At 34.4% G+C, this 57671-nt stretch carries 54 protein-coding genes (2 of these 54 cut by a window edge); 12 read left to right on the forward strand and 42 right to left on the reverse strand.

Going from position 1 to position 57671, the window contains the following annotated elements; all coding sequences use genetic code 11:
* From K6T82_RS13775 to flxA, 31 genes are all read right to left on the reverse strand, one after another.
* Positions 1-2234, reverse strand: the 5' portion of a protein-coding gene (locus K6T82_RS13775; protein ID WP_223706641.1) for a 1-acyl-sn-glycerol-3-phosphate acyltransferase. It extends 1432 nt beyond the left edge of the window; 2234 of the gene's 3666 nt are visible here — the first part of the coding sequence; it begins with the start codon at positions 2232-2234; its stop codon lies beyond the left edge, outside the window.
* 89 nt (positions 2235-2323) lie between these two features.
* Positions 2324-3499, reverse strand: a complete 1176-nt coding sequence (locus tag K6T82_RS13780; protein WP_223706644.1) for a DUF2062 domain-containing protein — start codon at positions 3497-3499, stop codon at positions 2324-2326.
* An 18-nt stretch (positions 3500-3517) separates the two neighbouring features.
* Positions 3518-4003 (reverse strand): hypothetical protein, encoded by a 486-nt coding sequence (locus K6T82_RS13785; RefSeq protein ID WP_223706646.1) that lies wholly within the window; start codon positions 4001-4003, stop codon positions 3518-3520.
* A gap of 2 nt (positions 4004-4005) precedes the next feature.
* Positions 4006-4377: an ApeI family dehydratase gene (locus tag K6T82_RS13790; protein ID WP_223706648.1), complete on the reverse strand. Its 372-nt coding sequence runs from the start codon at positions 4375-4377 to the stop codon at positions 4006-4008.
* A gap of 3 nt (positions 4378-4380) precedes the next feature.
* A complete protein-coding gene (locus tag K6T82_RS13795; protein ID WP_223706650.1) occupies positions 4381-4986 on the reverse strand; it encodes an outer membrane beta-barrel protein in 606 nt (201 codons plus the stop codon).
* Between the two features lie 3 nt (positions 4987-4989).
* A complete protein-coding gene (locus tag K6T82_RS13800; protein ID WP_223706652.1) occupies positions 4990-5604 on the reverse strand; it encodes an outer membrane beta-barrel protein in 615 nt (204 codons plus the stop codon).
* On the reverse strand, positions 5604-6200 hold the full coding sequence (locus K6T82_RS13805; protein ID WP_223706654.1) for a porin family protein: 597 nt from the start codon (positions 6198-6200) through the stop codon (positions 5604-5606). Before K6T82_RS13805 ends, K6T82_RS13800 begins: the two co-directional genes overlap by 1 nt.
* A 38-nt stretch (positions 6201-6238) precedes the next feature.
* Entirely contained in the window at positions 6239-6874 is a 636-nt protein-coding gene (gene lolB2 / locus K6T82_RS13810) for a flexirubin biosynthesis protein LolB2 (protein WP_223706657.1), read from the reverse strand.
* Entirely contained in the window at positions 6840-7466 is a 627-nt protein-coding gene (lolA2, locus tag K6T82_RS13815) for a flexirubin biosynthesis/transport protein LolA2 (RefSeq protein WP_223706659.1), read from the reverse strand. Before lolA2 ends, lolB2 begins: the two co-directional genes overlap by 35 nt.
* A gap of 108 nt (positions 7467-7574) precedes the next feature.
* Positions 7575-8255, reverse strand: coding sequence for a polysaccharide deacetylase family protein (locus tag K6T82_RS13820; RefSeq protein WP_223706661.1), 681 nt, complete (start codon positions 8253-8255; stop codon positions 7575-7577).
* Positions 8256-8347: 92 nt separating this feature from the next.
* Complete coding sequence (locus K6T82_RS13825; protein WP_223706664.1) at positions 8348-9409, reverse strand: beta-ketoacyl synthase N-terminal-like domain-containing protein; 1062 nt, start codon at positions 9407-9409, stop codon at positions 8348-8350.
* A complete protein-coding gene (locus K6T82_RS13830; RefSeq protein WP_223706666.1) occupies positions 9409-10605 on the reverse strand; it encodes a beta-ketoacyl-[acyl-carrier-protein] synthase family protein in 1197 nt (398 codons plus the stop codon). Before K6T82_RS13830 ends, K6T82_RS13825 begins: the two co-directional genes overlap by 1 nt.
* Before the next feature lie 178 nt (positions 10606-10783).
* Positions 10784-11041, reverse strand: coding sequence for a phosphopantetheine-binding protein (locus K6T82_RS13835; protein ID WP_068841663.1), 258 nt, complete (start codon positions 11039-11041; stop codon positions 10784-10786).
* 2 nt (positions 11042-11043) lie between these two features.
* A complete protein-coding gene (locus K6T82_RS13840) occupies positions 11044-11661 on the reverse strand; it encodes a 3-oxoacyl-ACP synthase (RefSeq protein WP_223706668.1) in 618 nt (205 codons plus the stop codon).
* 35 nt (positions 11662-11696) lie between these two features.
* Positions 11697-12128 carry a hypothetical protein gene (locus K6T82_RS13845; protein WP_223706670.1) on the reverse strand — a complete coding sequence of 144 codons (432 nt, stop codon included), beginning with the start codon at positions 12126-12128 and terminating at the stop codon, positions 11697-11699.
* Between the two features lie 41 nt (positions 12129-12169).
* The gene (locus K6T82_RS13850) at positions 12170-13312 is read right to left on the reverse strand and encodes a beta-ketoacyl synthase N-terminal-like domain-containing protein (RefSeq protein WP_223706672.1); all 1143 of its coding nucleotides are present in this window, start codon (positions 13310-13312) and stop codon (positions 12170-12172) included.
* A gap of 87 nt (positions 13313-13399) precedes the next feature.
* Entirely contained in the window at positions 13400-13849 is a 450-nt protein-coding gene (locus K6T82_RS13855) for an acyl-CoA thioesterase (protein WP_223706674.1), read from the reverse strand.
* Positions 13824-15107: an ABC transporter permease gene (locus K6T82_RS13860; RefSeq protein ID WP_223706678.1), complete on the reverse strand. Its 1284-nt coding sequence runs from the start codon at positions 15105-15107 to the stop codon at positions 13824-13826. Before K6T82_RS13860 ends, K6T82_RS13855 begins: the two co-directional genes overlap by 26 nt.
* A complete protein-coding gene (locus K6T82_RS13865) occupies positions 15097-15795 on the reverse strand; it encodes an ABC transporter ATP-binding protein (protein ID WP_223706680.1) in 699 nt (232 codons plus the stop codon). Before K6T82_RS13865 ends, K6T82_RS13860 begins: the two co-directional genes overlap by 11 nt.
* Before the next feature lie 63 nt (positions 15796-15858).
* The gene (gene darH / locus K6T82_RS13870; protein ID WP_223706682.1) at positions 15859-16857 is read right to left on the reverse strand and encodes a BtrH-related acyltransferase DarH; all 999 of its coding nucleotides are present in this window, start codon (positions 16855-16857) and stop codon (positions 15859-15861) included.
* Positions 16857-17261 (reverse strand): flexirubin biosynthesis protein DarG, encoded by a 405-nt coding sequence (gene DarG / locus K6T82_RS13875; protein WP_223706684.1) that lies wholly within the window; start codon positions 17259-17261, stop codon positions 16857-16859. The genes darH and DarG overlap by 1 nt, the downstream gene beginning before the upstream one ends.
* Before the next feature lie 28 nt (positions 17262-17289).
* Entirely contained in the window at positions 17290-17757 is a 468-nt protein-coding gene (locus tag K6T82_RS13880) for a hotdog family protein (protein ID WP_223706685.1), read from the reverse strand.
* Between the two features lie 7 nt (positions 17758-17764).
* Positions 17765-18196, reverse strand: a complete 432-nt coding sequence (locus K6T82_RS13885; RefSeq protein WP_223706687.1) for a hotdog family protein — start codon at positions 18194-18196, stop codon at positions 17765-17767.
* Positions 18196-19329 carry a dialkylresorcinol biosynthesis protein DarB gene (gene darB / locus K6T82_RS13890; protein WP_223706689.1) on the reverse strand — a complete coding sequence of 378 codons (1134 nt, stop codon included), beginning with the start codon at positions 19327-19329 and terminating at the stop codon, positions 18196-18198. Before darB ends, K6T82_RS13885 begins: the two co-directional genes overlap by 1 nt.
* Positions 19330-19346: 17 nt before the next feature.
* On the reverse strand, positions 19347-20249 hold the full coding sequence (locus K6T82_RS13895) for an NADPH-dependent FMN reductase family protein (protein ID WP_223706693.1): 903 nt from the start codon (positions 20247-20249) through the stop codon (positions 19347-19349).
* A gap of 416 nt (positions 20250-20665) precedes the next feature.
* Entirely contained in the window at positions 20666-21547 is an 882-nt protein-coding gene (locus tag K6T82_RS13900) for an LpxL/LpxP family acyltransferase (RefSeq protein ID WP_223706695.1), read from the reverse strand.
* Complete coding sequence (locus K6T82_RS13905) at positions 21548-21802, reverse strand: acyl carrier protein (RefSeq protein ID WP_095952768.1); 255 nt, start codon at positions 21800-21802, stop codon at positions 21548-21550.
* The gene (locus K6T82_RS13910) at positions 21795-23030 is read right to left on the reverse strand and encodes a beta-ketoacyl-[acyl-carrier-protein] synthase family protein (RefSeq protein WP_223706697.1); all 1236 of its coding nucleotides are present in this window, start codon (positions 23028-23030) and stop codon (positions 21795-21797) included. Before K6T82_RS13910 ends, K6T82_RS13905 begins: the two co-directional genes overlap by 8 nt.
* 209 nt (positions 23031-23239) lie before the next feature.
* Positions 23240-23971: a flexirubin biosynthesis SDR family reductase FlxB gene (gene flxB / locus K6T82_RS13915; RefSeq protein ID WP_223706699.1), complete on the reverse strand. Its 732-nt coding sequence runs from the start codon at positions 23969-23971 to the stop codon at positions 23240-23242.
* 9 nt (positions 23972-23980) lie between these two features.
* The gene (locus K6T82_RS13920) at positions 23981-25210 is read right to left on the reverse strand and encodes a WG repeat-containing protein (protein ID WP_223706701.1); all 1230 of its coding nucleotides are present in this window, start codon (positions 25208-25210) and stop codon (positions 23981-23983) included.
* 40 nt (positions 25211-25250) lie between these two features.
* Complete coding sequence (gene flxA, locus K6T82_RS13925; protein WP_223706703.1) at positions 25251-26771, reverse strand: flexirubin biosynthesis tyrosine ammonia-lyase FlxA; 1521 nt, start codon at positions 26769-26771, stop codon at positions 25251-25253.
* Between the two features lie 101 nt (positions 26772-26872).
* On the opposite strand from flxA, the gene K6T82_RS13930 reads away from it, so the two are divergent.
* On the forward strand, positions 26873-28123 hold the full coding sequence (locus tag K6T82_RS13930) for an NAD(P)/FAD-dependent oxidoreductase (protein ID WP_223706706.1): 1251 nt from the start codon (positions 26873-26875) through the stop codon (positions 28121-28123).
* A 15-nt stretch (positions 28124-28138) separates the two neighbouring features.
* Here K6T82_RS13930 and K6T82_RS13935 read toward each other — a convergent pair whose 3' ends face one another.
* The 5 genes from K6T82_RS13935 to K6T82_RS13955 all read right to left on the reverse strand — a co-directional run bounded on the left by K6T82_RS13935 (position 28139) and on the right by K6T82_RS13955 (position 32934).
* Positions 28139-28741, reverse strand: coding sequence for a hypothetical protein (locus K6T82_RS13935; RefSeq protein ID WP_223706708.1), 603 nt, complete (start codon positions 28739-28741; stop codon positions 28139-28141).
* A gap of 159 nt (positions 28742-28900) precedes the next feature.
* Positions 28901-29236, reverse strand: a complete 336-nt coding sequence (locus K6T82_RS13940; protein WP_223706710.1) for an L-rhamnose mutarotase — start codon at positions 29234-29236, stop codon at positions 28901-28903.
* Between the two features lie 10 nt (positions 29237-29246).
* Positions 29247-30101: a fumarylacetoacetate hydrolase family protein gene (locus K6T82_RS13945; RefSeq protein WP_144216233.1), complete on the reverse strand. Its 855-nt coding sequence runs from the start codon at positions 30099-30101 to the stop codon at positions 29247-29249.
* Between the two features lie 373 nt (positions 30102-30474).
* Positions 30475-31239 carry an SDR family NAD(P)-dependent oxidoreductase gene (locus K6T82_RS13950; protein ID WP_223706712.1) on the reverse strand — a complete coding sequence of 255 codons (765 nt, stop codon included), beginning with the start codon at positions 31237-31239 and terminating at the stop codon, positions 30475-30477.
* Between the two features lie 39 nt (positions 31240-31278).
* Complete coding sequence (locus tag K6T82_RS13955; RefSeq protein ID WP_223707103.1) at positions 31279-32934, reverse strand: UxaA family hydrolase; 1656 nt, start codon at positions 32932-32934, stop codon at positions 31279-31281.
* 149 nt (positions 32935-33083) lie between these two features.
* Between K6T82_RS13955 and K6T82_RS13960 the strand changes: the two genes are divergently transcribed.
* Positions 33084-33947, forward strand: a complete 864-nt coding sequence (locus K6T82_RS13960) for an AraC family transcriptional regulator (RefSeq protein ID WP_223706714.1) — start codon at positions 33084-33086, stop codon at positions 33945-33947.
* A 274-nt stretch (positions 33948-34221) separates the two neighbouring features.
* On the opposite strand, the gene K6T82_RS13965 is transcribed toward K6T82_RS13960, so the two are convergent.
* From K6T82_RS13965 to K6T82_RS13985, 5 genes are all read right to left on the reverse strand, one after another.
* Positions 34222-35001, reverse strand: a complete 780-nt coding sequence (locus K6T82_RS13965) for an SDR family oxidoreductase (RefSeq protein ID WP_223706716.1) — start codon at positions 34999-35001, stop codon at positions 34222-34224.
* Between the two features lie 249 nt (positions 35002-35250).
* Complete coding sequence (locus K6T82_RS13970) at positions 35251-36939, reverse strand: sodium/sugar symporter (protein ID WP_223706719.1); 1689 nt, start codon at positions 36937-36939, stop codon at positions 35251-35253.
* A 255-nt stretch (positions 36940-37194) separates the two neighbouring features.
* Positions 37195-38253: a UDP-glucose--hexose-1-phosphate uridylyltransferase gene (locus tag K6T82_RS13975; RefSeq protein ID WP_223706721.1), complete on the reverse strand. Its 1059-nt coding sequence runs from the start codon at positions 38251-38253 to the stop codon at positions 37195-37197.
* An 18-nt stretch (positions 38254-38271) separates the two neighbouring features.
* The gene (galK, locus tag K6T82_RS13980) at positions 38272-39432 is read right to left on the reverse strand and encodes a galactokinase (RefSeq protein WP_223706723.1); all 1161 of its coding nucleotides are present in this window, start codon (positions 39430-39432) and stop codon (positions 38272-38274) included.
* A gap of 198 nt (positions 39433-39630) precedes the next feature.
* Positions 39631-40683: an aldose epimerase family protein gene (locus K6T82_RS13985; protein WP_223706727.1), complete on the reverse strand. Its 1053-nt coding sequence runs from the start codon at positions 40681-40683 to the stop codon at positions 39631-39633.
* 101 nt (positions 40684-40784) lie between these two features.
* Between K6T82_RS13985 and K6T82_RS13990 the strand changes: the two genes are divergently transcribed.
* A complete protein-coding gene (locus K6T82_RS13990) occupies positions 40785-41783 on the forward strand; it encodes a GntR family transcriptional regulator (RefSeq protein ID WP_223706729.1) in 999 nt (332 codons plus the stop codon).
* A gap of 89 nt (positions 41784-41872) precedes the next feature.
* Here the strand turns inward: K6T82_RS13990 and K6T82_RS13995 are convergent, their stop codons facing one another.
* Entirely contained in the window at positions 41873-42562 is a 690-nt protein-coding gene (locus K6T82_RS13995) for an NUDIX hydrolase (RefSeq protein ID WP_223706731.1), read from the reverse strand.
* 571 nt (positions 42563-43133) lie between these two features.
* Here K6T82_RS13995 and K6T82_RS14000 point away from each other — a divergent pair.
* From K6T82_RS14000 to K6T82_RS14040, 9 genes are all read left to right on the forward strand, one after another.
* A complete protein-coding gene (locus K6T82_RS14000) occupies positions 43134-46190 on the forward strand; it encodes a SusC/RagA family TonB-linked outer membrane protein (protein WP_223706733.1) in 3057 nt (1018 codons plus the stop codon).
* A gap of 29 nt (positions 46191-46219) precedes the next feature.
* On the forward strand, positions 46220-47782 hold the full coding sequence (locus K6T82_RS14005; RefSeq protein ID WP_223706736.1) for a RagB/SusD family nutrient uptake outer membrane protein: 1563 nt from the start codon (positions 46220-46222) through the stop codon (positions 47780-47782).
* Between the two features lie 145 nt (positions 47783-47927).
* The gene (locus tag K6T82_RS14010; protein WP_223706739.1) at positions 47928-49466 is read left to right on the forward strand and encodes an alpha-N-arabinofuranosidase; all 1539 of its coding nucleotides are present in this window, start codon (positions 47928-47930) and stop codon (positions 49464-49466) included.
* An 11-nt stretch (positions 49467-49477) separates the two neighbouring features.
* Complete coding sequence (locus K6T82_RS14015) at positions 49478-51100, forward strand: arabinan endo-1,5-alpha-L-arabinosidase (RefSeq protein WP_223706741.1); 1623 nt, start codon at positions 49478-49480, stop codon at positions 51098-51100.
* Positions 51101-51390: 290 nt separating this feature from the next.
* Positions 51391-52335 carry a glycoside hydrolase family 43 protein gene (locus tag K6T82_RS14020; RefSeq protein ID WP_223706743.1) on the forward strand — a complete coding sequence of 315 codons (945 nt, stop codon included), beginning with the start codon at positions 51391-51393 and terminating at the stop codon, positions 52333-52335.
* A gap of 101 nt (positions 52336-52436) precedes the next feature.
* The gene (locus K6T82_RS14025; RefSeq protein ID WP_223706745.1) at positions 52437-53417 is read left to right on the forward strand and encodes an arabinan endo-1,5-alpha-L-arabinosidase; all 981 of its coding nucleotides are present in this window, start codon (positions 52437-52439) and stop codon (positions 53415-53417) included.
* Positions 53418-53422: 5 nt separating this feature from the next.
* Entirely contained in the window at positions 53423-55402 is a 1980-nt protein-coding gene (locus K6T82_RS14030; protein WP_223706747.1) for a glycoside hydrolase family 127 protein, read from the forward strand.
* A gap of 37 nt (positions 55403-55439) precedes the next feature.
* On the forward strand, positions 55440-56555 hold the full coding sequence (locus K6T82_RS14035; protein WP_223706749.1) for a glycoside hydrolase family 43 protein: 1116 nt from the start codon (positions 55440-55442) through the stop codon (positions 56553-56555).
* A 227-nt stretch (positions 56556-56782) separates the two neighbouring features.
* On the forward strand, positions 56783-57671 hold the 5' portion of the coding sequence (locus tag K6T82_RS14040; protein ID WP_223706750.1) for a ribulokinase. The gene runs 803 nt beyond the window's last position; 889 of the gene's 1692 nt are visible here — the first part of the coding sequence; the start codon lies at positions 56783-56785; its stop codon lies off the right edge, out of view.

Below are 57671 nucleotides of genomic sequence, written 5' to 3' on the forward strand. Positions count from 1 at the left end.
TCGTTTTTTCCGTTGGTATATTCTTTCTGTAAAGCGCTGGTCATGAAAATACTAAAATCGACTCCGTGGCCAAAAATCAAGGTACAGACAATCATACTGAAAATATTCATTTGAATGCCAAAAATGCCCATAATTCCTGCTGTTACAATTCCGGTTAAAGCAATTGGAATACAGCTGATAATAACCAATTCGATTCTTCGGAAAAAGAAAAACAGAATTAAAATAACCGCAACGAATGAATAATTGACAAGGGAATTGAAATCGGTTTTTAAAGTGCTGAAAAACGTTTCGTTCATCTGCTGACGATCAATTGCAATTACATTTTCTTCAGATGAAGTCATTTTTACAAAAGCATCTCGTTGTTCTGGAGCCACTTTTACTAATGTAGAAATGGTGTAAAAACCATTTTTTTCGGTTATAAATTCTTTTAACTGAAGGGCTTGAATTTTTAAATAATCGTCGGCCGAAATCGGTTTGAAATCAAAATTTAAATGATCAAAGAATAAATTATAAGTTGTGGGTTTAAATCCGAGTTTTGAACCTTCGGCAATTAATTCGGATTGAACGAATTGTTTTTTCTGCGAATTCCAAAATGAATTCCATTTTTCAATTTTTTGAAGCTGTTCTTTTTGCGAAAGCACAATTCCGCCAACAGAACTAAAATTCAGAATTTTATGTTTTTGTTTTGCTTCGTTTAAATCCTGGAAAAGGCGACTATTGTGTTGCAAAGCTTCTTCCATTGTTTTTCCATAAGAGGCAACATAAATGGTTTTTGAAGTTAAACTCGTGCTTTCTTCCAATTGCTTTTCGGCAGCTTTTATTTCTTTTGGCACAAAATTCAATTGCGACAAATCGTTGTTAAAACCAACATCATTATACGTAAAACAACAAATAATGGTAATGATTACGCAAAATCCGATTAAGAATTTGTTGTTGTGAAATGAAAAATGAGCCATTTTATCAATGACATTTTTCTTATGTTCTGCCGGATTTTCTTTTGGTTTATATAAATGAGGAACAATCAAAAGCGAGAAAATTGCTGAAGCCATAACGATAACAGCAGCAAAAATTCCTAAGTCATTTAGAGCATCAGATTTTACAAAAAGCAGACATAAAAACGCAACAGCCGTTGTAGAACTGCTCATAATGACTGGCATTGTAATGTCTTTGTACAATGTTTTTACATCGCTATTGTGTTTGTAATGTGTGAGAATATGGATGGAATAATCAATTGTAATTCCCAATAAAATGGAACCAATTCCTAGTGAAATTGCCGAAATCTGTTCTCTGACGATATACAAAAAGGCAACAGCAAATAAACCTCCGAAAACAGTTGGAAGAAAAATAATAAGCGGAATTAAAACTTTGCGGTAAAACAAAATCAGAATCAGCATTAAGGTAAACATCGCGATTGAGGTAGTCAAAATAATGTCGCTTTTAATCTGATTGGCATTGGCAACGGCAATTAAAGCAGAACCAAAGTAACTGATGGAAGTTTTTCCTTTAAACTGCTGATTTAAATTTTCCTGAATCGATTTTAGTTTTCCGGCAAAAATGGTATTCTTTTCTGTTTCGCTTGACGAAATATCAGAAGTGATAAAAAGCAGTAATTTCTTCTTGTCCTTTGTCATTACAAAACCATTGTCGAGCGTAAAATCGTCGCCAAGGTTTAATTGTTGTAATTTTTTTAAAGCAATGAACGAAATCCCAAATGGATCTTGCAGAATAAAATCTTTGGTTACGAATCCAGAAGGAGAAATAATTGATTTGTAATTTCCTTGAACAGTTGCTGCAATACTGTCTTTTTGAATTTTCTGCTGAATGTTTTCGTAATCTTTATCAGTTAGAAAAAGCGGCAGATTATTGTAGACAAAATCAATAGTTTCTTGAATGTTTTCTTCGTCGATTTTTCCTTGAATTCCAGTGATATAAGGTTTGCAAGATTTCGAAACACTGTCTGAAAATGCAGTTGCCATTTCTTTTAAATCTTCGGCAGAACCGTTTTTGTCCAAACTAAAAATAACGGTTGTTTTATCGGCAAAATTTAATTGTTTTAAAACTTTGGCGGTAACATCGGTTTTGTCATTTGTTGGAATAAGTTTGGTAATGTCTTCTTCGAATTTTAATCGAGAAGCTAAAAATCCGAAAAGGAGAAGCATCAAAACTGCCAAAAGAACCGATAAAGATTTTCTTCGGTTTACAAATAAATGAATGGCGTAGAAATAATGATGCATGATTTTCGGTTAAGTTTTTTCAGCCACGAATTTCACGAATTTTCACGAATTAATTTGTGCTAATTTGTGAAATTTGTGGCAACCTTTTTTTAAATTTTCGTTTTGTCTTTAGAACTAAAAGCGGTCAAAAGCAAATAACTTATTGAGCCAACAATTATCGCTGAAGCGGATGCTAAAATAAGACTTCCGACGATATATTGCATCGCATTTTTTTGAATATCATCAAAAGTCATGGAACTGTCCAGCATTAATGGCGCGTCTGAAGAAACAAAATAGCTTCCTATTTTTAAAGAACCATATATTATCAACGGAATAAACGGTGGAAAACTTACATTGGAAGTTAAAAAAGCAATGACTTTATTCAACCTGAATAACGCTGCCAAAGTAAACAGAAGAATAGTTTGAAATCCCCAGAAAGGAGAAAGACCAATAAAAATTCCTAAAGCAATGGCAGCCGATTTTTTGAAATTAGAATCGTTGCTTTCTAAAATATCTTCTAAAAAGAATTTCTTAAAGCCTTTTTTTTTTGCTTTCCTAAAGAAATCTCTAGGTTTGATATATAGCAAAGTATTGGTTACCAAAACAGTATTCAAAATACTAATTCGGGTAAAATCTTGAAAAGGACGGAAATGCGAAACTCTTTCAGCTGGATCATACAAAACCTGAATCGGAATATTTTTTACCACAATTCCTTTCCAAGCGGCACGCACAATTACTTCGATTTCAAACTCAAATTTATTGGTATAAAATCGTTTTGGAAGTAATCGTAAAGGATATAATCTAAATCCAGATTGTGTGTCGTCGAGTTTAATACCAGTTTCAAATTTGAACCAAAAATTAGAAAATTTGTTTCCAAAACTGCTCTTTTTTGGAACATTTTCCTGCGTCATGTTTCGACTTCCAATTAAAAGGGAATTCGGTTCGTTTTCAATGGCTTCTAAGAAAACAGGAATATCAGAAGCAAAATGCTGTCCATCAGAATCTATTGTAATGGCGTATTCAAAATTCAGTTCCAGAGCTTTTCTAAAACCATTTCTCAAGGCACGACCTTTTCCCAAATTCTTAGGATGATGAATTTGGGTAAGGGATGTATATTGTTTTAAAATTTCTGCAGTCGAATCGGTAGAACCGTCATTGACAATGATAATATTGGTGGTGAAATCTAAAATAGAATCCAGTACTTTTTTCAGTGTTTTCGGGTTATTGTAAGTGGGTACAATAACGCAAAAGTTAATCGAATTAAGTAATTCCTGATGTGATTTCATGAGGTTTTTTTATTGAGCCTACTTCACGAATTGCCTCTCTTTTTCAGAGAAACTTTTCGATTGTAAAACGAAGTCTTTTAGATATTCTTTCAAAGCCGCACCTTGCGCTGAATAATAAGTCGCTATGAATTTTTTATCTTCTTTAATATTTTTTTTGTAACCCGTAATACCAGGAACATCTTCCTGAACGCTTAAACGAATCATTCGCATTTCGATATTACTTGGATCACTTTTAATGGTAGCTTCAAGAAGTTTTGCTCCTTCTTTAAAACGCTCAATTTTTTCACCTATTTTTTTCTCAAATTTAGAATCTACTAAAATGGATGCCGCTTTGTAAGCCACTATAATTTTATCATCATTGTGAGAAACACCAGCAAGTTTTGCTACAAACTCTTTAGCATTTGCTTCTGATTTTGCAACATCAGGATAAATTTTACGAATAGAAGCCAAGTCTGGAGTGCTGGCAAAATTGATAAACAGTAAAAGTGATATTAGTAATTTCATAATTATAATTTTTTATACACATTGCTTAATTTCAAAGCTGTGGTTTCGTTAAAATATGTGGTGTTTTTCACCTTTACCAAATCATCTTCTGTGGTTGTAATGTCCAGTTCTAAAACAAGCTCCGGGTTGATTTCCGGATTAATAAGTGCCATGAATTTTACATTAGACAAAGTCTGTATCATTAAGGAACTCTGAGTAATAGACTCCGTCAATTCTTTAATAATCTGAATCATGCAAACGCCTGGCATAATTGGATTTCCTGGAAAATGTCCATTAAAAACCTCATGATTGGCATTAACTAATATACGAATTTTATATTTAGAATCGTCCGTTTTTTCTTGTGAAATAACTTTGTAAAAGTCTTTTAATATCATAATTTATTTTTTTCCAAATGTATAAGCTGCTCCAAACTGAAACACCAAGTTATTGCCATCGCCACTTTCGTCAGAGTAATTTATGTAAGCATTCGTAAATCCTTTTTTAATTCTTGCTTCGAATGCGATACCATTTTTTAGGCTATATCCTAGTCCGGCAACAACTCCAAAATCAACATCTTCGCCTTTACTAAAATTGCGTACTGTATTGTTAGAATTTACTTTTATATCATCGGCGATTAAAATATCTGCAAAAGGTCCTGCTAAAGCATAAATATTTGGAGTAAAATTAAATTTATTTATAGTAAGAGCCGAAATGTATTGTAAAGAAACATCTATATTTTGATTACTTTGAGTTGCTAACATATAGGCAGGGCCTTTTCCTCCTTGTCTTGAGTAGGTTAATTCAGGTTGAAGCGTATAAACTTTCCCTAATTTTAAAGCCCCAAAACCTCCTAAATAAAAATCTGTTTTGCTACCCAGATCGGTATTTGTTATTTTAGAAACGTTAACTCCGGCATGAATTCCCGGTTTAAAAGTTACTTGTGCCTGTGTTTTGGCAAATGAAAAAAAAGTTAGTGCGATTGTCGCTAAAGTAAATTTGTTCATGTTTTATTTTACGTTAAAAGAATATGAAATACCGATTTGAAAATTAATATTCGTGTTGTAATCGCCAAAAAGATAATCATTATTAGAATCGTTAGTGTAGTAATCACTATCCAGTATATCTAGGAAACCTTTCTTAAATCTAGCCTCAAAAGCAAGTCCGCTCGGCATTCGATATCCAAGACCTATATTAAAAGCCAGATCATTGTAGTTTTTTCTTCGAACCAAATTATCATTTAAGCGAACATCCAAAGAAGGGCCGAATAAAACCTGAAAACCTTCAAAAGTAAATTTATTGATCATGGAAAAAGTCAGGTAATCCAATTTCAAATCTAAATATTCTACTTTTTGTGTATTAGTTTCAGGATCTGTAAAGTTTCTCGCAACATTGTTTGATCCTTGTTTCACATAATTAATTTCAGGTTGTAAGGCATATTTTTTGGTTATGTTTATTTCACCAAAACCACCAAAATAAAAATCAGGCCTGTAATCTGCATGCATTTCAGAAATGGTAGACAAAGATAAACCACCTCTCAAACCAGGTTTAAAGTTTACTTGTGCCTGAAGATTTGTGATGGCAAAACAAGTAAATAAAATAAGAGCTATTTTTCTACTGTACATTATTTTACTTTAAAAGTATAACTGATACCAATTTGGAAAACCTGATTTAAGATGGCATCATCAGCATAGTATCCGTCGTTATCATAATAATCATAACCATATATATCTACCAATCCTTGTTTGATTCTTGCTTCAAAAGTTAATCCATTTGGCAAGGTATAACCAATACCACCAACTATTGCCAAATCAAAATCTTCCGGATCTGAATTGATATAATTATCGCCAACTTTTAAATCTAAAGAAGGTCCTGCCAATAGATGAAAACCTCCGCCTCCAAAATTAAATTTAGCGACTGCGCCAAGCGTTAAATAATTTAACTCGTAATTGATACTGCGAGAACTACCGTCATTAAAATATTCTCTTCCTTCATCACCTTGTCTTGAATAAGTTAATTCAGGTTGCAGTGAAAAAAATTTGTTGAATTTAATGTTGACTAATCCACCAACATAGAAATCTGTTTTACTGCTATTATCATCAATATTAGTTAAAGTTGATACATTTAAACCACCACGAAGTCCAGGATTAACCTTTACTTGTGCCTGCGATGATGCAATTCCGATACAAAGAACAAACGCAATTACTACAAATTTTCTCATTTCTAATGGTTTTAAAGTTTATGATTCGTTTAAATTTTCTATTCTGATTTAAAATAATTTAACTCAATTTTCAATTTAATATTCTGATGAATTATCTGAATCTTCTCAGCAAAAATATTGTTTTCTGAATTGAAAAGTAGTGTAAATTTTTCTTTTGTTTTGGATGAATGAACGATCTTTTCTAATTTTTGATCTTTTTTGGAAATAAAAACATAATTGTCTCTTTTTCCATCTGCCGATTTATAAATGTTGGCTGATTCATTTTCAAACTGTTCCTGAATTTGATATTCCTTCTTTAAAAGCAGTCGAAAATCTTCTTTCAAAGTATTGATTAATATTTTTCTATCTAATTCTGATACAATCGAGTTGACTTTAAAATCGTTTTCAGAAATTTCAAAATCCATTAATTTATTGCCGAATTCAGTTGTAAAAACAATTCGATGCGTCGTGTCGTTTATTTTCTTGGCAATAAAAATTCCGGAGATTTCATTTCCGTAAACACTGATGTTAGTTTTGTAAACATAATCGGTTTTGGAATCTGCGAAATACGGAACCGTATAAGACGTTTTATCTAATTTTTTAGGCGTATAATTTTTGGTGACCGAGCCACAAGAAATTAAAAAAACTGCCAGAAAGCAATTAATTAGTAAAAACTGAATCGTCGATTTTTGCATTGATCACTTTATTTTTAAGTACAATTCGAGTGTAATCTTCAGATGATTCCAACAATTTTACCTGAACAACTGTTGCTTCCTCTTTGTCAAAAGTCAGTTCGATTTGTTTAATGTATTTTTTCAGCGTAGCATCTTTCGGAAGAAACTTCGCCAGATTCTGACCTTTTACTTTAAAGTATGAAATCGTAAATTCTTTATCATCAAACATGTTTCCGCTTACGCTTCCAACGATTAATTTATTGATGCGGGCAAAGATTTTACTGTTTCCAATATCAACAGCACTTTTCTTTCCTTCATCATTAATCAGGATTTTTCCATTTTTAAAAGTAATGCTGTAATTGTATGGTTTTTTATATTGCCATTGAAGTAAAGCAGGTTCCTTAAAAACCATTTTTCCTGAAGTTTCAATGTCTTTCGACAAAAAATCCAAATGTTTATACTGAACAAAATCGGTACTTAAAGTCTTGATTTTTTTTGCCACCACATTTACATCTTCCTTAAATTGAGTGATTTCTGCAGCAGTCATTTTTTGTTCCTGAGCAAACAAACTGCCTGAAATAAATAAAATTAGGAATGCTATTTTAGTTTTCATGTTTTAAAATTTTTTTGCCACAGATTAAAGGATTCACACTGATTATTATTTATTAATAAATCCGTTTTTATCAGCGTTTTCGCGTAAGCGAATCCGTTAAATCCGCGTTCAATTGTCATAAGCTTTAAGATTCAAAAGTTCTTCAATCGAAACGACTTGATAATTATTTTGTTGTAAAAATTGCAAAAACTGTTCCAAGACATAAACCGAATGCGGAGCAGTATCATGCAAAAGTACAATTCCGCCGGGAGAAACTCGCTTTTTAATTCGATTCAAAATTAATTCAACATCTGTAGTTCCTCCGTCAAGCGAACGAATATTCCAACCAATTGTTTTATGTCCGGTAATTTTTAAAGCTCTACGAATCGATGGCGTCGTAACTCCATAAGGCGGACGAAAGAAGTTGATTTTTTTGGAAGTAAATTTTTCCAGAAGTTCATCTGTTTTACGAAGTTCTTCGGTTATTTTTTTTGCATTATAAAAATCAAAAAACTTAGAATGTGAGTAGGAATGATTTCCAACCAAATGACCTTCAGAAATTACTTTTTGAAGAATTTCAGGATGCATTTCTATATTTTTTCCAATGCAGAAAAAAGTCGCTTTGGCATTGTATTCTTTCAGAAGATCTAAAACTTTTAAAGTATAAATACTTGGGCCGTCATCAAAAGTAATTGCGATTTTTTTATCTGTTTCTAACGGATTATTGCAAAATGCCTTTACATGATAATTAGATGAAATTCTGGCCGAACCAAAAGCATTTATTCCAATCCAAATAAAAATTACAGCCAAAAAACACCATATATTTATTGCGATATAAAGATTCAGAAGAAACAATAAAAGCAATAAAAAGATAAAAAATATCGAGATGTTTTTATGCGTTATCATTTTGAAAGTAACGTAAAACTATGATTTTTTCCGCTTAATTGATTGTACAATAAAATCGTTTTGTAAGCTGATTTTGTAACCGAATTTACTTTTATAATTTCAGGAATTTCCTGTGTTTTTAAAATTTTTGAAGCCATCCAAAAAGCAAATGCCGAAGCCGTATCGTATTCTCCACTCAAATGTTTGTAATATAAAACAGGAGTTTGAGCAAAAGATTTTTCAGCTAGATTTCTGTAATAATTTTCGAAATCTGCATTTCCGTCAAAACCTAAAACCAAGGCATCGATATCTGAAATCTCTAAATTATTTGTTTTTAGAAAAGATACAATTGCCTCTTCGACTTCGTTTTCTTCTAGAATGTTTACAAGAGAAACATCTAAAAGTTCAGCGTAAGTATTGTCTTTTTTTTCATTTTCTAAAACAAAAAAACTAGCGCCTTCTCCATAAACGGCACCACTTGTTTTAGAGGTTAAAACATCATACGGTGCGGTATTATCTGCTTTAATACGTCCGTTTAGTTTAAAAAGAGCAGTTGTATAATCTCCATTTTCGTCGACACCACCAACCAAAATTGAATTCGCTTCGTCTTCTTCAATCTGCATTTTCGCATCCAAAAGTGCCGATTCAAAAGAAACGGCTCCATTTACGTAAGTGAAATTATACCCTTTACATTGCCGTAAAAGTGCAATTTGCGCACCAACCGTATTATGAGTTGACTGAATAAAAGAAGTCGGAGTCAAAAACTCTTCTTTATTATCTAAAATACTTTTTAGGAATTTTTCAGAATCTTCGATACAACCTAAACCGGTTCCAGTTATAATTGCATCTACGTTTTCAATATGGGCATCTTTCATAGCCAAAGCCGAAGCCACGATTCCGTTTTTTACACCTTTTGCCATACGTCGGCTGGCAGCTGGCGAAATATATTCTTTGTATGCAGGCGGAACAATTGCCAACACATTTTCGTCATGGTTTACGACAGCTTCTTCCAAAAAAACAGTATCAAATGTTTTTTGAGTCGAAATACAGCCTACTCCATTTATATATGTTTTTTTCATTAGCTTTTTGAAAATATAAGGGTAGAACAATTTCCTCCAAAACCAAAAGAATTGGATAAAACGTGTTCGATAGTTTTATTTTTTGCAACAGTTTGTGGCGTCAAATCAAATTCTTCCATTTGAGTTTCAAAATTCAAATTCGGATAAACCACATTGTTTTGAATGGCCAAAACACTGTAAACGGCTTCAATAGCAGCAGCGGCCGCTAAAGTATGTCCGGTAAAAGGTTTTGTAGAACTGAAATCTGGAACTTTTTCGTCTTCGTAAATACGTTTTAGAGCTCTTCCTTCAGATAAATCGTTGTTTGGCGTTGCCGTTCCGTGTACGTTGATGTAATCAATTTCAGAAGGTTTTAATCCTGAAATTTCAAATGCTTTTTTCATTGCCAAGTAAGCTCCATCACCATTTTCTGAAGAAGCGGTTTGGTGAAAAGCATCATTTGCATTTCCGTAACCAGAAACTCTTGCGAGTACTTTTTTGTTTTGTTTGGCTACAACTTCATCCGATTCTAAAACCAAAAAAGCGGCAGCTTCTCCAAGATTTAATCCTTTTCGGGTATTGTCAAAAGGTTTGTTATAATCGTCTGATAAAATCATCAAAGTCTTAAATCCGTTGATGGTGAATTTTGCCAAAGCATCTGCACCGCCTACAATTACACGATCTAATTTTCCCGTTTTGATTAATCTTGCGCCCAACATAATTGAGTTTGCCGCAGACGAACAAGCCGTACTAATCGTTGTAACCATTCCTTTTAAACCTAATTCTTCGGCAATTTTTTCAGCAACATCGCCACCGTCATGACAAGTGATGTATTTTACCAATTCTGGTTTTTCGAAATAATCGTAATAATGTCTTTCCGTCATATCCATTCCACCCACGCTTGTGGCTGAGATAAGTCCGGTTCTAAATTCATTTATATTGGTAATGCCGGCATTTTCAACAGCTTGTTTTGCTGCCAAAGTACCAATCATAGCGGTTCTAGAGAAATTATTGTTCTCGTTTAACTGCAGTTCATTGATAAGTTCATCATTGGTTTTTTTGATTTCACCAACTTTGATTACATCTGCGTGAACCGTCGAAATATTTTGAATGCGAGAAACGCCGATTTTGTTTTCGATCAAAGAAATATAGTTTTCCTCAACCGAATTACCAATCGCAGAAATAATTCCCATTCCCGTTATAGCAACACCTTTCATCTAATTTTAGATTTATGATTTTAGATTTTAGATTAAACTTTGCGTCTTCGCGTCTTTGCGAGCAAATTTCTCGCATTTAAGAGAAAGAAGCTTTTAATTTAATCTCGCAAAGTCGCAGAGTCGCAAAGTTTTTAAGCTTTTTTAAATAGCAACTCTTGCTTTACAAAGTTTATGCAAATTACTTCGTTCTGTTAGCGCTGATATAAGCAGCCATAGTTTCGATAGATTGGAAAATTGTTTTTCCTTCTTTCGGATCAACTAATTTAATTCCGTAGTCTTTATCTAAAATCACGATTAATTCAAGTGCATCAATCGAGTCTAAACCTAAACCGTCTCCAAACAAAGGGTCGTTATCTGCAATGTCTTCTACTGCGATATCTTCAAGGTTTAAAGTTGTTATGATTTTGTTTTTTAATTCTTCTTTTAATGCTTCCATGATTATTTATTATATAATGTATTGATAGTTTCGTTTTTATATTCTGTGTTTTCTTTTGTACTAATCGTGCAAAGAAAAGCTTTATAATTGTCATTAAAAAATTCTACCCAACCGCACAAAACCGTGTCTGCTTTATTCGTATTCAGAAGAATATTAGAATAATTGGACATAAATTCGGTGTTAAAAGTGTCAAATATAAAGAAAGAATTCTCACTTTTTAACTGATGACGAATACTTATTTCGCCCAAACAAATATTTGGCAGTGTATACACAAAAACCGCCGGACTCGGAAAATAGTTTTCTTTGTCTGAAATCGATTCCTGGTATTTTACGTCAGTATCTAAACTCGAAGATTTATTGGCCAAAACTAAAGCAATATTATTTTCATGCTCTGTTGAGGTAATCGGACTCAAAAGCAGTTCTGATCCTAAAAAAGCCAGTTTGCTCAAAGTATCCATTTTGAAAAACTTTGGATATTGCATTTCAAAATTACGATACGCTTGTTTGGCGAAATCTGCAAAATCTGTTGGTTCGATTTTGAAAACAGAGGTTCCGTTGAGAACAATTTTGTTGTTTTCAATCGTGCAGTAATTTTGTATGTAAGTTTTATTTTGAATCATTTTATTTCAGCAATATTCTGTAATGAAGATCGACTTTATTTGTTTGATGGAACAAAATCCAAATCGTTTTTTAAATCATTTAATTTTTTTGCAGCTTCGTAAACTTCTTTTTCTGCATTCTTATTTTTAGTCGCTGGTTCAGGCGAAAGACGTGCGTTTAATATTAAAATTTTAAAAGTAATATCACTTCCGGGTTTACTTTGGTAAGCGTCTGCATATTCCGCTTTGTCAATTTTATTTATGGTTCTTGAAACCTCATTTCCTAAAACCGAATTTATAGATGTACCATAGTTTTTATTCGTTTTCAGATCATTCAAATATAAAGAGTCTTTTCCTAAATATCTTAGTGTGTAACTGCTCTTTGCATCTTGATAATTAAAGACAAAAGTTGGAGTTTTAATTTTTTCTACTTTTTTTGCACAACTCAATGAAGAGATTGCCAAAAATAAAATGATTAAATTTTTCATTTTATGTTTTTATAAATCGTTATAACTTTTTTTGTTAATGGCTAGTAGTGCAGTTTCTCAAAAACCACAGCCGTATTACAACCCCCAAAACCAGAAGCCGTTTTCAGGAAATACTTAATATTCTTTTCTTCGTTTTTTTCAATCACATTGATCAATTCGCTTACACCGATTTCATCAAAACCTTTTGATTCAAAAAGTCTATTTTGATTGGCAGATGCTATCGCGATTACCGTTTCTAATAATCCCGAAGCGCCTAAAGTATGACCGTAAAATCCTTTTAAACTGTTAATTGGAACTTTTTGTAAATCTAAACGATTTAAAGCAATTGCTTCCATTTCATCGTTATAAGGCGTTGCCGTTCCGTGTGCTGAAATATAATCTAATTGGTTCGCTTCAATCTGAGCTTCTTTCAAAGCATTCTGAATACTTCTAAACAAACCTTCGCCCGTTCTTGAAGGGCCAGAAATATGATTGGCATCGTTTATCGAACTGTCTCCAATCACTTTTATTTTAGCAGTTGCAGGATTCGCCGAAACCAAAACGGCAGCCGTTGCTTCACCTAAACTTACACCCGTTCTGTTTTTAGAATAGGGTTTACAAGGCAGTTCGCTCATCGCTTGGAAAGCATTAAAACCAGACAAAACAAATTCTGAAACTTCATCGCCTGCCACTACGAAAATATTATCATAAAGTTCAGACTGAATCATTCTTTTAGCAACAGAAACGGCTAAAATTCCAGAAACACAGGCATTTGAAACTACGATTGGTTGTGTTTGAAAGCCGAAGAAATCGGCAACGTTTTTTGCCAAAACGTCTAAATGCGCGTTGTTGAAACTTTCTTCCGAATTATTTTGTAAAGCTGTTACATTTCCTTTTGTTGTAGAAAGTATAAATGCGGTTTTTGAGTTTAATTCGATTTTAGAATTTTTGATAATCGGCTCTAAAGCCAAAATCATCATTTTTTCTAAACGGGAATATTTTGTCTCAGCGCTGATTTCTGCAAAAGCACTGTTTATTTTTTCATCACTAATAATAGAAGCATAAAACGAATTCGGCATCAAAGAAATATCGCTATGAAGCTGAATTCCAGAATCGCCACGAAGAATCGCTTCAACGTTCGATTCCACATCAAAACCTAAAGGCGTAATACAATTCGTTTCGGTGATGTATATTTCTCGTATCATTTTCAATTCTAATTTTGTGAAATTTTTTGCTCGCAGATTAAGCAGATTTGCACGGATTTTAATTTTTTCTAATTCGTGAATTCGTGGCTATTTCAACAGCCCAACTTTCTTTTTCCACTCTTCATAAAAAGGAGGATTCGTCAGCATTAAATTTCCGTCTTTATCTAAAAAAACCTGAACGGTTTCACCAGTGCAAGCCACTTCTCCTTTATCATCAATAATTTTAAAACGGTAAATCATTTTTGCAGCTGGAGTATCAACAACCGTTGTTTCTATAGTTATAACGTCTCCGTAACGCAAAGACAATTTATGTTCGCAAGTCGATTTTACAATTGGCGTGGTATAACCCGTTTTGGCAATATCCAAATAAGTAAGTCCGTGCTGACGTCCAAATGCTTCGCGTCCATCTTCGAAATACGTGATATAATTGCCGTGCCAAACAATTCCAAGCGGATCTGTTTCGTTAAAACGAATCCTGATTTCATGTGTAACGGTCAAGTCTGTAGCCTCGTTAAACTGCTCTTTTCTTTTTATCATAAAATAATGCGATGGAAGTTGTAATAATGAAAAACAAAAATAATAAACTTATTTCTGGTATGATTTCCAGGAAAGAAACGCTGCGAAGTAAAACATCGTAAAAAGCTTCTAATCCCCAGTTCATTGGTGAAGATTTTGCAATAAACTGCATGATTTTCGGCATGGCAAAAACAGGAACCCAAACGCCTCCAACAGCAGCTAAAATAATCACACTTGTTGCACCAAAAGGAGCAGATTGTTCTTGTGTACTTGCCACGGTTCCTAATAAAATTCCAAAACCAATTGCCGCAAAACCTGAAAATAAAGCCACAATGCTCATCATCAATAAATGTCCTTCTATATTTAAAGAAGGCAATCCGATAGATGGAAATAAGAATACAGCAACGGCAACCATCATATAAAACTGAATCATACAAATGATCGAGTAGGTGATGGTTTTTCCAATAATCACAACCAGATTAGAAACCGGATTGGTTCTTAATCGAACAAAAGTTCCTTGCGATTTTTCTTTTACAATATTAATCGATAGCGGAATAACAATAAAAAAGATAGCAAAAAGCGTCCAAGCCGGAACGTTATGTTGCGTCGAATTAGGACGAACTTCTTTATTATTGATTGTCGGAATTATTTCTTTGAAAGAGATGAAACTTTTCTGTTCGAAATTGGCAGTTTCAACTCCCAACTGATTTTCGAAAGTTTTGTAAATCGATTTGGTTTCAATTTGCGAAATCATTTTGTCAATCGAACTCATGACTGCATTTTTAAAACTCATCTGAACCGCTGGGTCAAAATACAATTTTACTTCTTTTTCCTTAATAATGCGTTGAGGTTCTGCAGTTGCAGTGCTGTCTGTCAAACCTAAACTGCTGACAATTTTCTCTACATTCTGATCTATTTTTGCCTGTAAATCAGAACTAAGATTTTCCGGAATTACAATCGCCAATTGAAATTTTCCTTTGTGAACGTTTTCTTTGGCAATTTCTTCCGTTATAGGTTTGTTGTCAATTTGCGTTACAACAGTAAACAAATTGCTTTTTTCTAAATTTTCAAAAACGGTTTTCGAAACAGATCCTTTATCGTTATCTACAATCAGAATCTGAATTTTTGAATCGGTTACCGCTTTAAAAGTGCTGTCTTGAATTAAAGTCACCGTAATAACCAAAACCAAAGGCATTATAAATAAAATAATCAATCCGCCTAAATCTCTTTTTAGTAAAAGGAATTCTTTTACAACTGACATCCAAATTTTATATATCATCTCTAAGCGCTTTTCCGGTTAATGAAATAAAAACATCTTCGAGATTTCGGGCATCTTTTGTAGCTTCAATTAATGCCGACGGAGTGTCTTGAGCATAAATCTGTCCTTGATCTAAAATGGCGATTTGCGTACAGAAATCTTCGGCTTCAGCCAAATGATGCGACGTATAAATAATGGTCGTTCCGTTTTGATTTAGAACTTTCAAATAATCGATAATTGCCGTTTTAGAATGCACATCGACACCAACGGTTGGTTCATCCAAAAACAAAACTTTCGGTTTGTGCAGAATTCCCGCAATCAGGTTGACGCGGCGTTTCATTCCGCCAGAAAAAGTCTGAACTTGTTTATCGGCAAATTTCAATAAACCCAAAAGATCCAAAGCTTCGATAACTTTGTCTTTCAAATCAGAACCTTTTAAACCGTACATACTTCCAAAATAATGCAGATTTTCTCTTGCCGTAAGAGTTGGATACAAAGCATATTCCTGAGGAACAACGCCTATAATTTTTTTAATTTTTGAAGCATGATGCTGATAGTCTAAACCATCAATGGTAAAATGTCCCGAAGTTGGTTTTACCAATCCGCAGAGCATGGAAATCAAAGTTGTTTTTCCGGCTCCGTTTGGACCTAATAAACCAAAAATTTGACCTTCATTTATGTTTAGCGAAACGTTGTTCAAAGAATACATTTCTGCATTTTTGTACTTTTTCGAAAGGGATTCTATTTGAATGATAGACTGCAAAATATTTTTTTAGCTGATCGCTTTTTTTAATTTTTTGAAAAAGATTTCTTCTCTATTGGCAATGTCCAAAAGTTCATCGGCAATAGTATTGTAGGCATCTTCTTTGGCACTTCTGTTTTTATAAATTCTTGAAGCTTCAACAGCAAAATCACGCCATGAATCTCCAATTTTTGTCATTTCTTTAGAAAGTTCTTTCAGTTCTTCGTTGCCCAAAACAACTGAAGCTTCCTGTAAAAATGCCGCATATATGAAACGGAAACCACCGCCTCCAGTTCCAATTTCTTCCTGCATACGAACCATTTGCGCCAAGTAATGATTGGCTTTTTTGGTTCCGTGTTTTATTGGCCATTTTCTAATTTGCTTCGAAACAAATTTGATTCCACGCACACCAACAATAGGCATTGGCGCCAACATATCTCGGCACGTATTTTTGATTCCTTTAATGATGGCGCTTTTTAAATCGACATTTGTCGGAATCTGAATCGGATAATACATTTGTCCGCGCGGAGCAAAAGCACCTTTGGCAAAACGTACCTTATTAAGTTCTTCGTGCGTTAGTGTTGTAACAGTTTCCATAACAGGATCGCTCACTAGATAATCGGTTTCGGTTTTTCCGTAAACGACTAAATTGTGTGCGTTGAAATGAAAACGGTATTCGTCTGGGAAATAACTTAAATTGTAAACGCCAACTTGTAATCCGGTTGGAATATTATTTTTTAAATTTTCATCTAAAGCTTTGTTGGCATTAGATTGAGAAGAAAATTTTTGTCTTTTTATTTTTAAATTTAAACGGGTTGCGACTTTATTGAAAATCTGCCCAGGCAAAGTTCTGTAACTGATTGCTGGTGCATAATTGACTTTTATAAAAGGCAGATATACAAAAAATAATCCAGAGCCAATACCAAAAACCATCGGTTCGCTGATGTTTAATCCGCTGTTTTTTAGCAGATTTGACGCTACTCCATTCTCGCAATGAGCAGACTGATGATGTGTGAAATTTAATTCCATTATTTGGTAATGCTGTTTTTTAATTCGTTGATTGATACCTCAAAAGCATCGGCATATTTCTGCAGAATTTTATCACTTAAAGTTGCAAAAACACTTGGTTTGAAATGTCTTTTTACGCGCCATTTCCAGAACCCTACATAGCTTGATAAAATCGTAAGATCCATTTTGTTGATTTCCATAAAATATACAATCGGACTTGCTTCGCCATTTAAAACCTGTTGTTTGGCATCGGCAATTCTTTCGTTTATTTCGTCAATAGAATTAGAAAGTGCAATTGTTTTTGGTTCCCAGCCTGTACTTAAGGTTGTGGTATAATTGCCATTTTCATCTGTTGCATACAAAAGTTCTTTAACGTTGTTTTTCGTTAAATTACTTTGATCCTGAGGTACTTTATCTTTTTCCATTACCTAGTTTTATTTTCAAGTGGGATTGCTACGAAACTGAAATTGTTTTCTGAATAAACAAATTAATTTCGCATTCTAAGAGTATTTGGTCTTCAACAGAACTTTTACAGCTCATTGTGCATAAAGTATAATCGTCGCCGACAAATTTTGAAACTAAATCGGCTTTAGTAATTATAGTATCGCCGACTTTTGGCAGTGTATGAATTTTTACATTTTTTAATGCACTGATAAACCCAATTACATTTACGTTCTCATTTTCTAGTCCGTTATCGTCAAAAAAATATTTTTTTCCAACAATTGCCGAACATGTTTGTGCTGTGTTTTCAATTAAACCAGCTTCTATAAAAACATTATTCTGAACAAAAATATTGTCTTCTTTGATCAAAAAAATGGTTTCTACAAAGTTGGCATCAATATCCAAAATCAAATCCACCATAAGCATTGGTGCTCGGTGTGGTAAATAATTTTGTATGTCAACAGCAGAAGTTGTTTTCATTATTGCTTTATTTTGCCAAAACGGTTTTCATTTGTCCTCTGGCAATTTCCTCATTGTTTAAAGAAGTAACAATATCCACTAAAGTAATTCCGGCAAATTCTTGCAGAATAGTTACTTCAGACTGAATAACGTCATTTAATTTCGGAAGTCTTTTAATTTCAATTTCTTTAATCGAACCAATATAACCTGTTGGCGCAGTTTCATTTTTTAGAAAAAACTGATAACCTGTATGCAAAGCCACCGATTGTGCCATATGTTCTATTAAACCTGCTTCCAGAAAAGAATTGTCTGTAACGAAAATATTTTCACTTTGAATTTTTAAACCAGAAACCAAAGAAGTTTCGGTGTAAGAATGCATAGCGTCTACCATCACAAAAGGAAACTTTTGAGGTAATAAATTTTCTACCATTTCTTTTTCTAAAAAAGCCATTGTTTCCATTAGCAAACAGTTAAATACGCATACGCGAAAGAGAATCTTCCACTTTCAGGAACAGATAATAAAATTTTATCTCCTTTTTTCAAATTTCCTGCATTCATCAATTCTTCAAGAGCCAAATAAATAGAGGCAGAACCAACATTTCCAACTCTAGAAAGATTCATGAACCATTTTTCGTCACTCATTCCGATTCCTTTTTCGGCTAAACCTTTTTTCAATCCTTCCACAAAAAAGTTAGAAGAAACGTGAGGAATAAAATAAGTAATATCTTCCGATTTGATGTTGTTTTTATCCATTGCGTCTTTCATGCTTTCTGCACCTTTAGACAGGATAAATTCATCTAATAATTTTACATCTTGTTTAATAGAGAATACCGATTCGTTCAGCCATTGTTCTGGCGAATAATCGCTCCATCCTTTAATTTCCCCATTTTCCATTTTATCACCTCCAGCATACATGCAAGTTTCTAATTCGTAAGCATACGAAAAGGCTTCCATCCATTCTATTTTTAGTGAAATTTCTCCTTTGGGTTTATTTTCTAATAAAAAAGCTCCGGCTCCGTCAGATAACATCCAACGTAAGAAATCTTTTTTGAAGGCAATAATAGGTTGTTCTTCAAGGCTTTTTAAATTATCAGCCTCGTGATTGTATTTTTGAGCATTCAGCCAAGTAGAAACTTTTTCTGATCCTGTACAGATTGCATTTTTTGAATTTCCTGATTTTATGGAAAGATAACCGAATTTTAATGAGTTCATTCCAGCGCAGCAAACTCCAGTTGAAGAGTTTAATTCTACCGATTTATTTTTTAATAAACCATGAACCATCGCAGCGTGTGAAGGCAAAAAGATATCCGGAGTCGAAGTTCCGCATGAAAGTACTTCTAAATCTTGAGGCGTAAAATTTTCATCGAATAACGGTAAAATGGCATTTTTTGTTAATTCGGCATTGCTGTGTGTACTTTTCCCATCTTTATCAACAGCATAATATCGGCTTGTAATCTTATTGTTGCGCAAAATAATACGTCTTGCTTTAGAAGCAGTATCATTGATAAGACCTAAAAAGGCTTCCATTTCATCATTCGAAACAGCTTCATTTGGCAAATATTTTGCAGCTTTTGTAATATATACTTCAAACATAATCTAAATTTCGTCTTCTAAACTCCCTGATAATATTGAGTTTCCTTTTTTATAGTTTTTAACTTAAGCGGATAGGTAATAAGGTGCAATATATACACTATTGGTGAAATTAACCATATCGCAAGGAATAAATAAACATTAAATACTTTAAGTAGCTTTTTTCGGTTTTTTTGATTCTTCGAAATGATGTTCGACCATTTATTAAAAATCTTGTTTGCTGTCTTGTCAACAGTTACCAAATAGGAACTTATTTTTACTGCACCTGCGTCTACCAATTTTGGTTGTAAATCGGTATAATTATTCTTTTGAAACGAGTCCAATATGATTTCTCCAAACTGACTTGATTCTTGTATGTCTTTTTCTGAAACTCCCGGAAGCGGAAAAATACCTAAATATTTTTTCTTAACTCCAGAAAACATCCATTCTACAATTGTGATTACGCTGATTAAATTTCCAACGCGGTCTACCAAAGCTACATTTCCAACCAAATTTGCATTGGCTTTTCTCAACAATACTTTTATTTTTTCCTGCGCCATAATCCACATATTTCTAGAACCGCTGATCGTAATTACAGGCGTATTGTTCAAGATTTTCTTGGCATCGTCGCTTTTCAAAAATGAATTAATCGGAATAGAAGGCGATAAATACCAAACCTGATAATGAAATAAAATCAAATCAAATTTTGTATTTAAAATCTCTTCTGAAACTGGTCTTAATGCCGTCGGAATTTGCAAGAACGATTCTGGAAAAGCATCAAAAAAAGAATCTTTATTCCACGGAAAGGGGAATGGCTTCTCTAATTGGATTTCGTGAAAAGTAAGTTTTATATCCTCTGAATTTAGAAAAGGTTTTGCAATATTTCGTGCAATAGATTCTAGTTGTCCGGACTGAGAATAATAAATTACGAGAACATTTTTCATTTGGGTTTCTGGCTATGGTGGTCAGCAAAAATAGTTAAATTTATTTAAACGAATTTTCTTATTTCGACGAACGTTTTTTATTAGCCACGAATTCACGAATTATTCAAAATAAAGGCTTAATGATTAATTTTGTTTAAATTATTCATGAGATTTACTTCACGAATTATGATTCGTGCAAATGATATGATTTTTGGGAGCAATTATTGAGATTTTTTATTAGCCACAAATTGAAGAAATTATTTAAAACTGCTGTAGTGATGATGATTTTGCTGAAATTATAACTGTAGTTAATTTCACAAATTATAGTGTATGCAAAGGATATTATTTTAGAAAAAAAATTAGTGAAATTAGCGACAAAAACATTCGTTCCAAATAATTAGGGAAAATTCGTGAATTCGTGGCAAAAAAAATAAAAATTAAGTTTCAGATTCATTCCAAAAATCAAAATAATTGAACCACTGTAGCGGATAACGATTTAGAATGCTTTCCACACTTTTCACATATTCTTTCAAAAGCCCTTTTTCGTCACGATGTTTTACTTCGGCTTCTCTGGCGTATAAATGATAATGAAGATTTGGTTCTTTCATTACATAAACAAATACAACAGGAACTTTTAATCGGGAAGCAATTAAAAATGGTCCAGCAGGAAAGTTGGCTTCTTTACCTAAAAAGTTTTCAGTTAAAGATTTTGTTCCTTCAAAATAACGATCGCCGGTAAAACAGATCAATTCGTTATTCGCCAAAGCGGCATTGATCTCAAAAATATGAGACAAATCTTCTTTGATGATAATGAATTTTACAGTTGGTTTTTGAGAAACACTTTCCAAATAATTTTTAATGGCAGAATGTTCCAAATCTGTAGTAACAAGATTGATTTGGAAATTGAGATCAATATCTCCCAAAAAATGTTCAGCAATTTCAAAATTGCCGACATGTGCGCTAATTAAAACACCACCTTTTTTTTCTGCCAGTAATTTTTTTAGCGTTTCGATTCCGTCAAATTCATAAGTGAATTTGTTTCGCATTCCGGCAGAAATCGAAATCTTATCAATAATAGTTTGTCCAAAAGTGTAATAACTTTTGAAAACCATTTTTTTGGATTTGAAATAGGAATATTGAAGTCTTTCTTTAAAATAATAGAAAATGGCTCTGTTGCTTTTTCTTAGAAATAAAAAATAATAAGAAGCAACAAAGTAAAGTAAGACATAAGCGGCTTTTACACCCGCTTTCTGAATCAAAAAAACGAATATTCGATAACCTAAAACAGTTCCTTTGGATTTACCATCCCATTGACTCATTTAAGCTGATTTGGCTTTTATTTTGGTTTCGATAAGGTCGTAGAAACTTTGAAAATCAGAAATTCCAACAAAATCTGCTTCAACCAGTTTTACACCAAAGTTGGCTTCAATTGAAACTACCAAGTCAACATAATCCAAGCTGTCTAACCCAAGTGTATCTTTTAAATTAGCATTTGGTTCAATGTCGTCATTGTCTACTTCAAATTCATCAACTAAAAAACCATTTATTCTTGCTATAATCTCTTCTTTATTCATCGTTTAATTTAAACTTTTTAACCACCAACGCAGAGTTGGTTCCTCCGAACCCGAAAGAATTGGACAAAAATATGTCAAATTTTTTGTTTAACGTAGTTTTAACTAAATTTAATTTTGATGCATCTTCGTCAGGATTTTCCAAATTGATGTTTGGCGCGATAAAATCGTGCTGCATCATTAGGATGGAATAGATAATTTCACTCGCTCCCGCCATCCAGCATTCGTGTCCTGTCATCGATTTTGTTGAACTTATATACGGATTTCTTTCACCAAAAACTTCAAAAATTGCTTTTGCTTCGTTTGCATCACCAACCGGAGTTGAGGTTGCATGTGCATTTATGTATTCAATATCTGAGGCTTGTAATTTGGCATCATCCAATGCTCGTTTCATTGCTGTGGCAGGTCCTTCGACATTTGGGGTAGAAATATGTCCACCGTTTGATGAAAATCCGTAACCGCCAATTTCTGCAATGATATTGGCACCACGCGCAATAGCAGATTCGTAACTTTCTAAAATCAAAGTTGCACCGCCACCGCTCGGAATCAAGCCATCTCGATCTGCATCAAAAGGTCTTGAAGCTTTTTCTGGATCGCTTTCTCTGTTAGAAAAAACACCTAATCCGTCAAAACTGCTCATGGCATATTTATTAATTTCCTGAGCTCCTCCGGTAATTACAATATCCTGAAAACCATTTTTAATTAAAAAATAAGCCAAACCAATAGAGTGAGAACCACTCGCACAAGCTGCGCTTACAGTAAGATTGATGCCGCGAAGTTTAAAAATCGTTGAAAGATTCATTGTTACCGTAGAATTCATCGATTTAAAAATCGCGCCAGAACCAATAAGGGCAGTGTCTTTTTTCTCGCGTACAATATCTGTTGCGTCAATGATAGCTTTAGAAACGGAGTCATTTCCATACATGATACCCACTTCATGCTCATCAAAAAAAGCATCGTCGATATTTGCATTTTTCAATGCTTCTATAGTGGCCATATAAGCATATTCGGTTTCTTCACCAATGCTCATACGTTGTCTTCTAGTCAATAAATTTTTAAGATCAGCTTTCGGAACCATTCCTGTCAAGGCTGATTGAAAACCAAATTCTTTACGTTCAGAATCAAACTGAATACCAGATTTTCCTTCGTATAGCGAATCTTTTACTTCGTCTAAAGAGGTTCCGATACAAGAATAAATTCCCATTCCAGTAATTACAACTCTTCTATTCATCGTCTTTCAAAGTAATTTTATATCCTTAAAGTGTAATTTTTTTAATCAAAAGGTACAAAGTTTTTGTTTTTTTAATCTCGCAAAGACGCAGAGTCGCAAAGAATACTTTTTAAAGTCTTTTTAATAAAAAAACTTGGCGACTCTGCGTCTTTGCGAGCAATTTTCAGCATTAAAAAACTTGCTTGAACCTCGCAAAAGTGAAGCAATTCTTAAGAATATATCCCACCGTTTATATTGATAATCTCTCCTGTAATATAGCTGGCTTTTTTAGAAATCAAAAAGCTTACCAAATCTGCTACTTCTTCGGCTTCGCCAAAACGATTTACCGGAATAAGTTTCAGTAATTCTTTTTCGTCCAATTCGCTTGTCATATCTGTTTTGATAAAACCTGGAGCTACTGCATTTACAGTAATATTTCGTTTTGCCACTTCTTGTGCCAATGCTTTTGTAGCAGCAACAATAGCACCTTTTGCCGCTGAATAATTAGTTTGCCCTGCAGTTCCTTTTACTCCAGAAACTGAAACAACGTTTACAATTCGGCCATATTTATTGCGAAGCATTTTTTGAATGAAGAACTGTGTTACATTAAAAAAACCGTTCGTACTTGTATTCATCACACTATTCCAGTCTTGAGGTGTCATCCACATAAAAAGACCATCTTTAGTAATTCCCGCGTTGTTTACGATTGCTTCAACTAATTTTTCAGGATTTTCTTCCTGCCATTGCATAAGAACGTTTTGTACTTGTTCAAAATCAGCAACATCAAAACCTAAGATTTCTCCTGTTGCACCTAATTTCTGTATTTCTTGTAATGTTTCCTCAGCGGCTGTTTTATTCGAATGATAGTTAATCAGAATATGATAATCAGATTCTACGGCTAATTTTTTGCAAATAGCACTTCCGATTCCTCTAGAACCGCCTGTTACTAATACACACTTCATAAGTGAAATTTATTTCTTTTTCTTAGCTGCTGGTTTCGTTGCCGATTTTGCAGCTGGTTTGGTTGTTTTTGTTTCTTGTTTTGGGGCTTCAGCTGGAGCAGCAGCAACGGGTTGAGTTTTTTCTGATTTCGAGAATAATTCAGCATTTTCAAACCATTGGTTTGCTAAAACTGTTCCATCTGGATTAAGAAATCCCCATTTCCCTTCGTTTTTCACTCTTGCAACGCCATTGATAAATCCTTTATCTTGTTGTGTAAACATCGCGATAATAGCATTTGTCGTGATTCCGTATTGTGTTGGAATTACCAATTTTCCAGATTCGTTAATGAATCCCCAGTTACTTTCTTTAATTGGCGCCAGACCGTTTGTACTAAAAACTTCTGCATCATTGTAAGTTGGTTCAATTACAAATTTTCCTTCTGGATTGATGAATCCCCATTTTTTTCCAACTAAAACAGGAGCTAGATTTTTACAGAAAGCTTTTCCTTTATCATAAATAGGAAGAATTGCCCAATTTCCTTTTAAGTCGATATAACCAATTTTTCCGTTCTTTTTAGCATAAGTCAAATCCTGAGTTTCGAAATCCCAAATTTTTTCTGCGCCATCAACTGGAATAAATTTTCCGCCGCTTACAAGACCGAAAGTTTTATCTTTTCTAGCCCAAGTTGTGTTTTTGAAATAGTTTCCAATTTCAGCATAAGCTGGTTCAACCATTTCCTTTCCTTGCGTATTGATGATTCCCCAGTTTTTGTTCAATTCAACTCTGGCATAACCATTTTCAAAAGATTTGATTTGATCGTATTTTGGTTCTAAAACAACAACCATTTTATTGTTGATTAGTCCCACTTTATTGTTTTGTCTGATAAAAGCAACACCATCATTAAAATCAAATACTTTATCTGTAGTAGGTGCTTTTTGGATTTCTCCTTTTGTATTAATATAAACCCATTCTTTGTCTTTTTGTACAACAGCTATTCCGTTGTTAAAATCTTTTGCATCTTTAAAATCTGCTGGAATTACCCAAGTTCCTTTTGTGTCGATAAAACCCCATTTTCCGCCATTTTCAACAGCAGCCAAACCTTCAGAAAAACTTCTGGCAGATTTGTATTGAGGTTCGATTTTAAAAGATCCGTCTTTAGAAAGATAACCAATTTTAGAGTTCTTTTTAACTAATGCTAATTCTTGACTATTAACAAATTGAATGCAGCTTAGCAATAAAAATACAAGTGACTTTTTCATGATTTTAAGATTCAATATTAATACTGTAAATTAAAGATTTTTAACTATTTATCAAATAATCTTTTACTTTTTGAACGAAAGGATACATTACTTGATCCTCTTTGAATTCTGGAATTATGTTTCTAACATCGTCGTACCATTTTTTAGTAATAGACGAAATTTTATCTTTTTGACCTAAATAATCAATTGCCTGAACAATTGTGATTAATTCGATGGCTAAAACTTCAAACGAATTTTCGATCACTTTTGATGTAATTACTGCAGCATTTGTTCCCATACTTACAATGTCTTGATTGTCATTGTTGTTCGGGATACTGTGTACGTACATTGGGTTAGATAACATTTGGTTTTCTGCAGTTGTTGAAGTTGCAACGAATTGAACTCCCTGCATTCCGAAATTAAATCCTAATGTTCCTAAGTTTACGAATGGAGGCAAAATTTCGTTGATTTTTGAATTCAATAAATAATTCAATTGACGTTCTGCCAGCATCGTTAATTTTGTAACAACGATTTTCAGTTTATCCATTTCTAACGAAATATAATCTCCGTGAAAATTTCCTCCGTGATAAACGTGTTTGTTTTTAACGTCAATAATTGGATTATCGTTTGCTGAATTAAATTCGTCTTCCAAAATAGAAGCTACATTATTGATCGTTTCTAAAACGGGTCCCAAAATTTGAGGAACACATCTTAATGAATAATATTCCTGAACTTTTTCTTTGAAGATTTCTTCTGTATTTTCACCAGAATATAAGTGGTCTTCTCTTTTACGGATCAACGTACTGTCAGAAAGATTTTTTCTCATTCTTTCTGCCACTTCCTGCTGTCCTTTATGACGTTTGGTTTGATTTAATTCTTCAGAAAAGTGATCATCATAAGCTTGAACCAATTCGTTAATAGCACAAGAAGCTTTTAACGACCAGTCTAATAATTTTGAAGCATAATGAACATTTACCACTCCAATTCCTGTCATTACAGAAGTTCCGTTAATTAACGCTAAACCTTCTCTAATTTCTACTTGAATTGGTTTTAAACCTTCAATTTCAAAAACTTCTGGAGTCGGACGTCTTTCACCTTTATAAAAAACTTCACCTTCACCAATTAAAACTAAAGCCAAATGTGATAATTGTACCAAGTCTCCACTTGCACCAACACCACCATGTTCAAAAATTAAAGGCGTAATATCTCTGTTGATTAATTCTGCCATTAAATGAATTACAGAAGAATGAACTCCTGAATTTCCTAAAGAAAGGGTATTTAATCTCGCCAGAATTGCTGCTTTTGCACATTCAGGGTTTAAAGGTTTTCCAGTTCCTGAAGAGTGGCTTCTAATTAAATTATATTGTAATTGAATTTGATCAGACTCTTTAATTCTGTATTGAGCCATTGGACCAAAGCCAGTATTTACTCCGTAGATTACTTTGTTTCCTGAGAATTCTTTCAAGAAATTAAAACTTTCGTTTACTCGATTTAAAACCACATCGCTTATAGCAACTTTGTTTTTCCCAAAAATTATGGCTTCAAATTCTGCTAAACTTAAATATTCATTTATTGTATTCATCAAATCAATTTTGGTTGCGCTAATTTAATTTTATTTATCAAAATAAATGTAGTTATTTTGATGATGGCAAATGTAGGTTAATTAATGATAATAATTCTAATATGACAAAGGAGTTTGTTGATGTTTTAGTGATTGGTGCAGGACCGTCTGGATGTGTTTCGGCATCGTACCTTTTTAAAAACAACGTAAAGGTTAAAGTTGTAGAAAAAACAAAGTTTCCGAGACTTGTAGTAGGCGAGAGCCTTATTCCGCGTGTTATGGATCATTTTGCTGAGGCAGAATTGTTTGACGCGCTTGATGCAATGAACTTCGAAAAAAAATTGGGAGCTCGTTTCATTAGAGGAGCAGAAATTTGCAATTTTGATTTCAGTAAAAAATTTGGAGAAGGCTGGGATTGGACTTGGCAGGTTCCAAGAGCTGATTTTGACAACACTATGGCGCAGGAAATTGTACGAAAAGGAATTGATCTGGAATTTGAAACAGAAGTTCTGGAAGTTTCTTTTGAAGGTAAAAAATCCAAAACCATCGTAAAGGACAAAGACGGAAATTTAAAAGAAATTCACGCCAACTTTATTATCGATTCAAGCGGATACGGACGTGTTTTGCCAAGACTTTTAGACTTGGATACGCCTTCTAAATTAGATCCGCATTCTTCGATTTTTACTCATGTTAAAGATATTAATAGAGAAGAAGGAGAAGAAGGAACTCAGATTTCTTTTGATATTTTGGAAACCGAAGTTTGGCTTTGGGTAATTCCTTTCTCAAATGGAAATACAAGTTTAGGAGTTGTTGGACCCACAGATTTTATCAATTCGCTTTCTGAAAATAAAGATAATGCTGAAGCGTTGCGAAATGCGATTCAGAAATCAGATTATTATATCAAAAGATTTAAAGGAACAGAATTTTTGTTTGAACCAGTTAAATTAGAAAACTATTCAAGAGCAGTGAAAAGAATGTACGGAGATGGTTTTGCTTTGACAGGAAACAGTTCAGAATTCTTAGATCCGGTTTTCTCTTCGGGTGTAGCTTTTGCAACTGAATCTGGAATGTTGGCTGCCAAATTATATCTAAAAGAATCGCAAGGAATTCCTGTTGATTGGGAAGTAGAATTTACACAATATATGAAACGCGGTATTGCCGTTTTTACGACTTATGTACAAGAATGGTACACCGGAAATCTACAAACTTTATTTTTCCATCAGCCAGAAAATCCTGAGGTAAAAGAAAAAATATGTGCAGTTTTAGCAGGATATGTTTGGAATGAAGAAAATTCGTTTGTCAAGAAACATGATCACGTAATAGCAAATATGGCGTATTTACTAAATATGCAAAAAGAACAAAGCCCTGAATAATCAGGGCTTTTTTTGTTATTTCATTTTCTTTATAATTAGTTTTGACATCGATTTTGCTGTTTTAGCATAACCTTCTCCAAGTCTAGATTCGTTGCTGAAATTACTTCCCCATTGATCTCCGGGAGCTTCGTCGCTTGTAATCTCCAACAAAACATTTGATTTATTATTAGAATCGACAAATTTAAGGTTGGTAGTTACTTTTGCAGGTTGTTTCATAATTCCTGCATCCCAACCAGGAAAAAGCCAAACTGTTTTTACAATCAGGGTATAAGGCGTTTTTAATCCTTCCTGAAAATTCAAATCTTTTTTCTCTTTCGTTAAAACGATATTAGCGATTTCTAAAAATTTAGGCGTCCAGATATTTTCTCTTGCCGCAATCCATTTTTTCTCCCAGATATTACCGTTTCCTTTTGCTTTTTTGTCTAAATCGGCTTTGTGTTCCTGAACGTATTGTGCTTCGGGCATTTTTTCTTTCATCATAGTAAAATCACTATAATCAAAAATAACATTCACTTCTTTTTGGTCTTTTAAAAAGTCAAAATTTCCCTGAACAACATCCATATCTTGAGCAAATGCAGCTCCCGATAGTAAAAGGCATGCAATAATTAGTTTTTTCATTTTTTAATAATTGAGGTTGTTTTTATGATTTTAAAATTAATTAAAAACACTAAATAACAACATATTACATGTTAAAATAAAATTACCTTTTCGTTTCAAAACAAAAAGAGGATTTCGTTTAGAAATCCTCTTTTTTATTTTTAGAAATAAGAATGAATATTACAATTCAAATATCTTATCCATTAAAATCCATTTTTGTCCTGGTTTTGCCCAAGGAAGCGCTTGTTGGAATTTCCACATTAAAGTTTCCCATTCTTGGACTTTTTCGTTGGCGGCGTCGGCTTTGTCTTTTTTCTCAAAAGAGAAATTTTCATCACCTTCGATAATCATAAAAAGTCTATTTCCTGTGCAGTAAATATCCAGAACTAAAATTCCTGCATCTTGAATGCTTTTTTTAATTTCAGGCCAAATGTTTTCATGCAGTTTTTTGTATTCTGAAATTAAGTCTGCATCATCTTTTAGGTCTAAAGCCAGACAGAATTTTTGTGTTGCCATAATCTTAAATTTATCCTTGGTAAGCTACAGCAGTTTGTTTGCTTGTACCTAAACCTTCAATTCCTAATTCGATTACGTCACCTGCTTTAATGTAAATTGGATCTGGTTTAATTCCAAGACCAACTCCCGGAGGCGTTCCTGTGCTGATTACGTCGCCAGGAAGCAATGTCATAAACTGACTTAAATAATGTACTAAAAACGGAATTTTGAAAATTAAGTTTGAAGTATTACTGTTTTGGAACGTTTTTCCGTTTACAGTCAACCACATTTTCAAATTGTTTACATCGCCAACTTCGTCTGGAGTTGCCATAATTGGTCCAAGAGGAGCAAAGGTATCAGAACCTTTTCCTTTTGCCCATTGTCCGCCACGTTCGATTTGGAAAGCTCTTTCGCTGTAATCATTCAAAAGGCAATATCCTGCGATATAGTTTGGCGCATCTTCTTCAGAAACATAACTTGCTTTTTTACCCACAACAAATGCCAATTCTACTTCCCAATCTGTTTTTTCACTGTTTTTTGGAATGATCAAATTGTCATTTGGCCCGCATAAAGAAGTGGTAGATTTAAAGAAAATAATTGGTTCTTCTGGAATTGCTGCTCCAGTTTCTTCGCAGTGATCTACATAATTTAATCCGATGCAGATAATTTTTGAAGGACGCGCAACAGGCGAACCTAAACGAACTGAATCGCTAACTTCTGGAAGTGCAGGGTTATTTTTTAAAGCTTCTTCTAATTTTTTTAATCCGTCATTTTCAAAAAAAGCTTCGTTGTAATCTGTTACGATAGACGAAACATCATATCTTTTATCATTTAGTAAAACCCCTGGTTTTTCTTTTCCTTCTTCTCCAAATCTAATAAGTTTCATAATCTTTTAATTTTTTAGTAATGTGTTTTTTTGCCACGAATTGCACCAATTTTCACGAATTATAAATTTGTGTGAATTTGTGAAATTTGTGGTTTATATTTTTTGCCGCAGATCTAAAGGATTAAAAAGGATTTTATTTCCTGTTTTTGTCAGGCTGAGCGAAGTCGAAGCCCACGTCCAATTGGAGCGCCCTTCGACTTCGCTCAGGGTGACAAACTAAAACGAATCATTTATCTGTGGCTTTATATTTTTTTTCGCCACGAATTCACGAATTTTTACAAATCGTAATTCGTGAAATTCGCAGTAATTTTGAAGCAAATTTCACAGATTTTTTAATCATTTTAATTCGTGAATTCGTGGCTATTTCTTCTTTTTAGTTATTCAATTTAATAAAACCTCCATCAATTGGGTAGTCAGAACCTGTGATGAAAGAAGACTCGTCGCTGCATAAGAATAAAGCCAAAGTTGCGATTTCATCTGGTTTTCCCATACGACCGATTGGCTGTGATTGCGATAATTTTTCGAAGATTTCTTCTTCTTTTCCTGGATAATTTTTAGCAATAAATCCGTCTACGAAAGGCGTGTGAACTCTCGCAGGAGAAATAGAATTACATCTGATTTTATCATTCAAATAATCTTTTGCAACCGATAAAGTCATCGCCATAACTGCACCTTTTGCAGTAGAATAAGCAAAACGATCTGGAATTCCAACCCAGCAAGCAATTGAAGCCAAGTTCAAAATTACACCTCCGCCAGAACCTCTCAAAGCAGGAATCGAAGCATGAAGACAGTTGTAAACCCCTTTTACGTTTACATTCATGATTCTGTCAAAATCAGATTCAGAAGTTGTGTCAACTTTTCCAACGTGAGCAATTCCCGCGTTATTTACTAGAATATTGATATTTCCGATTTTTTGGAAAGTTGCATTTACTTGTTCGTGGTTTGAAACGTCGCAAGCGTGAGCAAAAACACTTCCTCCAGCCGATTTGATTTCTTCAACCGTTTCTTTTGCACTTTCTTCGGTTAATTCTAAAATATGAACTTCAGCTCCTTGTTTCGCAAATAAAACAGAAATCGCTCTTCCGATTCCGCTTCCTCCACCTGTGATAATTGCTTTTTTATTTTGTAATGAAAACATTTGATATAAATTTTTATAGTTATTTTTTAATTGAGTCTTTTACAAAGATACGCCACGTTTCCACGGAATAAAATCATCTTGGTTTAATTGTACTGCTTTCGGAATAATTTCGCCGCTTGCCGCTTTGATGCAGTATTCTAAAATTTCCTCGCCCATTTCTTCAATAGATTTTTCACCACTAATAATTGGTCCGCAGTCAATATCGATGATATCTTTCATTCTAGTTGCCAAAACAGAATTTGTAGCTACTTTAATTACAGGGCAAACCGGATTTCCTGTTGGAGTTCCTAAACCTGTTGTAAACAAAATCAAAGTTGCTCCAGAAGCCGCTTTTCCAGTTGTTGCTTCCACATCATTTCCTGGTGTGCAAACCAAACTTAAACCTGGTTTTGTAACCAATTCGGTATAATCTAAAACGTCAACAACAGGAGAAGTTCCACCTTTTTTGGCCGCTCCAGCACTTTTGATAGCATCGGTAATTAAACCATCTTTAATATTTCCTGGAGACGGATTCATATGAAATCCTGAACCAACTTTATGAGCCAGTTCATCGTAAGATTCCATTAAATTGATGAATTTTTTAGCATTGTCTTCTGTAATGCATCTGTCGATTAAGTTCTGCTCAGCTCCACATAATTCTGGGAATTCTGCCAAAAGAATTTTTCCGCCTAAAGCGACTACTAAATCTGAAGTGTAACCCACAGCAGGATTTGCAGAAACACCGCTGAAACCGTCGCTTCCGCCACATTTTACTCCAATGCATAAATCGCTTAATGGCGCATCTGTTCTTTCGTATTGGTTGATTTCGATTAAACCTTCAAAAGTCTTTTTGATGGCATTTGTAATCAGAACTTCTTCGCTTTCTGTTAGTTGCTGTTCAAAAATAAACAACGGTTTGTCGAATTCTGGATTTTGTCTTTTTACATCATTTACAAAATCCTGAACTTGTAAATGCTGGCATCCTAAACTCAAAAGCGTGATTCCACCAACGTTTGGATGATTCGCATAAGAAGCCAATAAAGCGCTCAAAGTAGAAGCATCCTGACGCGTTCCACCGCAACCACCTTGGTGATTTAAGAATTTAATTCCGTCCACATTTTCAAAAACACGTTTGTTTTTCGGCGTCGGATTCAATTCAATATTAATATCGTTAATATCATTTCCGTTTAAATAACCTTCCAGTAATTCGTGCGTAAATTGATTGTATTTGTCTGTTACCGCATAACCCAATTGCTTGTGTAAAGCTTCTTTGATTACGTCAAGATTTCTGTTTTCACAAAAAACAGTCGGAACAAAAAGCCAGTAATTTGCTGTTCCAACGCGTCCGTCTTTTCTTTTGTAACCTTTAAAAGTTCTGTTTTCAAACTTAGAAACATCTGGTGCATTCCATTCGTAAGACGCATTTCTGTAAGCGTAAGGATCTGCGGCATGTTTTAAGTTTTCGGTCGTCATTAAACTCCCTTTGACAATATCATTTTGCACTTTTCCAACCAAAACACCGTACATGTTTACTTCTTCTCCCTGCTTCATATCTTGCATGTAGAATTTATGTTTGGCTTTGATGAGGTCTTGTAAAACGTAAGTTTCGTTTTCAAAAAGAATGGTTTCTCCTTTTGGTAAGTCGGTTAAAGCTACAAGAACATTATCGTCCGGATGTAGTTTTACCACTAGTTTTTTAGTAGTATTCTCCAGCATTGTTTTTTCTTTTTTTCTTTTTTGTGTTGTCGTTAACCGCTTTATTTTCATTAAAATTTGGGCAGTAAACGAAAAATAAAATTAGTTTTTTTAGTCTTTTGTTATTAGTCTAATATTATCCGTGTATAATCTTTAATTATCTTTGCAATATGAAATTGGAACAAACTAAAATAACGTCTTATCTCAACTCAAGAGTTTCGGTGCTAAATCGCATTGAGCCATTTTTTCAGGCGCCGTTTCATTCGCATCCAGAATTGGAATTGGTGTATGTAAAAGAGAGTTTTGGTAAAAGAATTATCGGAAATTCGGTAATGCCGTTTGAGCCTGGAGATATGGTTTTTTTAGGTTCTGATATTCCTCACGTTTGGCTGAATGATGAAAAATATTATCAAGGAATTGAAGATTTAAAAGCCAATTCGATAGTCGTATATTTTCATAAAGATATTTTCGGACCGACTTTTTACGAATTAAAAGAAACTCAGAAAATCAACGAACTCTTTTTTCAAGCCGGAAAAGGAATTTCAATTATTGGAAAAACAAATAAGCAAATTGCTAAAAAACTAGAGAAATTAGTTGCTAAAAAAGACTTCGAAGTAATCGTCGGTCTTTTTGAAATTTTATCCATTCTTTCGGACAGTCAGGATAAGATTTATATCAATGATGAAATTTATTCTCTAATGCAGAAGGATTCAAAAGTGGATCGACTTTCGGAGGTTTTTCAATATGTGAATAAAAATTTCAAAAAGAATATTTCCTTAGAAGAAATTGCCGCTGTCGCAAATATGACTCGGACTTCTTTCTGTAGAATGTTTAGAGTAAAAACAAAAAAGAATTTTGTGGATTATCTGCATGAAATCAGGATTTCAAATGCTTGTAAGTTGCTTTTGGAAACCGATAAAAGCATGTCTGAGATTGCGTATGATTGTGGGTATAAAACGGCTTCTAATTTTAATAAACTCTTTAAGAAGTTTAAAGGGATTACGCCTTCTGAGTTTAAGAATAGTGCGATATGATTTGAAAAGAAATAGCCACGAATTCACGAATTTAAAATGCTCAGTCTGAGTGAAAAATTAGCTTGAATTTCACGAATTGAAAAATCTGCGCAATCTGCAAAATCTGCGGGAGAAATTTATGCCACAGATTTAAAGGATTAAAATGATTTTTAGACCCAGTTTTGTCAGGCTGAGCGAAGTCGAAGCCCACGTCCAATTGGAACGCCCTTCGACTTCGCTCAGGGTGACAACTAAAACGAATCATTTTTAACCCTCTTAATCTGCGCAAAAAATATTAAATAGATCGATCTAAATGTGTGTAACCACCATCTACATAAATAATCTGTCCAGTAGTATGGCTTGATTTTTCAGACAATAAGAAAACAACCATATTAGCGATTTCTTCAGCAGTTGTCATTCTGTTTTCTAGTGGAATATTTTTAGTGATTGCAGCTAGTTTTTCTTCTTTATTTTCGAAAGTATTAATCCACGTTTCGTAAAGAGGGGTGTAACATTCTGCTACAATTACGGCGTTTACACGAATGCTGTATTTCAATAATTCTACCGCCCATTCTCTGGTTAAGGCATTTCTACCTCCGTTTGAAGCTGCATAAGCTGAGGTTCCGCCTTGTCCGGTTTCGGCGGTTTTAGAACCAATATTTACAATAGCACCTTTTGATTCTTTCAAATAAGGAAGAGCGTGTTGCGCCATTAAATAATAATGCACTAAATTTTTGTGAAGTGAAGCAGCGAAATCTTCATAATTTCCGTTTTCTAAACCAACGCCGTCATTCACTCCGGCATTGTTTACCAATCCGTCAATTCTTCCGAATTTGGCGATTACGGCTTCAACAGCTTTTTTGCAGTCTTCAGGTTTTGTTAGGTCAGCAGCAACTTGATGTGCTTCTTTTCCAATGGCTTTTAATTCTTCTACGGCTTTGATGTTATCCTTTTCGTTACGTCCAACGATAAACGGAATTGCATTTTCTTCGGCAAGAACCTTAACGATTCCTAAACCGATTCCTTTTGCGCCGCCAGTAACGATAATGATTTTTTGGGTTAATGATAACTGCATGGTATTTATGTATTATAATTTAAAAATTCTTGTTTCTGATTAGATTGTCACCCTGAGCGGAGTCGAAGGGCGCTCCAATTGGACGTGGGCTCCGACTCCGCTCAGCCTGACAAAACGAGACTATGAAATCACTTTTAATTCTTTAATCTGTGGCTTTATTTTTATGCAACGAATATACTTTAAAAATTTACAGCTGTTGTTCATGACAAACAACAGCTGCAAAAATAGAGAGATTAGAACTGATAATTATTACCAGAACTTAACATAAAGCGCAGCAATAATCAATAACGTAATAACGATTAAGACTGTTGTTTGCGGTTTAACTTTGAACATTTCAGAATCAATTTCAAATGCTTTAGGATTTACTTTTGGTCCTGCAAAACTTATAAGAATCATGGCAATCATTGTAAATAAGAATGATAATCCCATACAGATGTGGAACGGAATTTCAAATCCGCCTTTTCCGTTATTGTAAGCTGTGTATAAAAGTGTGTCGTTTCCAAACAAAGCTGGAGCGTATTCGTTGAATAAAACAGATAATAAGAATCCTAAGATTACACCCACGATTGCAGCTGTTCCAGTAGTTCTTTTCCAGAACATACCTAAGAAGAACATCGCAAAAACTCCAGGGCTAATGAATCCAGTGTATTTTTGGATGTATGTAAATCCACCAACACCACCAATTCCTAGTACATCATTCCATGTAAATAAAACAGCCAAAAGCATCGCAACAAAAACAGCAAGACGACCAATGTTTACCTGTTGTTTTTCACCAGCATCTTTTTGGATGTATTTTTTATGAACGTCTAATGTATAGATTGTAGAGATACTGTTTACTTTTCCAGCCAAAGATGCTACGATTGCAGCAGTTAAAGCCGCAACAGAAAGACCTTTTAATCCAGTTGGTAGGAATGTTAATATAGCAGAATATGCCTCATCTTTTACTCCACCCTCCAATTGAGGTAAGTGTCCACTAGTGTATAAAACGTAAGCAGCGATACCAGGAAGCATTACGATAAGTGGCATTAATAATTTCAACATACCGGCAAACAAAATACCTGTACGAGCTGTTTGTAAATCTGCTCCAAGTGCTCTTTGCGTAATGTATTGGTTACATCCCCAGTAGTTTAGGTTGATGATCCAGATACCAGCCGCATAAGATAACAATCCTGGGAAAGTTAAATATTTGTCGATTTCAAGCTGTGTAGAAGTTGCAGTTGGTTTCGGAATAATCATTTTGAAATGTTCTGGAGCCTGTTGCATCAAAACTTTGAAACCTGCAATAGCGTTTTGCCCAACACCAAAAGCTTCTGCAACTGTTGTTAGTGCAATATAAGAAGTTACCAAACCTCCGATAATTAATACAGCTACCTGAATAACGTCTGTGTAAGCCACAACCTTCATTCCTCCAAGAGAAATGAATAAAGCAAAAATAGCCAATCCAAGCATAATTACGTGAAGATATTCTCCACCAGCTAGCTTGTTAATAGCTACAGCTCCTAAGTATAAGATTGAAGTCAAGTTTACAAAAACGTATAAAAACAACCAGAATACCGCCATAATAAGTGCAGTAGATTCGTTGTAACGTGTTTTTAAGAACTGAGGCATCGTGTAAATCTTGTTTTTAAGATATACAGGAATAAACCATACAGCTACAATAATAAGTGCAATAGCAGCAAGCCATTCGTAGGCAGCAACAGCGATTCCTAAAAAGAAACCTTCACCACTCATTCCGATGAATTGTTCTGCGGAGATGTTAGAAGCAATAAGAGAAGCTCCAATTGCCCACCAAGTTAGATTTCCTTCAGCCAAAAAGTAAGCTTTAGCATCTTGTTCGTCTTGTTTACGTTTGCGGTAAACCGTGTAACCGTAGACAGAGACTACGATAAAATAGATAATAAAAACCGCATAATCTGCGAAAGCGAGGTTTTGGTTCATTGCTAGTAGTATTTTAAATAATTAGTATAGGGTTAAAATTTGTTTATGTGGTTATAAATAAGCTTTTGTGTTATGTAATCTTGTTTAAATTGCAAGATGTGTTTTATTTCTGTTATTTTTTTATGAAAATAAAAGTGGAAGCCAAATGTAAAATAAAATTTTATAAATCAACTATCAGCAAATGTGTTTTTTACATTTATTCGTGGATAATTGTGTTAAATTTTTAGTTTTCGAATTTCTTTCCTACAATAATCACTAAGCTTTTACCAGACTTTTGTAATGTACATCTGAAAGTTGTCGTAAAATTTCAGCACTTTTTTCAGGTGTAATATCACGTTGCGATTCGCCAAGCATTTCATATCCAACCATAAATTTCTTTACTGTAGCCGATCTCAACAAAGGCGGGTAAAAATGCATATGAAAATGCCATTCCGGATGATCTAAACCATCTGTAGGCGACTGGTGAATTCCTGAAGAATATGGAAATGAAGTATTAAATAAATTATCGTACTTCGTTGTTAGCTGTTTTAAGATTTTAGCAAAAGCACTGCTTTCTTCAGCTGTGAAATTCGTGATTTTGTTTACGGCTCTTTTGCTCACAATCATAGTTTCGTAAGGCCAAATTGCCCAAAAAGGAACAAGCGCTACAAAATGATCATTTTCAATTACGATTCTTTCGCCAGCATTTAATTCTGCTTGAACATAATCTTCTAAAAGCGTTTTTTTGTTTTTATCGTAATATGATTTTAAGCTGTTTTGTGTCTTTTCCACCTGAGTTGGCAAAGAAGACTGTGCCCAGATTTGTCCGTGCGGATGCGGATTACTACATCCCATTACACTTCCTTTGTTTTCAAAGATCTGAACGTGATTGATGTACTTGATGTTTCCTAAATCGGTGTATTCTCTCTGCCAAGTCTTAATGATGTTTTCAATATCGGCAATTTCCATTTCTGGTAAAGTCAGATCGTGTCTTGGCGAAAAGCAAACCACTCTTGAAATTCCCTGTTCTGGTTTTGCCTTGAAAAATGTATGTTTAATATCGTCTTCAAAAATAATTTCTTCCTGTTTCATGGCAGCAAAATCATTTTCAAAAACAAAACTGCTTTCGTATTGTGGGTTATTCATTCCGTTGGCACGAACATTTCCCGGACACAAATAACAAGTTGGGTCGTATTTAGGAAGTTCTTCTGTCGAAATCGTTTCATTCTGTCCCTGCCAAGGGCGTTTTGCACGATGAGGTGAAACTAAAACCCATTCATTAATTAATGGATTGAAGCGTCTGTGCGGATCTTCGTTAATGTCAAAATTTTTCATTGTAGTGTGTTGTGGTGTTTAAAGCAATGTTGTTCCGTTTGAGATTTTTACATCATAGAATTTTAATTCAATTCCAAATGTATCTAAATAAAGTTTCGAAAACTTACTTTTCACCTCATTTTCATGTCCTTTTTTTACTAAATTGATGGTGCAACCACCGAATCCACCTCCCATTAGTCTCGAACCAATGATCGCTTCATCTTCTTTTGCTGTATCAACCAGCATATCCAACTCTTCACAGCTTACCTCATATTCTTGAGATAAACCATAATGTGTTTCAAATAATAATTCTCCTAAAAGTTCAATATTTCCTGCATCTAAAGCTTCACAGGCTTTAATGACACGACTGATTTCCTTTACAACAAAATGCACTCTGTCGAAAACTTTCTCCGTCATTTTATCTTTTAAACTCAAAACCTGTTCTACAGAAGAATCTCTAAAACTTTTTACTTCTGGGAAATGATTTTTAATGATAGATAAACCTTCTTCACATTCAATTCTTCTTGTATTGTATTCTGAGGTAAAAAGCGAATGTTTTACATTAGAATCAAATAAAATCAGAGAGTAATCTTTGAAGTCGGCATTATGATATTCAAAATCTAAAGTGTTACAGTCTAATTTGATTACTTTGTTTTCAAGACCGTGAACACTCGAAAATTGATCCATAATTCCACAGTTGATTCCAACCCAATGTTCGGCTTTTTGTCCTAATAAAGAAATATCCACTTTTTCGATTTTTAGATCAAAAAGAGATTTGATTCCGAAAATTGTTCCGCATTCTAAAGCTGCAGAAGAAGACAATCCAGAACCAACCGGAATATTGCTGCTGAAAACGCAATTGAAACCTTCAAACGAATAACCGTTATCTTGTAATTGTTTGATTACGCCACGAATGTAATTGGTCCAAACCACATCGCTCAATTTTACTTCCTGAGTCAAATCGATTTCAAATTCTTCATCCAAATCAATAGCGATTATTTTAGAAGTATTTGTATTGTTTTTTGAAAAAGCAAAACAGATTACTTTGTCAATTGCCGCTGGTAAAACATAACCGTCATTGTAGTCAATATGTTCTCCGATAATATTGATTCTACCTGGAGAAAGAACCGTTTTTTCTGGAGATGATCCGAAAGATTTCTCAAAAAATGCAACGGTATTCTGTATTAAAATGTCATTCATTATATAGTTAGTGTATTGTGGTTTTGGAATTTTATTAATGTTATTTATTTTTTTAAACACATAGAGACATAGTTTTTGTAAACTTACAAAAAAGGCGTTTCACTAGTTTAAATGCACATAGTATGCTATGTGAAAGAAATATTTTTCTCTCTACCTTCTTTTTTGGGCATAGAATCTATGTTTCTATGTGTTAAAATATTAGTTTAAACTTTCAAATTTGTAAAGCGTTTTCTGTGTATATTCTTCACCTTTTCTCAAAACGGCATTCGGAAAGTGAGCTTGATTTGGTGCATCTGGGAAATTTTGTGTTTCAAAACAAATTCCGCTTTGTGCATTATAATCTACATTTTCTTTTCCTTTCAATTTTCCGAAACAATTTCCGCCTACATATATATGTACACTTGGTTGATCGGTATATACATTCATTCTCAAATTGTTTTTCAAACTGATTAACTGCGCCACAATTTCAGTTTTAGAATTTACTACGAAAGAATTATCAATTGGAAACGGACAGTTTTTCGGCGCTCTGAAATCAAAATCATGATTCGTTAAATCGGTATAATTTCCTGTCGGAATGTTATCTGAATTTGTTTCCAACATCTTAGCCGATTTGATAAACATCTGTTGTTCTAACACATTTGCGTCATGTCCGTCCAGATTAAAATAGCTATGATGTGTCAAATTGATTACTGTATCTTCTGTTGAAGTTGCTTTGTATTCTAATTTTAATTCATTTTCTTCTGTTAAAGTATAAGTCAAATAAACGGTCATTTCTCCAGGAAAATTTTCGTCTAAATGCTCGCTCAAAAGTCCGAAAGTAATAGACGGATTTTCGTCAGAAGTTACGCGAACTACACTCCAAGCTTTTCTTCCAAATCCCATAACTCCACCGTGAAGCGTGTTTCCGTTGTTGTTCCCGTCAAGCTCAAATTTTTTATCGTTCAGATTAAAAGTTGCATTGTGAATACGGCCGGCATAACGCCCAACTGTAGTTCCAAAATAAGGAGCACTTGGAAGGTTATAAGATTCTAGATAAGATTCTAAATTATCGAAACCTAAAACGACATCAGTCAATTTTCCGTTTACCGGAATTTGAATCGAAGTTACCGTTGCACCATAATTGATGACCTGAACTTTCATTCCGTTTTTATTTACCAATTCAAAAGAATAAATTTCTTCTTTATTAGGCATTAAACCGAATAATTTGCAATTATGAATGTCATTTAAATGCGATATGTGTTTTATTTCCATATAATTTTTACCAAAAATGAAATCCAAAAATAGAAACATTTATTATTTTTGCATACCAGTACCTACCAGTTTTTAAAATTTATAGTCAAAATGACTTTATTATGAACATCATTTCAATCCAAAATAATATTGGTCTGCCAAAATATAAGCAGATAATTCTTTCAATAGAAAAAGCAATTGAACTCGGGAAATTGATAAAAGGCGATCGTCTTCCATCGGTAAATAAAGTCTGTCTGGCTTTTTCTTTATCGCGTGATACGGTTTTATTAGCCTACGATGAACTCAAAAAAAGAGGAATTATTTATGCCATTCCTGGAAAGGGGTATTATGTTAAAAGCGTTGAAATCACTATAACTCAGAAGATTTTTTTGCTTTTTGATGAATTGAATATTTTCAAAGAAGACATCTATAATTCGTTTTTGCAAAATATTGGAAAGAATGTCCAGGTGGATATTTTTTTTCATCATTTTAATGTTCCTGTTTTCAAAAAACTGATAAACGACAGCAATGGAAATTACACGAAATATATTATCATGCCGACGAACTTAAACGATATCGTCGATTCTATAAAAACCCTACCAGTGGGTGATGTAATTATTTTGGATCAGACAAATTCGGACTTAAAAATGTTTCCAGCTATTTATCAAAATCATCAAAGAGACATTTATGAAGGTTTATTGAAAGGCAAATCCAGATTATTAAAATACAAAAAACTGATTCTGATTTTTCAGGGTTTCAGAGAGCCGCCAGGAATGAAACTTGGTTTTGAATCTTTTTGTCAAGAATTTGGTTTTGATCATGAAATTATCTCCGATTTCAGTAATCAATCTATTGCTTTAGGCGATTTGTACATTATACCACATGATCGCGATTTGCTTTTGGTCATCGAAAATGCCATCAATCGAAACTTAAGATTGGGAGAAGATTTTGGAATTATATCGTATAATGAAACCGCTTTGAAGAAAATTGCAGCCAACGGCATCACAACAATTTCGACCAATTTTGAATTAATGGGAAGAATTTTAGCCGATATGGTTTTGAGAGGAACAAAAGAACAAATTGAGAATAAGTCGGCTCTCATAATGAGGAATTCTTTGTAAATGTCTCCCGCAGATTTAGCGGATTTAGCAGATTTTTTTACAATTAATCAGCCAGATCAGCTAAATCTGCGAGAGAACAAATAAAATTTTTATAAATTCAATACAAAATCATTTAATAATTTTTCTTCGTATTTCTCTTTGTTAAAAGTATATAAGTAAGAACCTTTACGAGAAGACTGCATGTCTTTTTCGTCCAATTTATTTAAGATTTCTAGCGAATTGATTTTACTGATAAAGTTTCTTTTGTCCAATTCTTTGCTCAAAATTGCTTCATACAATTCTAAAAGCTGACGCATGGTGAATTTTTCAGGAAGCAATTCGAAACCGATTGGTTTTACGGATGTTTTATAACGAAGTCTCTTTATCGCATTTTGAACCATTTCGTTGTGGTCAAAAATCAAGTTTGGTGCTTCATTAATAGGAAACCATTCTGCATGATAATTTTGAATTAATTCTGCATTATGATTTTCGATATTAATTAAAGCAAAATAAGAAACCGAAATGGTTCTTTCTACGGGGTCACGATCGATTTCGCTGTAAGCATATAATTGCTCCATATATATATCGTTCAGGCCAGTGTAAGTATTTAAGATTCTCGTTGCGGCAGCATCTAAAACTTCATCGCGTTTTAAGAAACCTCCAATCAAAGACCATTTCCCTTTTTCAGGTTCAAAATCCCTTTGAATTAAAAGTATTTTCAGGCCGGCATTATCAAATCCAAAAATGATGCAGTCGACCGCCAGTAAAACTTTATCAGCAGAGCTATAATTGTTTAACATATGTAATTAATTTGGATGGTAAATATATAAACTTCCTAAAACGTATCATAATTTATTAATGTAGTTTTTACACTTACATTATTAAGTGCTCAAAAATAGCGTTAAAAACTAAACTTTTACACAAAAATAACATTCAGCTCACTTTTTTAAGAATTTTTTAAGACAAAAACAGGACAGTAAAGGATGGTTTTTATTAAAATGATGTTCTTTTTTATTAAAAACATCAAAAAATAAATAGTCCTTTACTTACATTACAATCGATTGTGTAAAATTAATTCCCTAAAAAACAGTGTATTTTAATTTTTTTTCAAAAGGCTACTTTTTTGACTAAAAAACGACTTTTTATTAAAAAGTGTATTTTTTACACAATTAAATCATAAAAAAGACTGGATTTTTTGAAAAAAACACGAAATTTTAAATGTTATTTCAACACTTAATTTATGATATGTGTTTTTTTTCGACACTTTTTTTGCCATATTAATTTGTTTTCGTCCTTTTTTTTTAGTTAAATTTACAAATGTAAGATTAACACTTATTAACTAAACCACTAACCAATCTTAAACAAACCATTATGATAACAAAGCAACAATTAATTTTGTATTGCAATTTATTATTGCCAAAAACACATTGGATTTTAGCAGTATTGATGCTGTTATTTTCGGTTAATCAGCTGTCGGCTCAGGGCAAAACGATTACCGGAATTGTTACGTCTGCTCAGGATAACCTGCCGTTACCGGGCGTAAACATTATGATTAAAGGAACCAAAACAGTTGCTTCAACTGGATTTGATGGAGAGTATTCTATTAAAGCATCAACAGGAGATGTTTTAGTTTTTTCATTTATAGGATTTGAGAACAAAGAGATAGCCGTAGGAAGTAACTCTAAAATTGATGCAGCATTAGGAGAAGATACTAATAAACTAAATGAAGTAGTTGTTATTGGGTATGGTTCTCAGAAAAAAGCAGACTTAACAGGATCTGTTAGTGTTGTAAACATAGAATCGGCAAAAAAGACGGTTACTTATGATGCTGCAAAAATGCTTCAGGGACAAGTACCTGGTGTAACCGTTCAATCTTCAGGAGAACCGGGAGGTTTTGTAAATGTGAAGATTAGGGGGATAACTTCATTTAGTAATAACAATCCGCTTTTTGTAATTGACGGAATTATGGTCGATTCTCCATACGATTTTGCTCCGGGAGAAATAGAATCGATGCAGGTTCTAAAAGATGCTTCGTCTGCTGCAATCTACGGTGTGCGTGGTGCGAATGGAGTTGTAATCATTACAACCAAAAAAGGTAAACAAGGCAAAATGGATATTAAATTCAAGTCTATTGTTGGTCTTCAGAATGTGGCTAAAAAATGGGATTTGACAGATCGTGTAGGATATCAAAAAATCACGAGTGAAGCAGAACGTAACAGAGACATTAGAGCTGGAGTTCCAGTGAGTATTGCTCCAGGAAATGATCCGAACAGTCCTTCTTATATTTCTAATGTAAATACAGACTGGCAGAAAGAGTCTTTTCAAACAGGTGTTGTACAAAATCAAGCGCTTACATTTAATGGCGGAGCAGAAAACCTGGCTTACAGCATGAATGTGGATTATTTTAAAAATACAAGTTATATCAACACGCCTCAGGACTATGAGAGATTGTCAACTAATTTAAATTTGAATGGTAAAAAAGGAAGATTCAAATATGGTGCTAAGTTAGCGTACACTCAATCAGATAAAGAAATTTTTAACGAGTATAATGCAGGACAAACTGTTGTCAGCGATATTTTGGGAGCTGTTCCAACCATGCCGGTTTATGATGCAAACAGACTTGGAGGTTATGGAGGTACAGATAATTTGACACAAAGAGCCATTTCGATGAATCCGATCGGATACAATAATCTAATTAATAATAATGGAAAAAGAAACCGTTTTATTGGAGATATCTGGGGAGAAATTGAAATTGTAAAAGGTCTTAAATACAAATTGGATGTAAGTTATGATAGAACAGACTGGGAAAACAGAAAATTTATTCCGCCAAGTGATTTAGGTTGGTATTATATTACCACAAACGATGAAGCATCTTTAGATGTTGAAACAGGAAATGAATTAAGAACATTTTTGAATAATTTGTTAACCTATGAAGTTACTTTAGGAAAACATAAAATAGATGCCTTAGCAGGATGGATTCAGGAAAAACGTGATTACCACCGTATTAATACCAGAGGTGTTGGTTATGAACCTGGAGAAATTAGCATGCTTCAGTACGCAGATGCCAGAAATGCATCGGAGTATAAATTTACAATTACAGGCGTTTCTTATATCAGTAGATTAAACTATTCTTATGATGATCGTTATTTAGTCCAAGCTAATTTCAGACAAGATAAAACGTCTCTTTTCAGTGAAAAAAATAATTCGGCTAGTTTTTATTCTTTTTCAGGAGGATGGAAAATCAGTAACGAAAAATTCTGGAAATTGCCTGAATGGATAAGCAATATCAAACTTAGAGGAGGTTATGGTACATTAGGAAATAATACTATTTCGCAATATTTCTTTGCTTCAACAGTAAATAGTTTTGCAGGTTATGATTTTAATAATGAACTAGCTCCGGGAACAACAGTCGTAGCAGCATTGGATCCAAATGTAAAATGGGAAAAATCTACCAATTCCAATGTTGGTATCGAATTAGGTTTCTTAGATAATGATTTACAATTTACAGCAGAATATTTTATTAAAAAATCAAGCGATCTTTTGTTAGGAGTTCCTCTTCCTTTTTCTACGGGAGCATTTCCAGCAAGTGTTACCACAAACGCAGGATCAATGAAAAATTCTGGTGTTGAGTTTACGGCATCTTACAGTAATCATCATCATAAATTTAAATATGATATTTCTGCGAATTTTGGAACATTGAAAAATGAAGTAACTAAAATTGGTTTAAACGGAAATCCTATTTATGGAGCTGTTTCTAAAACACAAGTAGGAAGATCCGTGGGTGAAATGTTTGCTTGGGAAGCAATCGGAATTTTTCAAAATGCTGCCGAAGTAGCTTCTTCTCCAACACAAACAGGTGCGGCTCCTGGAGATATTAAATTTAGAGACGTAAATGGAGACGGAATTATCACAGACGCAGATAGAACTTTTCAAGGTGTAACCATTCCAAAATATGGCTTCGGATTTAATTTTAGTGCTTCGTATTCCAACTTTGATTTCTCAATGTTCTGGCAAGGAAGCGGCGGAAACAAAATATTTAATGCCATGTATCGTAATTTGATGATCGGACAATATACCAATCATCATACAGACGAATTGAATTACTGGACACCTACAAACACAAATACAAATATTCCTGCGCCGGTAATTGGTGATCCAAACGGAAACAGCAGAGATTCAAACAGATTTATTGAAAGCGGAGATTATGTTAAACTTCAAACCATGGAAATTGGTTACAACATTCCGTTAAAAGATAAATTTATTCAAAAAGCAAAGGTTTACCTGAATGGTCAAAATCTGTTGATTATTTCTAAATACAAAGGATATGATCCGGATTTTAATAGCGACGGATTAATTTCCAGAGGATATGATGCGGGATCTTTTCCAAATCCGAGAACAATTTCTTTAGGAGTAGAAGTAAGCTTCTAAAAGGTTTAACCATTTAAAAACGTATTAAAATGAAATATAAAATATTCAATTATATAGCAGTTTTCTTTTCGCTTGCTTTGGTAACCACAAGCTGCGTTGATAACGAAGACTTAGAACAGCTGGATCCTAATAACAATGCAGTTGACTCATTTTGGAAAACAGATGATGATGCTTTAAAAGGTGTAAATGCTGCTTACGGAAGTTTACTAACAGATGGTACGTACATGAGAAGTACACCATTATTATTAGATGTAAAAGCAGACGATTCTCGTACAAACAGTCCTTGGGGATCAATGTATAATGTTGGGCATTTCAATTCAAACGTAGCTGATGCAGCCATTTATGGATGGGCTTACGAAACCTACTATCAGGGAATATACAGAGCCAATCAGGTTTTAACGAATGTTCCTGGAATTGAGTTCAAAGACGCAGCTTTAAAAGACAGAATCTTAGGACAGGCTTATTTTTTAAGAGGTTTGTTTTTATTCCATGCAGTAAATATGTTTAAGAATGTTCCTCTTCCAACAGAATTAGCGGTTTATTATCCTCAAAAAACACAAGAAGAAGGCTGGGCGCAGGTTATTTCAGATTTTAAAACTGCGGCAGAATTATTACCAAATTCATACACAGGTATTTCAGGTTTAGATGCAGGCCAAAAAGGAAGAGCTACAAAAGGTGCGGCTTTAGGTTATTTAGGAAAGGCTTATTTGTTTACTAAAGATTTCACGAATGCAAAAACTACTTTTAAACAAGTTATAGATTTAGGAGTTTATGCTTTGGTTCCAAATTACCGTGACAACTTTACAACAGCAAATGAAAACAATTCAGAATCTCTTTTTGAAGTACAATTCAGCAGAGATGCAGGAGGAGTTGATTTAGGTTGGGGAGGTGCTCCTGCTTCAGGTTGGGGAAAAACATCTGCACGTGCCATTACGTATGCTCCAAGAGCTTTTGGGTGGACAGACGTTCAACCGACATGGGCTTTATTCAACGAATTTAAAGAAGAAAAAACAAAAACAGGAGCAGACGACCCACGTTTAGATGCTACTATTTTCTATAATAAACCAGGCGGAATGCAATTGTATGGAAAAGATTTTGCCACATTTTATGCTTCAAGCCCTGCAGATTTAAATGATTTGTTTTGTAGAAAATACCAAAATTCTGATGGACAATTTGCAGACGAATACGATTGGCGTTCCGGAATCAATGAGCGTTTGTTAAGATATGCGGATATTCTGTTAATGTATGCTGAATGTTTAAATGAAACAGGAGATACACCAGGAGCTTATACTTATATTCAAATGGTGCGAAACAGAGTAAATCTTCCTGAATTAGCTGTAACAAAACCAGGAATGAGTCAGGAACAAATGAGAGAACAGATAGGTCACGAAAGATTTTTGGAATTCCCTCTTGAAGGACATCGCTTTGATGATATCCGCCGTTGGGGATGGCTTCAAAATCCGACAAAATTAGCGTGGCTAAAATCAAGAGATGCTGAGTTTAATTCTTATACACCAGGACGCGAATATTTTCCAATTCCGCAATTAGAAATGGATAACAATCCAGGAACAAAACAAAATGACAGTTACTAAGTTTAGAGTCACGGTTTACAGTCACAGTTTCGGTGTAAACTGAGACTTGCAAACTGAGACTAAAAATATATTTGAGTTAGTTTAAATACCGATATCATGTGAAGACGTAAAAATCTTCACATGATATTATAACATAAAAACCACTATGAAAAAAGCACTTTTAATCACATTTCTTATTACGTTTTGTAATCAGTTGAGTTTTGCACAAACCACTATCACCATTAAAAATACGGCCGATGCGCCAACAATTGACAAAAATATTTACGGTCATTTTGCGGAGCATTTGGGACGTTGTATTTACGGTGGATTTTTTGTTGGAGATACTTCAAAAATACCAAATACAAATGGAGTTAGAAATGACATTATTGCTGCTTTAAAAGATTTGAAAATTCCGAATTTAAGATGGCCTGGAGGTTGTTTTGCCGATACTTACCATTGGAAAGATGGAATTGGTCCACAAGAACAAAGACCAACTATTGTAAATAAATGGTGGGGCGGAGTTACAGAAGACAATAGTTTCGGAACTCATGATTTCCTGAATATGTGTGAACTTCTAGGAGCAGAACCGTATTTGTCTGGAAACGTGGGAAGCGGAACGGTTCAGGAATTGGCAGACTGGGTTCAGTACACCAACTTTAGCGGTAAAAGTCCGATGAGTGATTTACGTGCCAAGAATGGAAGAAAAGAACCTTGGAAAGTAAAATTCTGGGGAATTGGAAATGAAGCTTGGGGCTGCGGTGGAAACATGACCGCAGAATATTACGCTGGCGAATACCGCAAATTTGCGACTTTTATGTCAGATTGGGAAAATACAGGAGGAATTACAAGAATTGCTTCTGGATCAAATAGTGCCGATTACAATTGGACAGAAGTTTTAATGAAAGGAATTCCCCTAAATATGTTGGGCGGAGTTGGAGTGCATCATTATGCTGTAATTGACTGGGGCAAAAAAGGAAGCGATAGAGAATTTACAGAAGAAGGTTATTTTAAAACCATGCAGTCGGCCTTGAAAATGGAAGAATTGGTTACGAAACATTCTGCCATTATGGACAAATACGATCCGGAGAAAAAAGTAGCCATGATCGTAGACGAATGGGGAGGATGGTACGAAGTAGAAAAAGGAACAAATCCGGGATTTTTATACCAACAAAATACAATGCGAGATGCCGTTTTAGCAGGAGCAACGTTAAATATTTTCAATAACCACGCAGATCGTGTTCGTATGGCAAACTTGGCGCAATGCGTAAACGTTTTACAAGCTGTAATTCTTACGGACAAAGCTAAAATGATTACAACTCCAACTTATTCTGTAATGAAAATGTACGCCGTTCATCAGGATGCTAAATTATTACCAGTAAGTTTCGAATCGCCATCATACACTTTTAACGGAGAAAAACTTCCTGCAGTTTCAGCATCAGCATCAAAAGATAAAAACGGAGCGGTTCATATTTCATTAGTGAATGTAGACGCAAAAAACAAAAATAAAATTGAAATTGATGTAAAAGATTTAGGAGTAAAAACCGTTACCGGAACGGTTATCACATCAGCTAAATTACAAGATTACAATTCATTCGAAAACCCGAATAAAATTGTTCCAACGGTTTTTAAAGGTTTCGAAAACAAAAAAGGAAAACTTGAAATCACGATTCCTCCTTTCTCAGTAGTTGTTTTAGAAGGAAAATAAAATAGAAGCAGATGAAAAAGCGAAACTTCATTTTAAAAACCATTTCTTTCATCGGGTTTTTTGTGGCAGCAGTTTTAATCACAAGCTGTTCCAAAGATGATCCGGCGTTACAAGAACCAGAACCTCCGGTTGTAGTCGATCCGCCTGTGGTTACGCCAACATTCAACGGACCAACTTATGCAGACAACTACACACCTTTTGCAAGTTGGGCAAGTAGATCACAATGGAATCTGGCAAACGTACACGATCCATCGGTAGAAAAGTCAGGCGATTATTATTATATGTATCAAACCGATGCTTCGTATGGAAATGCGCATGACGGAAATGGACATTTTTTCTACAGAAGATCGAAAGATTTAATCAGCTGGGAATTTATGGGACCTTCGATGCTTCAGGCTCCGGCTTGGGTAAAAGATTCTTTGAATAATAAAAGGGCTAGAATGAATCCGGCACTTCCTCCAATAACAAATCCAAATTACGGATTCTGGGCACCATGTGTTCGAAAAGTGGGGAATGTTTTTAGAATGTATTACAGTATTGTAGTTACTAATCCGATTACAGGAACAGACACCAATACTTCATGGTCAGAACGCGCTTTTATTGGTTTGGCCGAAACGACAGATTTGGCTTCTAATAATTGGGTCGACAAAGGAATGGTAGTTTGCTCAGAACCCGACGGCGTAAAAAGTTATGTTAGAAACGGAGGAAACGATTGGGATGCATACTTTAAATTCAATGCCATCGATCCAAGTTTTATTGAAACTCCAGAAGGAGAGCAATATTTAATTTACGGTTCATGGCATTCTGGAATTGCGGCTTTAAAACTAAATCCGACAACAGGAAAACCAGATCAACTAAAAACAATAGACGATTACGGAGTTCGAATTGCAGGTCGCGGAAATGTAAATACAAATCGTTGGCAAGCACTTGAAGGACCAGAAATTATCTACAATCCCGATACACAATATTATTATTTGTTTTTGGCTTATGACGAATTATCGGTTGCGTACAATACACGTGTAGCGCGTTCTAAAAACATTCTCGGGCCTTATGTGACCAATACCGGAATCAGTATTACAAATGGGGCAGAATGTTTTCCGTTGGTAACGCATCCCTATCAATTTAAAAATCATACAGGCTGGGTTGGATTTGCGCATTGTGCCGTTTTTCAAAACCCAACAACCAAACAATGGTTTTATGCTTCGCAAGCACGTTTGCCGGAAGGAGTTGGTGGAATTGCAGTTTCAAATGCAGTAATGATGGGACACGTTCACGGAATTCAATGGACAGAAGACGGTTGGCCTGTTATAGAACCAGAACGTTATGCCGGAGTTCCAACAACCACTTTTGCAGAAGGAAATCTGGTAGGAACTTGGGAACAAATTACCATGAATTACCAATACAAAACCATGCAGAAAGCAGTTACGATTTATTTAACGGCCGACAAAAAAGTTAGCGGAGATATAACAGGAACTTGGTCGTACGATCCTACTAAAAAAATCGCCACTATAAACGGAGTTAAATGTAATGTAGTTGACGCCTGGGATTGGGAATCATCAACCAGAAAAGTGACTTTAACTTATACAGGAATAAATAGTGCCGGAATAGGAGTTTGGGGCAAGAAAATAAATTAGAAATTTAAACACATAGAAACATAGATTTTTTAGTCAATAAAAGAGTAAAAAAACAAATCTAGATTTGAACACATAGATAGGCTATGTGAATTTAAATAAATGAAATGCCTTTTTCAGACAAGTAATGCTACGATTCTATGTGTTTGAAAAAAATAAGCCACGAATTTCACTAATTCACACAAATAAAAATTCGAGAAAATTGGTGCAATTCGTGGCAAAAAACAAAGCCAAAGATTATAAAATAAATCATTTTAATCTGTGAAATCTGTGGCAAAAAAATTAAAGCAATTATGAAAAACCTATTTACGAGCCTTTCCGTTTTGCTTTTATCGATTGCAGCAACTGCTCAATCGGTAAAATTCAACAATCCTATTATTACAGATAAATATGCCGGAGATCCTGCAGCATTGGTTTACAAAGACAAAGTGTATTTGTACGCAGGTCATGATGAAGCGCCAAACGATTTTAATTTTTATAAAATGAACGAATGGCTGGTATATTCTTCTTCTGATATGAAAAAATGGGAATCGCATGCGGTACCCTTAAAAGTAACCGATTTTAAATGGGCAAAAAGTGATGCTTGGGCTTCGCAAGTAATAGAAAGAAACGGAAAATTCTATTGGTACGTAACGGTTGAACACGGAACAATTCCAGGAAAATCAATTGGAGTTGCTGTAGCAGATAATCCACTTGGGCCTTTTAAAGACGCATTAGGAAAAGCCTTAATCACCAACGATATGACCAAATTTAGCGATATAAGCTGGGACGATATTGATCCAACAGTTTTTATCGATAATGACGGACAAGCCTATTTATTTTGGGGAAACACAGCCTGCCATTATGCTAAATTAAAAGAAAACATGACGGAAATTGATGGAGAAATCCATCACATAAAACTGCCAAATTTCACAGAAGCACCTTGGATTCACAAACACAATGGCTGGTATTATTTGTCATACGCTTACGAATTTCCAGAGAAAATTGCTTACGCGATGAGTAAATCTATTACAGGACCTTGGGAGTTTAAAGGAATTCTGAATGAATTAGCAGGAAACAGCAACACAAATCATCAATCAATTATTGATTTTAAAGGACAATCGTATTTTATTTATCACAATGGAGCGTCAATTCCACATGGAGGAAGTTTCAGAAGATCAGTTTGTGTAGATAAATTATTTTACAACAAAGACGGAACAATGAAACGTGTCGTAATGACCTCGGAGGGAATTCAATAGTTTTCAGTCGCAGTCTCAGTTTTAAGTTTTGATGCAGTAACTGCTTATATGCTCTGCTAAAGTTTTCAGTAAGCAAACTTAAATTTACTTATATCACTTATATGGTTTACAAAAACATAAAATATGCAATTTCGGTTTTTCTAATGCTGATAACTTCAGCGATTATGGCGCAAGAAATTGTCGTGCACGATCCGGTTGTCATCAAACAAAAAGACACCTATTATTTGTATTGTACCGGAAACGGAATCAGTGTTTTTAGTTCGAAAGATTTAAAAAAATGGAACAAAGAACCGCAAGTCTTCGCCGAAAAACCAGTTTGGGCAGATGGTGTTGCAGCCGATTTCAAAAATCATATTTGGGCGCCAGATATTTCATTCCACAACAATACTTATTATCTGTATTATTCGGTTTCCGCTTTCGCTAAAAATACTTCGGCAATTGGCGTTGCGACCAATACGACTTTAGATCCAAAAGACAAAAATTACAAATGGGTCGATCAAGGAATCGTGATTCAATCACAGCCAAATCGCGATATGTGGAACGCCATTGATCCGAATTTGGTTTTTGACGAAAATAACACACCTTGGCTTTCTTTTGGTTCTTTTTGGGAAGGATTGAAATTGGTAAAATTAAATCCGGATTTGAAATCAATTGCTCAGCCTCAAGAATGGCACACGATTTCAAAACGCAAAAGAAGTTTCGAATTAGCTGATTCTGATCCAGGCGATGGCGCGCTTGAAGCTCCTTTTATCTTCAAGAAAAATGGATATTACTACCAGTTTCTTTCTTGGGATTTATGCTGTCGCGGAGAAAAAAGCACTTATAAAGTCGTTGTTGGAAGATCTAAAAATGTAACTGGACCTTATTTGGATAAAGAAGGAAAACAGTTGGATCAAGGCGGAGGAAGTCTAGTGGTTCAAGGAGATGAAAACTATTTTGGAGTAGGGCATAATAGCGCTTATACTTTCGATGGAAAAGATTATATGTTTTATCACGCTTACGAAAAGAAAACCAAAGGAACACCAAGATTAGTAGTTCGAGAAATACAATGGGATACCGATTTGTGGCCTGTTTTAAAATAAAAATAATGAAGAAATACAACTTACCAATTTTAACGATTTTCATGTCACTTCTGGTTTTGACTTCTTGTAAAGAGACCAAAAACAATGTCGTGCAAAATAAAACATCAGCCTTAAAAGCAGGTTACGAAATTGAACCGGTTAACATTCAAAATGTAAAACTAACCGATTCTTTTTGGCTTCCAATTATCAAAAGAGTACAGGAAGTAACGATAGAATATGCGATTAAAAAATGTGATGAAGAAGGCCGTTTTGAGAACTTTTTAATTGCCGGAAAACAAAAAACAGGAACAACGAGAGGAGATATGCCTTTTGATGATACCGATGTTTATAAAATTATCGAAGGAGCATCAAACACTTTAATCAGTGCACCAAATCCTAAACTAGAAAGAGTTTTGGATTCTATGATTGCCATCGTAAAAATTGGTCAGGAACCAGACGGATACATCACCACTTGGAGAACGATAAATCCAGCAAAACCGCCAGCGCCTTGGGTTCCCGTAATTGAAGGAAAACGCTGGGAATCGTTGCAGATTAGCCATGAATTGTATAATCCGGGTCATTTGATTGAGGCTGCAATCGTGCATTATGAAGCAACAGGAAAAACTAATTTCCTAGACATTGCTATAAAAGCGGCCGATATGCTAGTAAGAACTTTTGGAGATAATCCGGGTCAGGTAAAAGGTGTTCCTGGTCATCAAATTGTAGAAACGGGTTTATTGAAATTGTATCAGATTACAGGAAAAAAAGAGTATCTGAAACTGGCAAAATACTATTTAGACAATCGCGGAAATCCGAATAATCATAAACTATACGGAGAATACGCTCAAGATCATATGCCCGTTGTGGACCAAAAAGAAGCCGTAGGACACGCTGTTCGTGCGGTTTATATGTACGCAGGAATGACCGATATCGTGGCCTTGACAAAAGATAAAGCTTACGAAAATGCTGTAAATACGATATGGGATAACATGGTAAACAAAAAAATGTACATCACAGGCGGAATCGGATCAAGACATGATGGCGAAGCTTTTGGAGTGAACTACGAATTGCCAAATCTAACCGCTTACAACGAAACTTGTGCGGCAATTGGAGATGTGTATTGGAATCACAGATTGCATAGTTTATACGGAAAATCGCAATATTTTGATGTCATCGAAAGATCGATGTACAACGGATTAATTTCGGGTATTTCGCTTGACGGAAAACAATTTTTCTATCCAAATGCCTTAGAAGCTGATGGCGTTTATAAATCGAATCGCGGTTCTTGCACGCGTCAGGGATGGTTTGACTGTTCTTGTTGCCCGACGAATTTAATACGTTTTATTCCGTCAATTCCAGGATTGATTTATTCCAAAACAAAGAATGATTTGTATGTGAATTTATATGCCTCAAACAATGCATCTTTCACATTAGGAAAAACAGATTTACAGATTTCGCAACACACTTCTTATCCTTGGAATGGAAAAGTTGGAATTTCAGTTAATCCTAAAAAAGAAAGCCAATTTACAATCAAACTTCGCGTTCCGGGTTGGGCAAGAAATGAGGTTTTGCCAGGAGATTTATATACGTACAAAAAAGCTTCCACTCAAAAACCAACTATTTCTGTAAACGGAGAAACTTTAGCGATTCAGCCTGAAAACGGTTATTTCAACGTCACTAGAAATTGGAAAAAAGGGGACAAAATCGCGCTTAATTTCCCAATGGAAGTCCAAGAAGTAGAAACGAATTCAAAAGTAGAAACCAACAAAAATAAAGTCTCTTTAGAATATGGTCCGCTAGTATATGCAGTTGAAGAAATTGACAATAAAAACAATTTTGATAAGATCGATATTTCAGCTTCAGACACTTTCAAAGTGAGAAAAGAAGCGAACTTATTACAAGGCGTAAATGTGATCGAAAATTCAAAATTCACAGCCATTCCATATTATTCTTGGTCAAATCGAGGCATTGGAAAAATGAAAGTGTGGATTGATTATAAAAACTGATTCACTTAAAAATAAACTAAATACAAACCAATATAACATGCAAATAAACGTATTAAAAAATCTTGCACTTTCAGCTGTTGTTTTTGTAAGTGTTTCGTCCTGTACAGATAAAAAAGTAGAAAAAGAGCTGTCTAAAAAAGAAGTGTCTACTACAAAAACAACCTTAACGAACAAACCTATAGTGTTGCAAAGAGCAGATCCTTTTATCTACAAACATACAGATGGGTATTACTATTTTACAGGATCGATACCAACTTACGACGCTATAGAGTTAAGACGTGCAAAATCTATTGATGAGCTTCAAAATGCTGAAACTTTTAGAGTATGGGAAAAACATAAAAGCGGACCCATGAGCCGTCATGTTTGGGCTCCTGAAATTCATTATTTAGATGGAAAATGGTACGTGTATTTTGCAGCAAGCCAAGAAGATGATATTTGGAGATTAAGACCTTATGTTTTGCAGTGTACAGGTCAAGATCCTTTACATGATAAGTGGATTGAATTAGGGCAAATGCAGGCAGCTGACGCAGATCCAAAAAGCTTTACCGATTTTTCTCTAGACGGAACTGTATTTGAACATAAAAACAAACGCTATTTCTGTTGGGCAGAAAAAACAGGCGGACAGTTTGCATCTTCTAATTTGTACTTAGCCGAAATGGAATCGCCCGTAAAACTAAAAACAGTTCAATTCATGCTAACGACTCCGGATTATGATTGGGAACGCATCGGTTTTTGGGTAAATGAAGGTCCCGCATTTCTTAAACACAATGGAAAAATTTACATTACTTTTTCAGCAAGTGCGACTGGTTCTTGTTACAGTATGGGAATGATGGAAGCAGATGAAAATGCAGACCTATTAGATAGAAATTCTTGGAAAAAATCCAGATATCCGGTATTAAAAACCAATGAAGCAAAACATATTTACGGGCCTGGTCATAACTCATTCACAGTAGATGAAAACGGAGAACCATTGGTAATTTATCATGCAAGGGATTATGAAAAAGCAGTTGGTGATCCAAAAGTGGTGCCTGCGACAGATAAAAGACCGCTGAAGGATATTATTGCAGATCCGTTATATGATCCTAATCGTCATGCGAGAATGATGAAATTAAAATTTGATAAAAACGGTACACCAATATTCGAATTTAACTAAGTTGATTAAGATTTTTTTAGCTTTTTCTGTGATTGTTTTGAAGATTAAGATGAAATAATCGCAACATTATAAATGTGACATTGACATTTATTTTTTGTTTTGAGCTTAAATCTTTGTTTTGATGCATTTTCTATAAAAATGAAGAAGCAGAATTTTATTAAGTGTTTTTTATACACTTATAAATTATTTATAATTATATTTGTCAATATTTTAAAAATAAAATACGAATGAAAAATTATGTAATAGGATTGGACTACGGAACAGATTCTGTTCGTGCGGTGCTTATTGACACAGAAAATGGGCAGGAGCTGGCATCGAATGTTTCTCATTACAAAAGATGGAAAAACAAACAATATTGTGACGCCTCTATAAACCAATTTCGTCAGCATCCTTTGGATCATATCGAAGGATTGGAAACTACGATTCAAAATGTTGTAAAAGAAAGTAAAGTGGATCCGTCATTGGTTCGCGGAATCTGTATTGACACAACAGGATCTTCTCCAGTTCCAGTTACGGCAGATGGAACGCCATTGGCATTAACAAAAGGTTTTGAAGAAAACCCAAATGCGATGATGGTTTTATGGAAAGATCATACTTCTATAAATGAAGCAAACGAAATCAACGAACTGGCAGTAAGCTGGGGCGGAGAAGACGTTACAAAATATGTAGGGGGAATTTATTCTTCTGAGTGGTTTTGGGCAAAAATCCTTCACATTGCAAGACAAGACGAAGCGGTTAGAAATGCAGCACACACTTGGATGGAGCACTGCGATTTAATGACGTATTTGTTAATTGAAGATAAAGACTTAAAAACGTTCAAAAGAAGCCGTTGCGCAGCGGGTCACAAAGCTATGTGGCACGAAGACTGGAACGGATTACCGCCAGTTGAATTCTTAGAAAAATTACATCCGTATTTAGCGACTTTGCGTGGCAATTTATACGATGAAACTTATACTTCAGATTTAGTTGCTGGAAATTTAAGTAAAGAATGGGCAGATCGTTTAGGACTTTCTGCAGAAACAGTTGTGGCTGTTGGAACTTTCGATGCGCATTCTGGTGCTGTTGGAGCAAAAATCGAAGAAAATACTTTAGTTCGCGTTATGGGAACTTCAACTT

Origin of the sequence: Flavobacterium potami (assembly GCF_020026915.1) — a bacterium.
GTDB classification, from domain to species: Bacteria; Bacteroidota; Bacteroidia; order Flavobacteriales; family Flavobacteriaceae; genus Flavobacterium; species Flavobacterium potami.

Excerpts from the sequence above, each read along its gene's own strand:
- K6T82_RS13780 (WP_223706644.1), bottom strand. The coding sequence starts at position 3,499 with ATGAAATCACATCAGGAATTACTTAATTCGATTAACTTTTGCGTTATT.
- K6T82_RS13785 (WP_223706646.1), bottom strand. The coding sequence starts at position 4,003 with ATGAAATTACTAATATCACTTTTACTGTTTATCAATTTTGCCAGCACT.
- K6T82_RS13790 (WP_223706648.1), bottom strand. The coding sequence starts at position 4,377 with ATGATATTAAAAGACTTTTACAAAGTTATTTCACAAGAAAAAACGGAC.
- K6T82_RS13795 (WP_223706650.1), bottom strand. The coding sequence starts at position 4,986 with ATGAACAAATTTACTTTAGCGACAATCGCACTAACTTTTTTTTCATTT.
- K6T82_RS13800 (WP_223706652.1), bottom strand. The coding sequence starts at position 5,604 with ATGTACAGTAGAAAAATAGCTCTTATTTTATTTACTTGTTTTGCCATC.
- K6T82_RS13805 (WP_223706654.1), bottom strand. The coding sequence starts at position 6,200 with ATGAGAAAATTTGTAGTAATTGCGTTTGTTCTTTGTATCGGAATTGCA.
- lolB2 (WP_223706657.1), bottom strand. The coding sequence starts at position 6,874 with ATGCAAAAATCGACGATTCAGTTTTTACTAATTAATTGCTTTCTGGCA.
- lolA2 (WP_223706659.1), bottom strand. The coding sequence starts at position 7,466 with ATGAAAACTAAAATAGCATTCCTAATTTTATTTATTTCAGGCAGTTTG.
- K6T82_RS13825 (WP_223706664.1), bottom strand. The coding sequence starts at position 9,409 with ATGAAAAAAACATATATAAATGGAGTAGGCTGTATTTCGACTCAAAAA.
- K6T82_RS13830 (WP_223706666.1), bottom strand. The coding sequence starts at position 10,605 with ATGAAAGGTGTTGCTATAACGGGAATGGGAATTATTTCTGCGATTGGT.
- K6T82_RS13835 (WP_068841663.1), bottom strand. The coding sequence starts at position 11,041 with ATGGAAGCATTAAAAGAAGAATTAAAAAACAAAATCATAACAACTTTA.
- K6T82_RS13840 (WP_223706668.1), bottom strand. The coding sequence starts at position 11,661 with ATGATTCAAAATAAAACTTACATACAAAATTACTGCACGATTGAAAAC.
- K6T82_RS13845 (WP_223706670.1), bottom strand. The coding sequence starts at position 12,128 with ATGAAAAATTTAATCATTTTATTTTTGGCAATCTCTTCATTGAGTTGT.
- K6T82_RS13850 (WP_223706672.1), bottom strand. The coding sequence starts at position 13,312 with ATGATACGAGAAATATACATCACCGAAACGAATTGTATTACGCCTTTA.
- K6T82_RS13855 (WP_223706674.1), bottom strand. The coding sequence starts at position 13,849 with ATGATAAAAAGAAAAGAGCAGTTTAACGAGGCTACAGACTTGACCGTT.
- K6T82_RS13860 (WP_223706678.1), bottom strand. The coding sequence starts at position 15,107 with ATGATATATAAAATTTGGATGTCAGTTGTAAAAGAATTCCTTTTACTA.
- K6T82_RS13865 (WP_223706680.1), bottom strand. The coding sequence starts at position 15,795 with ATGTATTCTTTGAACAACGTTTCGCTAAACATAAATGAAGGTCAAATT.
- darH (WP_223706682.1), bottom strand. The coding sequence starts at position 16,857 with ATGGAATTAAATTTCACACATCATCAGTCTGCTCATTGCGAGAATGGA.
- DarG (WP_223706684.1), bottom strand. The coding sequence starts at position 17,261 with ATGGAAAAAGATAAAGTACCTCAGGATCAAAGTAATTTAACGAAAAAC.
- K6T82_RS13880 (WP_223706685.1), bottom strand. The coding sequence starts at position 17,757 with ATGAAAACAACTTCTGCTGTTGACATACAAAATTATTTACCACACCGA.
- K6T82_RS13885 (WP_223706687.1), bottom strand. The coding sequence starts at position 18,196 with ATGGAAACAATGGCTTTTTTAGAAAAAGAAATGGTAGAAAATTTATTA.
- darB (WP_223706689.1), bottom strand. The coding sequence starts at position 19,329 with ATGTTTGAAGTATATATTACAAAAGCTGCAAAATATTTGCCAAATGAA.
- K6T82_RS13895 (WP_223706693.1), bottom strand. The coding sequence starts at position 20,249 with ATGAAAAATGTTCTCGTAATTTATTATTCTCAGTCCGGACAACTAGAA.
- K6T82_RS13900 (WP_223706695.1), bottom strand. The coding sequence starts at position 21,547 with ATGAGTCAATGGGATGGTAAATCCAAAGGAACTGTTTTAGGTTATCGA.
- K6T82_RS13905 (WP_095952768.1), bottom strand. The coding sequence starts at position 21,802 with ATGAATAAAGAAGAGATTATAGCAAGAATAAATGGTTTTTTAGTTGAT.
- K6T82_RS13910 (WP_223706697.1), bottom strand. The coding sequence starts at position 23,030 with ATGAATAGAAGAGTTGTAATTACTGGAATGGGAATTTATTCTTGTATC.
- flxB (WP_223706699.1), bottom strand. The coding sequence starts at position 23,971 with ATGAAGTGTGTATTAGTAACAGGCGGTTCTAGAGGAATCGGAAGTGCT.
- K6T82_RS13920 (WP_223706701.1), bottom strand. The coding sequence starts at position 25,210 with ATGAAAAAGTCACTTGTATTTTTATTGCTAAGCTGCATTCAATTTGTT.
- flxA (WP_223706703.1), bottom strand. The coding sequence starts at position 26,771 with ATGAATACAATAAATGAATATTTAAGTTTAGCAGAATTTGAAGCCATA.
- K6T82_RS13930 (WP_223706706.1), top strand. The coding sequence starts at position 26,873 with ATGACAAAGGAGTTTGTTGATGTTTTAGTGATTGGTGCAGGACCGTCT.
- K6T82_RS13935 (WP_223706708.1), bottom strand. The coding sequence starts at position 28,741 with ATGAAAAAACTAATTATTGCATGCCTTTTACTATCGGGAGCTGCATTT.
- K6T82_RS13940 (WP_223706710.1), bottom strand. The coding sequence starts at position 29,236 with ATGGCAACACAAAAATTCTGTCTGGCTTTAGACCTAAAAGATGATGCA.
- K6T82_RS13945 (WP_144216233.1), bottom strand. The coding sequence starts at position 30,101 with ATGAAACTTATTAGATTTGGAGAAGAAGGAAAAGAAAAACCAGGGGTT.
- K6T82_RS13950 (WP_223706712.1), bottom strand. The coding sequence starts at position 31,239 with ATGTTTTCATTACAAAATAAAAAAGCAATTATCACAGGTGGAGGAAGC.
- K6T82_RS13955 (WP_223707103.1), bottom strand. The coding sequence starts at position 32,934 with ATGCTGGAGAATACTACTAAAAAACTAGTGGTAAAACTACATCCGGAC.
- K6T82_RS13960 (WP_223706714.1), top strand. The coding sequence starts at position 33,084 with ATGAAATTGGAACAAACTAAAATAACGTCTTATCTCAACTCAAGAGTT.
- K6T82_RS13965 (WP_223706716.1), bottom strand. The coding sequence starts at position 35,001 with ATGCAGTTATCATTAACCCAAAAAATCATTATCGTTACTGGCGGCGCA.
- K6T82_RS13970 (WP_223706719.1), bottom strand. The coding sequence starts at position 36,939 with ATGAACCAAAACCTCGCTTTCGCAGATTATGCGGTTTTTATTATCTAT.
- K6T82_RS13975 (WP_223706721.1), bottom strand. The coding sequence starts at position 38,253 with ATGAAAAATTTTGACATTAACGAAGATCCGCACAGACGCTTCAATCCA.
- galK (WP_223706723.1), bottom strand. The coding sequence starts at position 39,432 with ATGAATGACATTTTAATACAGAATACCGTTGCATTTTTTGAGAAATCT.
- K6T82_RS13985 (WP_223706727.1), bottom strand. The coding sequence starts at position 40,683 with ATGGAAATAAAACACATATCGCATTTAAATGACATTCATAATTGCAAA.
- K6T82_RS13990 (WP_223706729.1), top strand. The coding sequence starts at position 40,785 with ATGAACATCATTTCAATCCAAAATAATATTGGTCTGCCAAAATATAAG.
- K6T82_RS13995 (WP_223706731.1), bottom strand. The coding sequence starts at position 42,562 with ATGTTAAACAATTATAGCTCTGCTGATAAAGTTTTACTGGCGGTCGAC.
- K6T82_RS14000 (WP_223706733.1), top strand. The coding sequence starts at position 43,134 with ATGATAACAAAGCAACAATTAATTTTGTATTGCAATTTATTATTGCCA.
- K6T82_RS14005 (WP_223706736.1), top strand. The coding sequence starts at position 46,220 with ATGAAATATAAAATATTCAATTATATAGCAGTTTTCTTTTCGCTTGCT.
- K6T82_RS14010 (WP_223706739.1), top strand. The coding sequence starts at position 47,928 with ATGAAAAAAGCACTTTTAATCACATTTCTTATTACGTTTTGTAATCAG.
- K6T82_RS14015 (WP_223706741.1), top strand. The coding sequence starts at position 49,478 with ATGAAAAAGCGAAACTTCATTTTAAAAACCATTTCTTTCATCGGGTTT.
- K6T82_RS14020 (WP_223706743.1), top strand. The coding sequence starts at position 51,391 with ATGAAAAACCTATTTACGAGCCTTTCCGTTTTGCTTTTATCGATTGCA.
- K6T82_RS14025 (WP_223706745.1), top strand. The coding sequence starts at position 52,437 with ATGGTTTACAAAAACATAAAATATGCAATTTCGGTTTTTCTAATGCTG.
- K6T82_RS14030 (WP_223706747.1), top strand. The coding sequence starts at position 53,423 with ATGAAGAAATACAACTTACCAATTTTAACGATTTTCATGTCACTTCTG.
- K6T82_RS14035 (WP_223706749.1), top strand. The coding sequence starts at position 55,440 with ATGCAAATAAACGTATTAAAAAATCTTGCACTTTCAGCTGTTGTTTTT.